Genomic DNA, 54,997 nt, shown 5'->3' on the forward strand with positions numbered 1-54,997 from the left:
ACGCATGAGCACGGTAGCCGACAAGCTCGCGAAGAAATCCACCCGTAAGACCGGTGGCAAGCAGGTTCGCCTGCGCCTGGTCTACGTCGACTTCTGGTCGGCCGTGAAGCTCTCCTTCCTCGGAGCTGTGGCCCTCGCCGTCGTCACGATGGTGTCGTTCTTCCTGATCTACCTCGTGCTGCAGGCGACGAACGTGCTGACCACGGCCGATTCGTTCCTCGCGGGCATCACCGACAACGCGTTCAAGCTCACCGAGGTCGTCGGACTGCCGCAGGTGATGGCCTTCGCGGCCGTCGTGGCGATCCTCAACCTCATCGTCTTCACGGTGCTCGGCGCCGTGATCGCGGGGATCTACAACCTCGCGGTGAAGGTCACCGGCGGCCTGCTCGTCGGCTTCATGTCGAACTGACCGATTTTCATGGAGGGGCGGATGCTGCGGCATCCGCCCCTTCGTCGTTCACGGGGGTAGGGAAAACCCGAACACAGGTGTCCGGGTTCCTCGGTGTCGGCGCGATCTGCGCGCCCGTACCTTGGAATCATGACGACACAGACTGCGACCCCGCCGCAGGCGACGGCCGTGAAGCCGCCGCTGAGGATCCCGCTCACCATCCTGCATCTCGCGGGAGTGGGCGTCATCGGCGGCATCATCAACGCGACCCTCATCGGGATACTCGGAACCGGCCTCGGACTGCTCTTCGCCTTCGGCATCGGGCTGGTCTTCCTCGTCGGCCTGGTCTACGCGCTCTTCGGCGTCGGTTGGTTCGAGGTCGCCCGGGTGAGCGCGCTCTACCGCACACCGATCGCCCCGCTGCGTCTGCGGCCGCGCGAACGGCCCGGCTTCGGCGGGTGGCTCCGTGCTCTCGGTCGCCAGACGATCGACGGACGCATGTGGCGGGCGCTCGCGAACTTCGCGATCGCCGTGGTGCTGGGCTTCATCGTGCTGCGTCTCGCCGCCGCGTTCGCGTGGTCGGTCGTGATCTCGTTCGCTCCCCTCACCTCCGCGGAATCGGTGGTCGGCCCGTTCGGCGGTGGCGCACTGCTCGTCGCCTGGGCACCGCTCGTCGGTATCCTCGGGATCGCCGCATCGGTCGCCGGCATGATCGGTCTCGCGCTTCTCCACCGCACGCTGTCGCTCGCGATCGTGGTGCGCAGCCGTGAGGCCGAGCTCACCGAGCAGGTGCGCACGACCACCGCGCAGCGTGAGGGAGCCGTGCGCGCCGCCGACGTCGAACGCACCCGCATCGAACGAGACCTGCACGACGGCGTCCAGCCGCGACTCGTCTCGGTCGGCATGACGCTCGGGCTCGCCCAGCAGAAGATCGAGACCGATCCCGATGCGGCGAAGGAACTGATCGCCGAGGCGCACACCTCCACGAAGGCCGCCATCACCGAACTCCGACAGCTCGCCCGCGGCATCCACGCCTCGGTTCTCGACGACCGGGGACTCGACGCGGCCCTGTCGGCACTCGCCGGTCGCTCGCACATCCCGGTCTCGCTCGACGTCCGCATGGACGGACGATGCAGTCGTGAGGCGGAGGCGGCCGTGTACTTCTCGATCGCCGAGTCGCTGACCAACGCCGCGAAGCACTCGCGGGCCAGCGAAGCGCGAGTGACGGTGCGGATCCGCGAGGGCAACACGCTCTGGGCCCGCGTCGAGGACAACGGCATGGGCGGCGCGCAGGTGCAGCCCGGTGGCGGACTCGACGGGATCGCCAACCGCGTGCTCGCCGCGGGAGGGACCTTCCGCCTCGAGAGCCCGCAGGGCGGCCCGACCAGCCTGGAGGTGAACGTGCCATGCGCATCCTGATCTGCGAGGACTCGGTCCTGCTGCGCGAAGGTCTCGTGCGTCTGCTCGAGGACGCCGGCCACGAGGTCGTCGCGGCACTCCCCGACACCTCGGGACTCGCCGAGGCGGTCGCCACGACGGATCCGGAACTCTGCATCCTCGACGTGCGCCTGCCCCCGACGTTCACCGACGAGGGCATCCGTGCGGCGCTCGGACTGCGGTCGACGCATCCGTCGCTCGCCCTCCTCGTGCTCTCGCAGTACGTCGAGGAGCGCTACGCCTCCGACCTGATCGCCGCGCAGGGCGGCCCGCTCGGCTACCTGCTCAAGGACCGGGTCGCCGATGTCGCCGAGTTCCTGCAGTCGGTGCAGCGCATCGCCGAGGGCGCGACCGTGCTCGACCCCGAGGTGGTGGCGCAGCTGCTCACACGGCGCAATCGCGACGATCGGATGCTGCGGCTCACCGAGCGCGAACGCACCGTGCTGGCGTTGATCGCGGAGGGCAAGTCGAACCAGGCGATCGCCGGACTCCTCTTCGTGTCGGAGGCGAGCGTCGAGAAGCACATCACCTCCATCTTCCAGAAACTCGGGTTCGAGCAGGACGAGTCGGGAAACCGCCGCGTGCTCGCCGCCCTCGCCCACATCGAGAACACCGGCGGTCCCATCCCGCCGGCCACCCAGAACGGAGCGGCGCGATGAGCACCGACCAGAACGACCACCAGGGCGGACACACCCCGCTCACTCCCCCGCCGGCGTCCGCGCCGCCCCAGCCGACGGCATCCGTTCCGCCCACGCCTCCGCCGACCGCGTCCGGCGGGCCGGCCGGTACCGGTGCACGATCGGGCGGGGTGACCGCGATCGCGATCGTCACCGCGGTGGTCGGCGGAATCGCCCTCGTCGGCACGGCGGGGACGGCGGCGATCGGCGCGATGAGCAACGTCAGCGTCGCGAGCAACGCGGGTGGTGACACCGTGCAGGGCATCGACGTCGACGGCATCGACTCTCTCACCGTCGACGCCGATGCGAGCAGCATGCGTGTGGAGTTCGGTGACGTCGATCAGGCGGAACTCTCCATCTCGAACCGCCGTGGCCCGGACTGGACCATCGAGCGCGACGGTGACGAACTGGTGGTGCGCAGTCCCGACAATCGCTGGGACTGGTGGTTCGGCGACTGGGGCCGCGAGGGCGAGGTCGCCGTGCTGACCCTGCCGGAGGCTCTCCGCACCGACGCGATCGACGCCGACCTGACGCTCGACGCCGGAAGCCTCGACGTCGTCGGTGACTTCGGTGCTCTCGACATCGACGTGAGCGCGGGGGCGCTCGACGTCGAAGGATCGGCGACCGCTCTGGCGGTGGACATGAGCGCGGGCCGTGCCGACATCGTCCTCGCCGACGTCGACGACGCGTCGCTGAGCGTCTCGGCCGGAGAACTCAATGTCGAACTGAACGGAACCGCCCCGACGCGGACGACGGTGGAGGTGAGCGCGGGTTCGGTCGACCTCACGGTGCCGGATGTCGCGTACGACATCACCCAGAGCGTCGACGCCGGGTCCCTCGATGCTCGGGTCGAGCAGTCCGCGAGCGCCCGACGCAGCATCGAGGTCTCGCTCTCGGCCGGTGGCGTGACGATCCGTCCGGGCCGCTGATCGCCCATGAGCGCGGGGACTCGCCCGGGTCCCCGCGCTCGATTGGGAGTTTCGGCGAATCTCCGGTAAAGTTTCGGAGGTTGACGGGCCCATAGCTCAGGTGGTTAGAGCGCTTCACTGATAATGAAGAGGTCCCAGGTTCAAGTCCTGGTGGGCCCACACATCAACTCAAGAAATACCCCTCGGGGCCTTAGCTCAGTTGGTAGAGCGCCTGCTTTGCAAGCAGGATGTCAGGAGTTCGAATCTCCTAGGCTCCACACTGTGTTGAGACAGTTCGAGAAGGCCCCGCCAAGTGCGGGGCCTTCTCGTTTCCACAGGTGTTAACAACTCTGTTAAGAACTTTGAGGTCGTGCGGGTCACGCTCCTCGAGCGCGACTCTGACCGATGATGCTCTGCAGGTAGGTCACACGCTGGAAGGTATCGGCGCGCTGCGCGGCATTCCAGACGGGAACGTTCTCGGTGTACGACTGCCCGCCCGGACCCCAGAGCGTCACGTTCACGTATCCACTCACTCGTGGTTCACGAGCGAAAAGGAAGAGCAAGCTCAGGAGGAAGAACCAGATGAACAGGATCACCATGATGATCGCCCACGCCGGGGTGTGCGTGGTCGTCGCGGTCTGATCCTGCGTGGTCACGTTCACCGTCGATATCGGCCATGTGCCCGCCGGTGTCACGACCCAGTCCGGGGTGGCATGCACGTTGCCGATGGAAACGAGGTACGGAGACACCGGAAGTCCAGTGCCGCCTACGGGTTGCATCGTCATACCTGAACCGTATCGGCAGATTTCGTAGGATTCTTTGGCACACCGATATTCCATGTGGATAACCTCTGATCAGGGATTTCCACATGGAAGACTTCGGGTGCCGACCGTGCAGAGCGGGCGGCTCGTCCGCGTATCGGGCGATCACCGGAGGGGGATTCTCATGGAACAGCAGAAGCAACCGGCGCCCGCGCGCCCGACCGCCGCGTTCGTCGGGGCATCGTGGGTCGCACTCGGAATCGGCGCCTCGCTCTTCTTCATCGGGCTCTACAATGCACACATGCTGCTCTCGGAGAAGGGCTTCTACTTCGCCGTCTTCCTTCTCGGTGTCTTCGCCGCCGTCTCGGTGCAGAAGGCGGTGCGCGACCGCGCCGAAGACATCCCCGTCACGGGCGTCTACCTCGGCGTCTCGTGGAGCATGCTTCTCGCCTCGCTGATCCTCATGACCGCGGGACTCTGGAACGCCGATCTGCTGCTCTCGGAGAAGCGCTTCGACGGGATCGGCTTCGCGATGAGTCTCTTCGCCGTCGTCGCGGTGCAGAAGAACGTGCGCGACCTGGCCGCCGCTCGCGACGGCGACCCCGCTCCGGCGCGCCCGCGGCCGCCGCTCTTCCCGCCTCCGCCCGCACCCTGAGTGTCGGACCGAACCTCCGTACCTCCTCCGAGTGCGGGTGATCGACTCGATCCCGTGGGTCGGCCTCCGTAGCGTGGGACGTATGGACATCAGACGAGGACTCACCATCGGGGCGGTGCTGACGGTCGGCATCGCCCTCACCGGGTGCACCGGCGCGCCGACGGATGCCGGCACGCCTGCGCCCTCGGCATCCGCTTCGCCCGCTCCCACCCCGACGCCCACCCCGACCGCGGATGCCGACACCGACGCGGCCCTGCTGCCGATTCCCGTCGACGACATCAAGGACTGGGCGGACACCGCCATCACCTGGGCCGACGACGCCCAGGGCACCGGTACGTTCTCGGGGTGGCTGAGTGAGCACACCTCCGCGCACCACCTGACGAGCTTCTCGTCGGTGCCCGCCGGCACGTACCAGGGGCAGATCGCCTGCCGCGGCGACGGCACCATCACCCTCCAGGCGGGCGAGCTCGACAGCGACCCGAGCACCGACCCGATCGAGTGCACGAACGCCACCATCGCCTTCGACCTCACGACCACCGGCACCGGGATGAGCGTGATGCTCGATCTCGACGGAGCGCCCACCGTCTACGCCGTCGCCCTCCAGCGGGTGGAGTGACCGTCCCGCGCACTTCTCAGCGAATGGCGCTGATCCGCACCGGTCCGCGTACGTGATCGATGCGCACGGGCTCGCCCTTCTGCGTGACGACGACGTCGCCCTGTGCCGCGAGGGCACCGGCGATCCGGCGCACGTCGTCCATCGAATCCCGCCACGTGTCGCCACCCACGGTGCGGGCGACGTCGCTCGGGCAGATCGACGACCCCTCCCGTCGGCGCGTGAGAGTGCGGATGGCGGCGGCGATCCTCTCGTCGAATCCGCTGCCGGTTCGCTGCTCCCACCACGGGTGTCCGCGCTCCCCGAGGGCGACCTTCGCGTCCTGGACGCGCCCCCGAGCATCCGCTTCCCCGTCCTTGACGGCGCGACGTGCGGCCATCAGTTCGTCGACCAGCTCCTGCCGGAACGAGTCGGGGATCGACGGATCCGTCGCCCGCCAACGCCGTCCGTCGATCACGAAGTGGTGGCCGTCCGGCGTGCGCTCGGGCTCGGTGCGGGGGTCGGTGGAGGTGGACATGGAGTCACTCTGCGCGCGGTTCCCTCGGAGATGAAGGGACTTGACGCGCGGGTGCGAAGGCGTGCACACCCCCTCAGGGGTCAAGACACGCCGTCATCGCCCGCTCGGGCACGGCGCGTTCTGACCCCTCGCGAGGACGACACGCAGGTAGCGCGACTAGCCTGGCGCGCATGACCGAGAACAGCGATCTGACCGACGCGAGCACCTTCGAGCTGGCCGAGCTCTCGATCGGATTCCTCGCCCCGCCCGAGGTCTTCGACGAATTGCACCGCCGCGTGGAGGAGATGCTCGAGACGGAATTCGAGAACGTGGTGTGGGAGATGCACATCCGCGAGAACCTCACCGACGACCCCGACCACCGCGAGAACTACGCCGGCCTCTACGAGCAGGTCGAGATCGAGGAGAAGCACGGGTTGCTGGGCAAGCGGATCGATCCCGGCGAGAGCTGAATCAGTCGCGCGGGGCGGGGCCCTTCGACAGGCTCAGGGACCCAGTCGTGGCTCAGGGACCCAGTCGTGGCTCCGGGACCCAGTTGCTGCACTGGGTCGCTGAGCATGTCGAAGCGTCCCCCCACGCGAACCCTCAGTCCCTCCGGCGGAAGAACCTCGCGCGGGCGGCGGCATCCGCCGGGGTGTAGACGACCAGCTGGATGTCGGTCTGGTCGGACGGCCGCAGCTGGTGGTGCTCGAACACGAGCCTGCCCAGTGACGGATGACGGAACACGCGTTCGCGCGATTCGAACCCCCGCACGTCGTGGCTCTCCCAGCGTTCGCGGAACTCCGGGCTCGCCTCCATCAGCCGCCCGACGAGGTCGCGATAGCGCGGGTCTCCGAGTCGCGGCCCCGCCTCGGCGCGGAACTCGGCGAGGAAGCGGCGGCTGGTGTCGTCCCAGTCGTCGAGCAGGTCGCGCACGGCGGGGTCGGTGAAGATCAGCCAGAGCAGGTTGCGCTTCTCGGGTGGGGTGGTGGCGACGTTCGGATAGAGCGCCTCGTAAGCGGCGTTCCACCCGGCGACGCCCCAGTCGGGCGCGAGTGCGTATGCCGGGTGCTCCTCCAGCGCATCGAGGAAGCGCTGAACGTGGGCCGGTGCGGTCTCGACCGCCTCACCCGTGCCGGGCCGTGCGGGTGCGAACCCGGCCAGGCGCAGCGCGTAGTCGTGCTCGGCCACGGTCAGGTGCAGCGCCGTGGCGACGGCATCCAGCACCTGTCGCGACGGATTGATGTCACGCCCCTGCTCGAGCCAGGTGTACCAGGTGACGCTGACGCCCGAGAGGTAAGAGATCTCCTCACGGCGCAGACCGATCGTGCGGCCGCGACCGGCGGGCGGCAGGCCGTAGGCGGTGCGGTCGAGTTGCTCGCGCCGGGCACGCAGAAAAGCGCCGAGTTCCTTGCGCTGCTGCTCGTCGGTGGCCACTCCACAAACCTAGTGCTCTCACTACTAGTGTCAGCGCCGTCTTCCGGCATCCGTCCCGTCCCGCGAAAGTGGAACCATGCCCACCCCTCTTCGTTCCCGCACCGTCACGCATGGCCGCAACGCCGCCGGAGCCCGCGCCCTCTTCCGCGCCGCCGGCGTCAACGCCGCCGACTTCGGCAAGCCGATGATCGCCGTGGCGAACAGCTTCACCGAGTTCGTGCCCGGCCACACGCACCTGCAGCCGGTCGGACGCATCGTCTCCGACGCGATCTCGGCGGCGGGCGGCATCCCCCGCGAGTTCAACACGATCGCCGTCGATGACGGCATCGCCATGGGTCACGGCGGCATGCTCTACTCGCTGCCGTCGCGCGACCTGATCGCCGACTCGGTCGAGTACATGGTCAACGCGCACCAGGCCGACGCGCTCGTGTGCATCTCGAACTGCGACAAGATCACCCCCGGCATGCTCATGGCCGCGCTGCGTCTGAACATCCCGACGGTTTTCGTCTCGGGTGGTCCGATGGAGGCCGGTCGTGCGACGCTGGTCGACGGATCGGTGCGCACCCTCGACCTGGTCGACGCGATCTCCGAGGCCGCGAACGACACGGTGTCGGATGCCGACATCCAGCGCATCGAGGAGAACGCCTGTCCGACCTGCGGATCGTGCTCGGGCATGTTCACCGCCAACTCGATGAACTGTCTCGTCGAGGCGCTGGGCCTCGCCCTGCCAGGCAACGGTTCGGTGCTCGCCACGCACACCGCTCGTCGCGCGCTGTACGAGAAGGCCGGCGAGGTCGCGGTGCAGATCACCCGTCGCTTCTACGACGAGGACGACCGTTCGGTGCTGCCGCGCGAGGTCGCGAGCTTCGCCGCGTTCGAGAACGCGATGGCGCTCGACATCGCGATGGGCGGATCGACGAACACGATCCTGCACCTGCTCGCCGCCGCCCACGAGGCCGGGATCGACTTCGGTCTCGACGAGATCGATGCGATCTCGCGCCGCGTGCCCTGCCTCGCCAAGATCGCCCCGAACCCGGCCTACGGCCGCATGTACTACATGGAGGACGTGCACCGTGCGGGCGGCATCCCCGCCGTGCTCGGCGAGCTGCGTCGTGGCGGTCTGCTGAAGGAAGACGTGAGCACCATCCACTCGGAGTCGTTCGCGGCCTGGCTCGACGACTGGGACATCCGTGGCGGAAAGGCGACCGACGTCGCGAAGGATCTGTGGTTCGCGGCTCCCGGTGGCGTGCGCTCGTCGAGCGCGTTCTCGCAGTCGGAGCGCTGGGCGGCTCTCGACGAGGACGGCGAGAACGGATGCATCCGCGATGTCGACCACGCCTACTCGGTCGACGGCGGTCTGGCCGTGCTGCGGGGCAACCTGGCCGTCGACGGCGCCGTGGTGAAGACCGCGGGCGTCGACCCGTCGATCCTGGTCTTCTCGGGCCCGGCGGTGGTGTGCGAGTCGCAGGAGGAGGCGGTCGCGAAAATCCTCGGCAAGAAGATCCAGCCGGGCGACGTGGTCGTCATCCGTTACGAGGGTCCCAAGGGCGGCCCGGGCATGCAGGAGATGCTGCACCCGACGTCGTTCCTCAAGGGCCGCGGACTGGGCAAGGTGTGCGCCCTCATCACCGATGGCCGCTTCTCGGGCGGCACCTCGGGTCTGTCGATCGGGCACGTCTCGCCCGAGGCGGCATCCGGCGGCGTCATCGCGCTCGTCGAGGACGGCGACATCATCTCGATCGACATCCCCACCCGCGGCATGACCCTCGAGGTCAGCGAGGCCGAGCTCGAGCAGCGCCGCGCGCGCCTGTTGGACGCCGGTGGGTACCGTCCCGTCGACCGTCAGCGCCCCGTCTCCCTGGCGCTGCGCGCCTACGCGGCCATGGCGACCTCGGCCGACCGCGGTGCGGTGCGCGACGTCGAGGCGGTCGAGAAGGCCCTGCGCGAGCAGGAGGTTCGCCGGGCGTCCGCGCTCGTCTGAAACCCGACGCTGAGGGGTCAGAACACGCCGCTCGCGACTGCACGCCTGCGGCGTGTCGTGACCCCTCACGATCACTGTGAGCGGGTCGACGTCCGCTCGATCAGGCGCATCGGCACCACCACGCTCTCGGGTTCGCGGGTGCGGTCGCCGAGGCGGGCGAGAGCCAGGCGTGCGGCCGACCGTCCGAGCTCTTCGACGTCGCCGGTCACGACGCTGATGCCGAGCACCGTCGCCCACTCCGGGTCGTCGAAGCCGATCACGGCGGGCGGGGCATCCGTCGTCGCGATCTCCTCCATGACGCCGAGCAGCACGCGGTTGTTGCCGGCGACGATCGCGGTCGGAGGTTCGTCGAGGGCGAGCAGTTCGCGCACGCACTCCCGTGACGATGCGACGTCGTGCGCGTCGGTGCGCAGCAGCTCGCGCCAGGCGACCGGTGAGCCGTCGAGCACGTCGCCCATGCCGGCGAGACGGGCCCGGTAGGTGGGCAGCCAGGCGTAGTCGCCGATCAACGCGATGCGCCGGTGTCCGCGATCGATCAGATGCTGGGCGACGAGGCGCCCGCCCTCGCGGTTGTCGAACACGACGGAGTCGGCGGCGAGATTCTCGGCCGGCCGGTCGACGAAGACGACCGGGATGCCGCGGGCCTGCAGCGTCGCGTAGTCGGCGTGATCGGTCATCGCCGAAACCGTGATGACCGCCTTGGTCTGCCGGTCGGCGAGGTCGTGCGCGACGCGCTTCTCCTGCTCGGCGGACTCGCGGGAGTTCGCCACCGACAGGTGCATGCCGCGCGGGCGGATCTCGTCTTCGACGGCCTGGGCGAGAGCCGAGTAGAACGGGTTGGTGAAGTCTCCGGTGATGAGTCCGAGCGAATCCGCGAGACGACCGCTGGCGAGGAGGCTCGCGGCGGCGTTGCGCTGGTAGTCGAGCTCGGCGGCCGCGGCGAGCACGCTCGTGAGGGTCTTCTCGCTGACGTACGACTCGCCTCCGAGTGCACGCGATGCCGTCTTCAGGCTCACGCCGGCGCGTGCGGCGACCTGCGCGAGCGTGGGGCGGGGTGCGGCCCCGTCTTCGTGTGGTGTCATCTGTTCCTCTACCGCCTCGAGCGATCTGCTCATTATGACGGGTGATCCGATGGGGGATGCATCTTCCGCCCACGGCATCCGCTGTGTTAGTGTCTCGATCTATGACAGCGATGTCATAAACGTCGCGCAGCCCGCCCCCCGGTATCTGCGACAGGCGAACGACACACCGCAGTGGAGTTTGAGGAGCAACCATGACTGTTCCCCGTAAGAGGAACGCACGACCCGCAGGTCGCATCTGGGCGGCCGCCGGCGCCGCCGTGACGGTGACCCTGGCCATGCTGACGCCGCTCCCCGCGGCGGCTGCAGCAGGAGGGACGTTCTCGTCGTCCTTCGAATCGACGGATGCCGTGCCCGCACTCACGGGCACCGGTGAAGCCGTCAACATCACCGGCAACCGATTCGCGCCCGGCAGCATGCTGCCCGCGATCGCGCCGAACGGTGTCACGGCCTCGGCGCAGAACGCGCCGAACGAAGCCGCCGTGTTCGCCGCCGACGCCAACGCCTCGACCAAGTGGCTCGCCTTCGTGAACAAGGGGTGGCTGCAGTACCAGCTCACCGCCGCGCAGCCGCTGCAGAAGTACACGCTCACCTCGGGCGGCGACGCGCAGGAGCGCGACCCGAAGAACTTCCGCGTGCTGGGCTCGAACAACGGCACCGACTGGACCCCGGTCGACGAGCGGAGCGGTGAGATGTTCACCGCGCGCGGCCAGACCCGCACGTTCGAACTGGCGGCGCCGAGCGCGCCGTTCCTCTACTACCGTCTCGACATCACCGAGAACCGCACGCCCACCACGAACCTCATCCAGCTCGCCGACTTCGAGCCCATCGCGGTGAGCGACGGCGCCCCGACCGCGAGCGACCTGCGTGTCGTCGTCGGGAACGGCCCGACGGCGTCCGACACCGCCAAGACCGGCGTCGGCTTCACCGGCACCAAGGCGCTGCAGTACTCCGGGCGCCACCTCGACGCCGGCGCTGCATCGTCGACCACGACGCTCTACGAGAACGTCGATGTGACCGTTGACGGCGACAGCCAGCTGTCGTACCTCGTCTTCCCCGTGCTCGACGGTGAGCAGACCTACGCGGCCACCTTCGTGGCCGTCGATCTCGCCTTCGACGACGGCACCACCCTCGCCGCGACCCCCGGCGTGACCGACTCGTACGGCTACCCCGTCACCGCCACCGAGCAGGGCCGCTCGAACAGGCTCTGGCCCAACCAGTGGAACAAGGTCACCGTCGACCTCGGAGCCTTCGAGGGTCGCACCGTCGAAGACATCCGCTTCACCTACTCCCACCCGGGCGCGGACGTGAAGAACATCGAGGCGCCGACCGCGGCCACCGCGTTCACCGGCTGGCTCGACGACGTCGAGATCGACGCCGCGACCCCGCTCGATGACTCCGACGGACTCGTGTCGTACGTCGACACCCGCCGCGGCACGAACTCGACCGGCGGCTTCTCCCGCGGCAACAACCTGCCCGCGACGGCATGGCCCAACGGCTTCAACTTCATCACCCCGATGACGAACGCCGACAACACCGGAACGATCTACCAGTACCAGCGCGCCAACAATGCGCAGAACAACCCCGGACTCAACGGCATCGGCTTCTCGCACCAGCCGAGCATCTGGATGGGCGACCGCAACCAGCTCGCCGTGCTCCCCGCCGCGAACGCCAACCCGACCTCGAACCTGAACGACCGCAAGCTCACGTTCACGCACGAGAACGAGATCGCGCGGCCGGACATCTACGACGTCACCTTCGACAACGGCATCCGCACCGAGGTGACCGCCACCGACCACGGCGCGATCTACCGCTTCGAGTTCGCCGGCGACGCGAGCTCGATCCTCATCGATCAGCTCGTGAACTCGTCGAAGCTCTCGATCTCGGGTGACACGGTCAGCGGCTGGGTCGACGGCGGCTCCGGCTGGCCAGGACGCACCCGCATGTTCGTCTACGGCACCTTCGACCGCGCACCCGCGACGGCCGGCCCCACGACCGTCGGCGACCGCAACGGCACCGCCCGCTTCGCCTCGTTCGACACGACCGGTGACCGCTCGGTCGAGCTGCGCATCTCGTCGTCGTTCATCTCGCAGGACCAGGCGAAGAAGAACCACGACTTCGAACTGAAGGACGTCTCGTTCGACGACGCCCACGCCGCGGTGAAGGATGCCTGGAACGAGCGCCTCGCCGTCGTCGACGACGTGCAGGGTGCGACCGACACCCAGCTCATCACCCTCTACTCGAGCCTGTACCGGCTCAACCTGTACCCGAACTCGCAGTTCGAGAACACGGGCACCGAGGCCGACCCGGTCTACAAGTACGCGAGCCCCGTGGCCGGTACGACCGGCTCGGCGAGCGACACCCAGACCAACGCCAAGATCGTCGACGGCAAGATCTACGTCAACAACGGCTTCTGGGACACGTACCGCACCGCCTGGCCGCTGTACTCGATGCTCTACCCCGACGTGACCGAAGAGCTCGTCGACGGCTTCGTGCAGCAGTACCGCGACAGCGGATGGATCGCACGTTGGTCGTCTCCCGGCTACGCCGACCTGATGACCGGCACGAGCTCCGACGTCGCGTTCGCCGAGGCGTACCTCGCGGGCGCCCTCTCGACCGACACGGCACTCGAGGCCTATGACGCCGCGGTCAAGAACGCGACCGTGCTGCCGGCATCCAACGCCGTCGGCCGCAAGGGGCTCGGGCAGTCGATCTTCCTCGGTTACACCGAGGCCACCACCCACGAGAGCGCGTCGTGGGGTCTCGAGGGATACATCAACGACTTCGGTATCGCCGAGATGGCGAAGGCCCTGTCGGAGGACCCGAACACCCCCGCCGACCGCGTCGCTCAGCTGAAGGAGGAGGCGACGTACTTCGAGGCGCGCGCCGAGCACTACGGCGAGATGTTCAACCCGGAAGCGGGCACGTTCACCTCGCGCAACGCCGACGGCTCGTGGACCTCGGGTGCCGACTTCGACAAGAAGGCGTGGGGCGGTGCCTTCACCGAGGCGAGCGCCTGGACCTTCGGCTTCCACGCGCCGCACGACGTCGACGGCCTGGCCGCGCTCTACGGCGGACGCCAGGGCCTGGTCGACGTCATGCACGACTTCCTCACCGTGCGCGAGAAGGCCGACTACTCCGGCATCCACGAGGCGCGCGAGGCGCGTGACGTGCGACTGGGCATGCTCGGCATGTCGAACCAGATCGCGCACCACATCCCCTACGTGCTCGCCGAGGCGGGCGACCCCTCGGGTGCGCAGGAGCTGATCCGCGACATCCAGGACCGCCTCTTCATCGGCGACGACATCGGCCAGGGCTACCCGGGCGATGAGGACAACGGCGAGTTCTCGGCCTGGTACGTCTTCTCGGCGCTCGGCTTCTACCCGCTCGAGGTCGGCTCCGGCGACTACACGATCGGTACGCCGCTGTTCGACAGCGCGACGCTGAACATCGGCGGCAAGAAGCTCGTCATCAACGCCCCCGGCGCGTCCGCGGGCAAGGACTACGTGGCGGGCGTCAGCATCAACGGCACCCCGATCACCGAGACCACCTTCGACGGAGACCTCGTCCGCGCAGGCGGAACGCTCGACTTCACGATGAGCGACACGCCCTCGGCGTGGGGTGCGAAGGACCTCGGTGAGGAGCTCGACGTGCCCGCGACCCTGGTCGACGCGACGAAGGCCGGACGCGGCGTGCTGACGGCCACCGACGGAACCCCCGTCGGGTCGCTCGTCGACGACAACATGAGCTCCAACGTGGCGTTCACGGGCGACACCGCCGAACTCGTCTGGACGTCGCAGTCCGGTCCGGTCTCGATCGGCCAGTACACGCTCACGAGTGCGAACAGGGCGAACGCGCCGTCGAGCTGGACGCTCGAGGGCTCGGTCGACGGCACCACCTGGACCGAGATCGACAGCCGCACGGCGCAGTCCTTCACCTGGGACACGCAGACGCGACCGTTCACGACCGCGAACCAGGACGGCTTCACGAGCGTGAAGCTGACGCTGAAGACGGATGCCCCGACGCTCGCGCTCTCGGAGGTCGAACTGTTCGCCTCGGCATCCGCCGCCGACGGTCTCGCCATCTCGGCCGGGTCGCCGCAGCGGGTCGCGGTCGACACCGAGTTCACGGGAACCCTCGCCACCATCGTCGGGACCGAGACGGATGCCTCCGGCTACACCGTCACGGTCGACTACGGCGACGGTGTCGCGGTGACCGACGTGACGCTGACGCGCGACGACCTGGGTGGCTGGAAGGTGAGCGCACCGCACACCTTCGCGAAGCCGGGCACGTACTCGGCAGCGATCACGGTGCGGGACTCGGCCGGAGCGGTGGCGCAGACCACGGCGACGGTGACCGCGTTCCGCGACGAGACGCTGGTCGGCGCCTTCAACAACGTCTGCATCGGTGACCTCAACGTCACGGCCGCGAACTGCGACTCGCAGGGCCACGGGTACTTCCGCGACAAGATCAACGCCGACGGCTTCGTGCAGGGTCAGACCCTGACCGTCCCGAACACGACGCTGACCTACGACCTGCCGGCGATCCCGGCCGGCCAGCCCGACAACATCACAGGCGAGGGTCAGACGGTCAAGGTGTCGCTCGGCACCGGTGCCACGCAGATCGCGTTCATCGGAACCGCCACCGAGAGCAACCGCGACTCGGTCGCGACGCTGCACTTCACCGATGGCACGACGCAGCAGGTGACGATCAGCCTGGGCGACTGGGTCGGTGCATCCGGCAACCCCTACAAGGGCAACACGGTGCTGACGATCTCGGAGGGCCGCCTCTCGGGCACGGGTCCCGAGGGTTCGGTGAAGAACACCGCCATCTACGCCACCGCCGGCATCCCGCTGGCGGTCGATGGAGACGGTGCGCCGAAGGTGGTCGAGTCGCTCACGATGCCGAAGGAGGCGGGTTCGCTCAACGACGGACGCGTGCACATCTTCGCTCTCGCCTCGGACGGCGACCGCACGGCAGCAGCTCCCCTGAGCGTCACGGCCGGAACGGTCGACGGTCAGATCGCGGGCGAGGAGTTCGACGCGACGCTCGCGACGATCGCCGGTGGTCAGGGCGACACGTCGGCACTCGTCAACTGGGGCGACGGAACTCCCGTCGCCGAGGTGACGATCGCCGACGGCGCGGTCACGGGAACGCACACCTACGCCACCGCCGGCACCTACACGGTGACCGTTACGGCCGACGACGGCGTGCGGTCGGCGGATGCGCAGCTCGAGATCGGGGTCGTCGACCCCGAGCCCGAGTACGCCCCCGAGATCCAGGTGCCCGAGGGCACGGTCGCCCCGGGAGACCGGGTGACCATCACGGGTTCGGGCTTCGCCGTCGGAGAGAACGTGTCGGTGCGCATCGACTCGGAGACCCCGGTGGTCGTGAAGGCCGATGGGAACGGTGCGATCAGTGCCGAGATCACGGTTCCGGTGGATGCCATCGACGGCGCGCACCCGGTGGTGGCGCTCGGCGACGTCTCGAAGGTCGAGGCTCGCGGAGCGGTGCAGGTGGCGGTCGACCCGACGGCCCCGCGCAACACGTCGGTCTCGCTGTCGGCCGGATCGGACGACCCGGTCGCGGGCGAGTCGATCCCGCTGATCGCGACGGTGAAGCCCGCGGGCGCCGCCGGCAAGGTCGACTTCTTCGAGGGCGACGAGATCGTCGGCTCGGCGGAGGTCACCGGTGGCACGGCCACGGCCGATATCACCATCGCGACCTCGGGTGCGCACACCTACATCGCTCGGTTCGTGCCGTCCGACGACACGGCGTTCCGCGCCTCGGAGTCGGCACCTCTCACGATCGACGTGCGCGACACCCCGGTGCTCGAGGCCGAGCTCGTGATCGGAGCGTCGACCGTGCAGCAGGGTGGCACGGTGCAGGTGACCGGTCGCGGGTTCGCGTCGGGTGAGGTCGTGTCGCTGACGCTGCACTCCGAGCCGATCCACCTGACGGATGCCGTCGCCGACGAGTCCGGAGCATTCCGACTCCAGGTGACGATCCCGACGAACGCGGAGGTCGGCGCCCACACGCTGATCGCCGTCGGAGCAGACTCCGGTCTGACCGCGGAAGGCGCTCTCACGGTCACTGCCGCACCGGTCGGTGGCGGTGGTGGCGGCGACGGGCTCGCCGGAACCGGCGGAACCGTCCCGATCGCCGCGATCGCGGTGCTGCTGCTCCTGCTCGCCGCCGGTGGCGTGCTGGTGCTGCGCCGGCGCCGCGTGGAGTCCTAACCCCCGCTCCACTCCCCACAGAAGCCGCCCTCCCCGCCCCCGGGGGAGGGCGGCTTCGCCTTTCTCGTGGCGGGCCCTTCGACAGGCTCAGGGACCCAGTTCCTGCGGTGAGGGGTCAAGACACGCCGTGCCGCGGCATCCGCTCGCGGCGTGTTGTGACCCCTCACGGGTGCTGGGTCGCTGAGCCTGTCGAAGCGTCCCACCATGAGACCGCCCGGTACGCTCGCGGGATGGATGCCGAGCACGAGATCGTCGTCCGCGTGACGTCGGATGCCTCGTGGCTCCCGCCGGGTGGCCGGGCCGAAGTCGTGCAGCGGGAGGTTCCGCCGAGCCCGATGTCGATGGTGAGGCTGCTCCTGCGCCGCGGTGACGAGGTGTTCTGCGTCCCCCGGGCGGGGACGAGAAAGCTCGACCTCCCGACGCGACTGACGGCTGCGAACGACCTCGACGGATCGGTCGAGATCCGCGCGCTCGCCGCGGAGGTGGCGGGTCTCGGTGCCGATCTCGCGTTCGTCGGTGCCGTGCGCAACGTCGTCGAGCGTCCGGTGGACGACTACCCCTGGCCGACTCCGCGCGCCCACTTCGGCGTGTGGGCGTCACCGGACGCCCCGATCATCGACGGCACCTGGGTCGATCTCGCGACGCTGACCGAACGCCACTGGCACCCGCTCGCCGGCTGAGTTCTCCTGTCCCAGCGCCCCCACCCCGCGCGAGCGCTCAGACCGAGCGCAGGGAGTGCTCGGAGGTGTTGAGGCGCTCGCAGCCGTCGGCGGTGAGCACGACGATGTCCTCGATGCGGGCGCCCCACTCCCCCGAGAAGTAGATGCCCGGCTCGATGCTGAAGGCCATGCCCTCGCGCAGCACAAGGTCGTTTCCGGGCGCGATGTAGGGCTCCTCGTGCACGGAGACGCCGATGCCGTGACCCGTGCGGTGCAGGAAGGCCTCGCCCAGCCCGGCATCCGCGAGCACCTGCCGGGCGGCGTCGTCGACCTCGGATGCCGTGACCCCGGGCCGTGCGGCGTCCACTGCGGCCTGCTGCGCGCGCACGAGTACGGCGATGCGCTCGGCCGCCTCCGGATCGGGGGTGCCGACCGCATAGGTGCGCGTGCTGTCGGAGTTGTAGCCGCTGGGCACCGCTCCCCCGATGTCGACGACCACGATGTCGCCCTCTTCGATCACGCGATCCGACACCTCATGATGCGGGTCCGCGCCGTTCGGCCCCGACCCCACGATCACGAACTCGACGGTCTGGTGGCCCTCGGCGACGATGGCCCGGGCGATGTCGGCGGCGACCTCGCGTTCGGTGCGACCGGCGCGCAGCCACTCGGGCACTCGGCGGTGCACGGCGTCGATCGCGTCGCCCGCCCGACGCAGCTCGGCGACCTCGGCGGCATCCTTGATCATGCGACCCTCCCGCAGCACGGGCGTCGCGAGCTCGAGACGCACGCCCAGTCGCTCGCCGATCGGGATCACGTGCAGGGCCGGCAGGGCATCCGACACCCCGACCCGCGCCACCGATCCGACGGCCACCGATCCGACGGCCACCGAGCCGACGGCGGCCGCGACCAGGTCGTACGGGTTCTCGCCGTCGACCCAGTCCGACACGGCGAGGCCGAGCGTGCCGACCGCCGTGCTGCGCACCTTCGCGAGTTCCATGCGGGGCACGACAACGGTCGGCGCGATACCGGGCCCGATCACGAGAGCAGTTAACCGCTCGATCGTGTCTCCCTCGACGCCGACCAGGTACTGCAGGTCGGGACCGGGGCCGACGATGACGGCGTCGAGCCCCGCTTCGGCGGCGAGAGCGGATGCCCGCTCGAGACGGGCGGAGTATACGGAGGAGGAGAAGGGCGGAGTGCTCACCCGGCCCACGCTACTCCGCCGCGGGCCTCAACTGATGGCGAGACGGATGCGCTCGGTGAGCAGCGTGCGGTTCGCCGGGGTGAGTTCGAGCAGCGCATAGGCGGTCGGCCACATCGTGCCCTCGTCGAGGTTCGAGATGGGCTCGAAGCCGAACGTGCCGTAACGCACCTTGAACTTGCTCGCGGGCTGGAAGAAGCACAGCACCTTGCCGTCCTTCCCCCACCCGGGCATGCCGTAGTACGTGCGGGGCATGAGGTCGGGCGCGACCTCCATGACGAGTTCGTGCAGCGCGGTGGCGAGCTTCTTGTCGTTCTCGTCGGGCAGCTTGGCGATCGCCTCCCGCAGGTCGGCCTCCCCTGCCGCGCGCTGCTCCTCGGGCGACTTCTTCGCGCGGGAGCGCTTCGCCTTGGCCTCCTGGGCGGCGGCCTGCATGGCCTCGCGTTCTTCGGCGGTGAAGTTCTTCGTGTCGGTCTTCTTGTCGTCGGCCATGACGACTCCTCTCATCGGTGCGTGATCTCAGCGTAAGGATGCCGGGGGCCGCGTGGCTTCTCGATTCGTGATCGATCGTCTGCGGCATCCGTCATACGCGGAGATCCCCCGGTGAGCGCCGGTTAGTGTGGGGGAATGGACCTGCGTGTGGCGGCATACGCGGTCGTCACGGACGACGACGACCGCCTGCTCCTCGCGCGCTGGATCGAGGGCCGCCGCGTCGCGTGGACGATGCCCGGTGGAGGTCTCGAGGCCGGGGAGTCTCCCGAAGACGCCGTGCGCCGCGAGCTCCGCGAAGAGACCGGGTACACCGTGAAGGTCGGCGAGCTGCTCGGCATCCACTCCCGGGTCATCCCCGCGAGCCAGCGCGTGCACAAGGCCGATCAGCCTCTGCACACCCTCCGCATCGTCTACCGGGCGACCGTGACGGGCGGCAAGCTGCGCTACGAGACCGACGGGTCGACCGACATGGCGGGATGGTTCACGCGCTCGGCGGTCGCGGAGCTTCAGCGGGTCAAGCTCGTCGACATCTCGCTGCGCATGGCCGGGATCTTCTGACCGCGAGCCGCCTCACCGGGCGACGAGCGAGCGGATGCTCAGGCCCGGGGTTCCTCGGGAACCGAGATGTCGGCGACGGTGGCGCCGTAGGCGGCGATGAGGTCGTCGGCGTCGACGAACAGGCTGTATCCGTGCGCTCCCGCGCCCATGGCGATGCGCTGTCCGACGATCGACTCGTCGGCGTAGACGGGCCAGTCGGTCGTGCTGCCGATCGGCACGATGGTGCCCCGCTCGTAACCGGTCGCGGCGAGTGCCAGGTCGGCTTCGGGGAGCCGCAGCTTGTTCACGCCCACGACGGCGCGCAGCTTGGGCCACGAGATCGAGCGTCCACCCGGGATCAGGGCGAACAGGTAGGTGTCGTCGGCGCGCTTGACCACGAGGGTCTTCACGATGCCGGACGGGTCGAGCCCCAGGAGCTCGGCTGCCTCGAAGAGGCTCCGCGCCTCCGGCCGCTCGCGGATCTCGATGTCGAGACCGCGAGCGGCGGCGGCGTCGGTGACCCGCGCGTGCGGGTCGGTGGAGTGTTCGGCGCTCACGCGTCGGGCGCGGAGAGCGGGTCGTCGGCGACCCAGAGCTCATCGTCCGCACGCAGAGCCGTCCATGCGGCGTAGAGCACAGCGGCGGCCGCGGCGGCACCGAGGATCAGCGCGACGATCGAGCCGAGGCCCGAGTTCTTCTGCTGCTTCTTCTGGTGGGCCTTCTGGGCCTTCTTGATCTTCTTCGAGACCGGGGCGACGATGCCGTGACGCTTGTTGTTGGCGACGTCCCACGCGCTGAGGGCCGTGCCCACGACGCCTCCGACGATCGGCACGACCTTGTCGTCGACCACGTGCTTGCCGATCTTCACGCCGCGGTCGACCACGGGGGCGACGCGACGGTTGTAGGCGTCCTGAACGACCGGCACGACCTGCTCCCGGTAGGAGTGTCCGAGCTGGTGGCTGGCCTCTCGGGCGACGCCGGCAGCGTGCCCTACGAGCTCCTGCTGCGCCTCCCAGAGCTGGTTCGCGTCCTTCTGAAGACGACGCAGTTGCTTCTTCCGCTTGCGGCTGAGGCTCACGATGCTCTCCTGTCGATGTGGAGTACGGGTTCCCCATCCTGCCAGACAAGTCTGTACGGGGGGAGGGAATCGCCCACCCCTTGACTTATCCCGAGATGTGCAGGAGAACCCGGCTCACACACGGGAAGCTCTGCGAGAATGGACGTATGCCTCACGCTTCCCATGTCGCAACCCTGCACACCAACCACGGTGACATCGTCATCAACCTCTTCGGCGACCAGGCCCCGAAGACGGTCAAGAACTTCGTCGGCCTCGCCGACGGCACCCAGGAGTGGACGCACCCCGCGACCGGTAAGCCGGGCGAGGGTCCCCTCTACAAGGACGTCATCTTCCACCGCATCATCCCGAACTTCATGATCCAGGGCGGCGACCCGCTCGGTCAGGGCGTCGGCGGTCCCGGCTACAACTTCAACGACGAGATCAACGCCGAGCTCAACTTCGACCAGCCGTACATCCTCGCGATGGCGAACGCCGGCCTGCGCCGCAACGCCATCACGGGCGAGGTCGAGGGCACGAACGGCTCGCAGTTCTTCATCACCACCGACCCGACCCCGTGGCTCAAGGGCAAGCACACGATCTTCGGCGAGGTCGCCGATGACGCCTCGAAGGCCGTCGTCGACAAGATCGGCTCGGTTCCCACCGCTGCCGGCGACCGCCCGATCGAGCCCGTCGTGCTCCAGTCGATCGACATCGTCGCGGCCTGACGACAGCGATCGCCGATCCGGATGACGACGCCTGAGTTCGCGAGCAATCGCGACAACTTCTGTTACCGGCATCCGGATCGGCAGAGCTTCGTGCTCTGCCAGCGCTGCCTGCGCACGATCTGCGGCGAATGCCAGACGCCCGCCGCGGTCGGGGTGATCTGCCCTGAGTGCATGAAGGCCGAGCGCAAGAACCGCACCCCCGCGCAGAAGCGCGCCGAGCGCCGCTGGGGTGGTGGTTCGACGGCCGCCGTCATGGGGATCACCCGCAGCGGACGCCCTCTGGTCACGTACGCCCTCCTGGCGGTGACCTCGTTGATCGGTCTCATCCAGCTCATTCCCGGGGTGGGCGAGGCGCTCACGCAGCAGATGGTGTTCGCGGCCGCGTACCTCTACCCCGATCTGTCCGGAGCGCCTTTCCAGCCCTGGCGCCTGCTCACGGCGGTGTTCGCGCACGGCGGGTTCATCCATCTCGCCCTCAACATGCTCGCGCTGTGGTTGATCGGTCAGAGCCTCGAGCCCATGCTCGGCCGGGTGCGCTTCCTCGCGCTCTACCTGATCAGTGGTCTCGGTGGCTCGGTGATGGTCGCCCTTCTCGACCCGAGTCAGCCGACGGTCGGAGCATCCGGTGCGATCTTCGGCATGATGGCGGCTCTGCTCATCATCGGCCGCCACATCGGAGCCAATGTCACCGGACTCCTGGTGATCCTGGGCATCAATTTCGTCTATGGGCTCTTCTTCGGCGGCGGGCGCATCTCGTGGCAGGCCCATCTCGGCGGACTCGTCGTGGGCGCCCTCGTGGCCTACATCATCGTCAAGACGAAGCGGCGAGAGCAGCGGATCTGGCAGATCGTCGCTCTGGCGGCGCTGACGGTCGTGCTGCTCGTCGTGGTCTTCGTCGTTCCACCGCTGATCATTCTGGCCTGATGAGGGGTTGTTAACAACTCTGTTAACACCTGTGAATAACACCCGTGTAATTCTCCCCAGGTGTGGATAGACCTGTGGATAACTCTGTGGGCGGCTTGTGAGTTCCTGGGGATACAGCCCCGCTCGGAACGACGAAGGCCCCTCGCCGGAGCGAGGGGCCTTCGGAAGTCGTGGACGCTGAGGTCAGCGCCAGCGCGTGGTCATGAGGAAACCGATCAGCGCGATGCCCAGGCCGATGCCGAGGTTCCAGTTGCCGAGACCCGGGATCGGGAACTGCTGGCCCGAGATGTAGAACACGAGGATCCACGCGAGGCCCAGCAGCATGAAGCCGATCATCACCGGCTTGAACCACACGGCGTTGGGAGCGGCGTCGCCTTCGGCGCGCTCGACAGCGGGTTCTTCGGTCTTTCGGTCTCGTGCCATTCCAGCATTGTACCGAAATCGAGTGATGATCCCGAGTGCGGATGCCCAGGCGCTCCTCAACGATCGCGGCGCTCCCACAGCGCGACGGGATAAGATCACGCCATGACTGCATCCGTCGTGCCTGGGGGGCGACGCGCGCGACGGTCCCGTCGACGTTCGCGCGCCACGTTCGCGAGCGTTCTCGGGGAGCTCCTGCTCACCGCCGGCGTACTCGTTCTGCTGTTCGTCGCGTGGCAGATGTGGATCGGCGACATCATCATCGCCGCCCAGAAGAACGAAGAGGGCGCGGCCGTCTCGGCCGAGTGGGCCGCAGGTCCCACGCCCGAGCTCCCCCCGCTCGTGGAAGGCGACGACGGCTCGACGTATTACGAGCCGGTGATCCCCGCCGCGCCCGCCGACACCGAGCAACTCGGTCAGATGCACATCCCGCGTTTCGGTGCCGACTACAACTACGGCATCTACGGCGGCACGACGCGTGCCCGCACGCTCGACAACCTCGGCATCGGCGTCTACACGAACTCGAAGATGCCGGGCGAGGTCGGCAACTTCGCGATGGCCGGGCACCGCACGACCTGGGGCAAGCCGTTCAACCAGCTCGACAAGCTCCAGATCGGCGACGCGATCGTCGTCGAGACGAAGGACGGCTGGTTCACCTACCGCTTCCGCACCCTCGAGTACGTCAAGCCGACGCAGACCGATGTGCTCGCCGACGTGCCGCAGATGCCCGAGGTCGCGACCGGTGAGCGCTACATCACCCTCACCGCGTGCTCTCCCCTGTACTCGCTGGCCGAGCGCATCGTCGCCTACGGAGTGTTCGAGAGCTTCCAGCCCCGTGCCGAGGGTCCGCCCCCGGCACTGACCGACCCGCCGCCGCCCCCGGCCGCACCGTCCATCTAGAGGCACGAGGAGAAACATGTACGCCGCAATCTGGCGCCTGCTGCCCGGCCCCTGGTGGATCCGCCTGCTCATCGTGCTCGTCGTCGTCGCCGCGATCCTCTACGGGCTGTTCTGGTACGTCTTCCCGTGGATCAGCCCCATCATCAACCCCGGCGAGGTCGACCTCGAATGACCCGGGTGCTCGTGGTCGACAACCACGACAGCTTCGTGCACACCCTGGTCGGCTACCTCCACGAGCTCGGCGCCGAGACCTCGATGATCGAGGCGGACGCCGTCGACGCCGCCGAACTCGACGCGCTCCTTCCGGAGTTCGACGCCCTGCTCCTCTCCCCCGGCCCCGGCACCCCGGCGGATGCTGGCGTGTCGGTGGATGCCGTACGACTCGCGGCCGAACGACGGATGCCGCTGCTCGGCGTCTGCCTCGGGCACCAGGCGATCGGCGAGGCCTTCGGCGCCCCGGTGACCGCTGCGCCCGAGCTCATGCACGGCATGGTGTCGGCGGTCGTGCACGACGGGTCGGCGCTGTTCGACGGCATCCGCTCGCCCTTCGACGTCGGGCGGTATCACTCGCTCGGGGTCGCGGCATCCGATCTGCCTGAGGCGCTGCGCGTGACCGCGCACACGGCGTCGGGCACCGTCATGGCCATCGCGCACCGCGACCTGCCGATCGTCGGTGTGCAATTCCACCCCGAGAGCGTGCTCACCGAGAGCGGCTACCGCCTGCTGGCGAACTGGCTCGCCCTCGCCGGCGACACGGATGCCGTGGCGCGGTCGACGGGCCTCCACCCCCTGGTGTGACCCCCGGGGTCAGCCGGCGGAGTCAGCCGGCGGGGGCGGTGGAGCAGAAGCGCAACTCGACCGTCGAGCCGACCGGCACGTCACCGGGCGCTGCCGACATCGAGATCACCGTGTTCGGCGCGACACCCGCGGCGCACTCCCCCTGGTCGATCGGGCTCGCGATGAGCTTGAGACCCTCGAGCTCGGCCGTCGCTGCGTCGATCGTGAAGCCGCTGAGGTTGCGCAGCGTGACCTTGCCGCTCGCGACGACGAGGTTGACCACGGTTCCGGGCGCGACCTCGGCGTCGGCGGGCTGGCTCGACTCGATGACCGTGTCGCCCGCGATCTCGGGTTCGTTCCTCTGGATGACCGTGCCGAGTTCGAGTCCGGCATCCGCCAGTGCCTGACGGGCGGCATCGAGCGCCATGCCCTCGATGGCCGGGACGGTGACCGTCTCCTGACCCGTCGAGACGTAGATGGTGACCAGGTCGCCCTTCGCGACGGCGACACCGGCCTGCGGATCGGTGCGCGTGACGTTGCCCTCGGCGATGTCGGAGCTCGTCTCGAGCACCAGTTTCGCCTCGAGATCGAGTTCGGCGAGATCGGCCTGGGCGCGGTCGGAGGCGACGTCGACCAGGTCGGGCACCACGCGAGCGGTCTGCGGCACCTCGGGGGGACGCATCGTGACCACCCAGAACAGCACCGAGGCGATGAGCACGGCGAGAAGGGCCACACCGGCCCAGATCCACGCCACGGGCGGGCCGGACTGCGTGCGCGCCATCGTCGTGTCGGTGCTGAGCTGGCGCAGAGATCGAGCCGTCTCCTGCGCCTGGCGCGGGTTGGCACCGTAGAGCTCGCTCGTCAGTGCGCCCAGTTGCTTGCGCGTCGGAGCCTCGCCCGCGACCGCGGCGTCGAGAGCCGAGCGGAAGTGCGCGGCATCCGGGTACCGCTGGTACGGGTCCTTGGCGAGAGCGCGCAGCACGATCGGATCGAGGGCGCCCGGGGAGTCCTCGTTGAGCTCGGTCGGCGGCACCGGGGTTTCGCTGACGTGCTGGTAGGCGACCGCCACGGGAGATTCGCCGCGGAAGGGCTGACGACCGGTGAGCAGCTCGTAGAGCACCACGCCGGTGGAGTAGAGGTCGGCGCGGGCGTCGACGGGCTCGCCCTTGGCCTGCTCGGGGGAGAAGTACGCGGCCGTGCCGATGATCTGCGTGGTCTCGGCGACCGTCGACGAGGAGTCGGAGACGGCACGGGCGATGCCGAAGTCCATCACCTTGACCTTGCCGTCGGGCGTGACCATGACGTTGCCCGGTTTGATGTCGCGGTGCACGACGCCGGCACGGTGCGAGTAGTTCAGCGCCTCGAGGATGCCGTCGACGTATCGGATCGTGTCGTCGAGGGGCACGGGGCCGGCCGCGATGATGTCTTTGAGCAGCGTGCCCTTGACGAGTTCCATCACGATGTAGGGCGGGTCGTCGGACGAGGCATCCGCCGCCGAGTCGCCCGCGTCGAAGACGCGCACGATCGAGGGGTGCGACATGCGCGACGCCGCCTGCGCCTCGAGCCGGAACCGGGTGCGGAACGCGGTGTCGCGCGCCAGGTCGGGATCGAGGATCTTGATCGCGACCTCGCGCCCGAGGGTCAGGTCGTACCCGCGGTAGACCTTCGCCATGCCGCCGTGCCCGATGAGCTCGTCGACGCGGTACCTACCCGCGAGAACGCGTGGCTCTGTGGACACGGATGACCCCCCTGGGACAACTGGACGTGATGTGTGGTGGAGTAAAGGCTACCCTCAGTTGCCTGAGTTCCCGCCGTTCCCACCGTCTCCGCCGTCGTCGCCGTTGCCCGGATCGACGGCCGCTCCCTGGATGGCGGTCGACTGCCCCTGCGGGGAGTTTCCGGACTCGCGGTCGCCGCAGAACGCCTTGTAGGTGCCGGTCACGACCTGCCCGGCCGTGCCGGTGTTGATCGAGATTCCCGCCGTGGTCTCGTTCGGTCCGAAGCTCTTCGTGGTCACGGCCGGCTGGCCGGGACCCGCGAAGGATGCGTTCGTGATCGTCACCTCGTAAGAGGAAAGGGTTCCGGTGCCGTTCGGGCAGGAGAACGCCGTCCAGTTGATCGTCGCAGAGCCGCCCTCGAGGAACGTGCCCGAGAACGTCGGCGCGTTGGTCGGGGCTCCGACCGCGGCCTGGTCGGCGTAGAGGTAGAGCGTGATGTCACTGCCCACATCCACCGAGCCACGGGGCTCCACGCGCTCGACAGCGCCGACGAGGTCGGCGGACGGGGCGACGGTCGTTCCGGTCACGCAGTTGGGGACGAGGCCCGCACCGCGTGCGGCGGCGAGAGCCGCGTCGCACGTCATACCCGGCAACTGCAGGGCATCGACGTCGACCGGCTCCGGGGCGGGCGTCTGCGTCTCTGTCGGAGTGGGCTTCGGGGTGGGGGTGCGAGAGGTCGACGTGCTCGGCGTCGGGTCGGCGTCGCTGTCGCCCTGGTTCATGAGCGCGAAGACGGTTCCGCCGAGCACGATCACCAGCAGGGCGATCAGAGCGACCAGCGGCCACGTCCACGGGCTGCGCTTCTTCTTCTTGCCGTCGGGCGCCTCGTCGTCGCCGGCTCCGGTGGGGAGCTGCGCCGTGGTCGGCAGCACGCGGGTAGCCCCGTCGTCGCCACTCGCGGTGAGGATGCGCGTCGCGTCGTCGGCGACGCCGCCCGTCGCGATGGCGGGCACGGCGATCGCCGCGGAGTTCAGGTCGCCGCGGCGCAGCGCCTGGGCGGCGCGTGCGACGGTGGCCGACGACGACGGACGGTCGCTCGGCTTCTTCGCGATCATCGCCATCACGAGGTTCTGCACGGGGATCGGCACGGTCGGCGGCAGCGGCGGCGGCTGCTCGTTGATCTGCGCCATCGCGATCGCCACCTGCGACTCGCCCGTGAAGGGGCGCTTCCCGGCAAGGCATTCGTAGGCGACGATGCCGAGCGAGTAGGTGTCGGTCGCGGGGGAGGCCGGGTGACCCGAGGCCTGCTCGGGCGACAGGTACTGCACGGTTCCCATGACCTGACCGGTGGCCGTGAGCGGCACCTGGTCGGCGATGCGCGCGATACCGAAGTCGGTGATCTTGACGCGGCCATCGGGCGTGATCAGCAGGTTTCCCGGCTTGATGTCGCGGTGGACGAGACCCGCCGCGTGCGCGGCCTGCAGAGCGGATGCCGTCTGGGCGACGAAGTCGAGAGTCTTGTCGGCGCTCAGCGCGCCGTCGCGCTCGAGCACGGTCGACAGCGCCTCGCCGGGCACGAGCTCCATGACGAGATAGGCGCTGCCGTTCTCCTCGCCGTAGTCGAACACGCTCGCGATGCCCTCATGGTTGACGAGTGCGGCGTGACGGGCCTCGGCGCGGAAGCGCTCGAGGAACCCGGGGTCGCCCATGTACTCGTCCTTGAGGATCTTGATCGCGACGGTACGTCCGATGACGTGATCCGTCGCCTCCCAGACCTCACCCATGCCACCGATCGCGATACGCGACTGCAGCTCGTAACGACCACCGAACGACACACCCTGCGTCGGTCTCATCTGCCCAGCACCGCCTCTATGACCTTCTTCGCAATCGGAGCGGCGATCGTGTCGCCGGATCCGGATTGACCCTGTCCTCCGCCGTCTTCGACGACGACTGCCACCGCCACAGCGGGGTCGTCCGCCGGCGCGAAGCCGGTGAACCACAACGTGTGCGGCTTGTTTCCGTTCTCAGCGGTGCCGGTCTTACCGGCCACGTCGATCCCGTCTATTCTTGCACCCTGCGCAGCGCCCGTTGAGACGCTCGCGACCATGGCATCCGTCACCTCGTCGGCGATGTCGGGCTCGAGCGCACGGCCGAACTCGGTGTCGTCGTAGGAACGCACGACCGAGAGGTCGTTGCCGATCACCTGATCGACCATCCGCGGGTTCATCACCAGGCCGTCGTTCGCGATTCCGGCCGAGATCATCGCGACCTGCAACGGCGTCGCCGTGACCTGTCCCTGTCCGAATCCGGAGAGGGCCGTCTGCGCGTCGTCGAGCGCGCGCGGGTAGCTCGAGGCGGTCGAGACGAGCGGCGTCTCGAAGCTCTGGTTGTAGCCGAACTTCTCCGCCATCTCGCGGATCGCGTCGTCTCCGAGCTTCACCGCGAGCTCGGCCATGGGGATGTTGCAGCTCAGGCGGATCGCCTCGGCGATCGTGACGGTCTCACCGCCGCCGCAGGTGCCTCCCCATGCGTTCGAGACGCGGTTGCTCGACCCGGGAAGCGTGTACGACGCGGGGTTCGGAAGCGTGGAGTCGGGCGTGAAGTCGCCGCTCGCGTAGGCCGCGGCCGCAACGACGAGCTTGAACGTCGAGCCCGGCGGGTTGAGGTCGCCGGCGATCGCGCGGTTGGAGAGCGGCTTGAGCGGATCCTGCACCAGCTGGTCGTAGGTCGAGTTCGCGGCATCCGCATCGTGCGTGGCGAGCAGATTCGTGTCGAAACCGGGCGTCGAGACCATCGCCAGGATGCGGCCCGTGCTCGGTTCGATCGCGACGACCGCGCCCTGCAGCCCGCCGAGCGCATCGTAGGCGGCCTTCTGGGCCGCGGCATCGAGGGAGAGCTCGACGCTGAAGCCGGTCTGCGGCTGCCCGGAGAGGATGCGCTCGATCTCGGAGAAGAATGCGCTCGATCCGGTTCCCGAGAGATCGGCGTTCATCGCCTGCTCGATGCCGGTGCGGGAATCGAGGGCGGCGTTGAAGTATCCGGTGACGGGCGCCCACATGCCGGCGTCGGCATACACGCGCTGGAACTGATAGCGATCGTCGGACGGCACGGAGGTGGCGACGTTCGTACCGTCGATGATGATCGAGCCGCGCTGGATCTCATAGCTGTCGAGGCGCGTGCGCTGGTTGTTGTCGTTCTGGGCCAGCGCATCGGCGTCGACGACCTGGATCCAGCTGGTGGCGGCGAACAGCGCGATGAACATGAAGAGCATCACGATGCTCAGGCGACGCAACTCACGGGTCATCCGATCACCACCCTCGGTTGGCGGCGTACGCCGTCGGAGATGCGCAGCAGCAGTGCCACGATGAGCCAGTTGGCGACGAGCGACGAACCGCCCGCGGCGAGGAACGGCGTGGTCAGACCCGTCAGCGGGATGAGGCGGGTGACACCGCCGACCATGATGAAGACCTGGAGGGCGATCGTGAACGAGAACCCGATCGCGAGCAGCTTGCCGAAGTCGTCCTGACCGGCGAGACCGATGCGCACCCCGCGACTGACGAACACCATGTACAGGCAGAGGATCGCGAACAGGCCGATCAGGCCGATCTCCTCACCGAGGCTGGTGATGATGTAGTCGCTGTGGGCCAGGGGAGTGACCCAGGGCCGGCCCTGTCCCCAACCGGTTCCGAGCATCCCGCCGTGCGCGAGACCGAAGAGCCCCTGCATGGGCTGGTAGCCGGCACGCTCGGGGTCGACCTGGTTCGGGTCGAACAGGAACAGCCAGTTGATGAAGCGCCCGCGCACGTAGCTGAGGATCTGGGTCGCGAGCGCGACACCCGCCGCCACGAGCCCGAGGCCGATGACGACCCAGCTGGTCTTGCCGGTGGCGACGTACAGCATCGCCACGAACATGCCGAAGATCAGGGTTCCGGTACCGAGATCCCGCTGCAGCACGATGATGCCGAGCGAGATCAGCCACACCACCAGCACCGGACCCAGCTCGCGCATGCGCGGCCAGGTCATACCGAGGAAGCGCGTGCCGACCGAGGTGAGGCTCTCCCGCGTGCGCACGAGGTAGCCCGCGAAGAAGATCGCGAGGCAGATCTTCGCGATCTCACCCGGTTGGAAGGCGAACGCCCCGCCGAGCGACACCCACACGGCCGCGTTCGCGTCGGGGATGCGCAGGCCGGGCACGAACGGCAGCAGCAGGAACACGATGCCCGCGAAGCCGAAGATGTACGTGTAGCGGAAGAGGACGCGGTAGTTGCGCAGCAGGATCACCGCGGCGATCGCGCCCGCCAACGAGATGCCGGTCCAGGCGAGCTGCTTCGTCGAATAGGCATCCCACCCGGTGAACGACTTGGCGATGTCGATCCGGTAGATCATCGCGATGCCGAGCCCCGTGAGCAGGGTCGCGATCGGGACGACGAAGGGATCGGCATCCGACGCCACGACCCGCAGCACGATGTGCAGGGCGAAGGCGAGCACGGCCAGGCCGCCGCCGATCGCGAGGATGACGGGGTCGACGGTGCCGAGGGCGCCGAGCTGCACGAGAGTGAGCGCGGAGCCCGCGATCAGCACGGCGAACAGGAGCAGCCAGAACTCGCGGTTGCGCTGCTTCTGCGGGGTGCGGATGCGCTTGAGCGCCTTGAGGACCGCGGTGTCGGCGGAGACGTCGGTGCTCATCCGTCACCTCCGTCCTCGGCGGGAGTCTCGGAAGGCGTCGGCGTCGGCGTCGGTGTGGGGAGCGGGGTCGGAAGCGCGTTGGCATCGGCACCCGCCCGTAGACGGTCGACGATGGCCATGGCATCCGACAGCGAGCGGGCCGTGATCGTGCGCTCGACCGACGCGCGCTGGTACTCCGGCAGGTTCGCGAGCAGGATGTCGGTGTCTTCGACGGGCGTCGACAGGGTGATCGGGCCGATGTTCTGCTGCACGCCCTGGAAGATCACCACACTGTCGTCGTCGGCGCCGATGAAGTAGCGGGTCTGCGTCCAGCTGTAGGCCGCGAACGCGGCGAAGCCGAGCATCGCGAGCACCAGGAGCATCGCGGCGATCCAGCCGACGCGGCGACGGGTCGCACGCCGACGATCCTCCTCGATGAGTTCTTCGAGGTACTCGGCGGCCGGTTCGAAGTGGGTGGGATCGTTGGCCGCCTGGCGCACCGGGTGCAGCCAGTTGCCGCGCGGGGCGCGCACGGGCGGCACGATGATGCCCGAGGGGTTCGAGGCCGCGCCGACGATCGTGGGCGTTCCGGAGGAGAGCGGATGCTGTCCGCCGACGTCGACGATCACGATCGTGACATTGTCGGGGGCGCCGCCGTCGAGCGCCTGCTTGAGGAGGTTGTCGGCCGTGCGCCCCGGCGCGAGGCCCAGGCGCATCGCCTTGAGGATGCGGTTCTCGTCGACGACCCCCGAGAGGCCGTCGGAGCAGAGCAGCCAGCGATCGCCCGGCTGCGTCGGCATGACGAACATGTCGAGCTCGGGGTCGGAGTCCATGTCGCTGAGCACGCGCATGAGCACCGAGCGACGCGGGTGGTAGCGCGCCTCCTCGGGCGTGATGCGGCCCGAGTCCACGAGCCGCTGCACGAAGGTGTGGTCGGCCGTGATCTGCGTCAGGGCGTCGTCGCGGTACAGGTAGATGCGCGAGTCGCCGATGTGGCCGATGACCGCGTACTCGTCGACCATGATGATCGCGCTGACCGTGGTGCCCAGGCCCGCGAGCTCGGGGCGGTCCTTCGCGGCGCGGATGAGATCGCCCGCCGCGGTCGTCGCCGCCGCCTGCAGCGATGCCTGCGCGTCGTCGGTCGAGGCGTACGCCTGATCGAGCGGTTCGAGGCGCTGGATCGCGAGGCTCGATGCGACGTCACCGCCGGCGTGACCGCCCATGCCGTCGGCGACGACGAACAGGTTGGCTCCGGAGTACCCGGAGTCCTGGTTGTTGGAGCGGATCTTGCCCGTATGGGAGATCGCGGCGCTCGAGCCCTCGAAGACCATGCCGGCGTCAGGCTCGCAGCTCGAAGGTCGTGGCGCCCACCTTGATGGGGGTGCCGAGCGACAGCGAGACGGGGGAGTTGCCGACGCGCTGGCCCGCGACGAACGTGCCGTTGGTGGAGTCGAGGTCCTGCACGGCCCACGCGTCACCGCGCAGGATCAGGCGGGCGTGGTGGCTGGACGTGTAGTCGTCACGGATCACGAGGGCGGACTCGCTCGAGCGGCCGATCGTGAGGGTGTCGTTGCCGAGGGGGAGTTCGAGCCCCGCCTTCGGGCCCGAGGTGATGACGAGGCGCTGGGCGGTCGCGACGGTCGCCGGACCCGTGGAGGGCTTGGCGGAGGCGGGCTTCGCCGAGGCCGGCTTCGCGACGGGGGCGGCCGGAGCCGCGGCGCCGGATGCGGGGGCACCCGCAGCGGCCTCGGCGGGGAGCTTGCGCACCTTCACGCCGAAGAGGTCGGCGCGCAGCGAGTAGACCACGCCGAACACGAAGAACCACAGCAGCACCAGGAAACCGATGCGCAGGAGCAGGAGGACCAGTTCACTCATGGATGCCTCCGAACGCACGGGTGGCGTCGCTGACACGCGCCGGTACCGTCTGCGGCACCACGCGGAAGACGAGATCGGTGCGACCGATCGTGATCGTGGTGTCGGAGGGGAGGGCCGCTTCGCGCAGCTTCTGCCCGTTCACCTTGGTGCCGTTGGTGGAGCCGAGGTCGCGCATCATGGCGCGCTCGCCGTCCCAGAGGATCTCGGCGTGCTTACGGCTCGATCCGGCATCCGCGATGGTGATGTCGGCATCCGTGCCGCGTCCGATGACGGTGCGCGCGCGGGTGATGCGGTGCCGGCGACCGTCGACGTCGACCACGGCCTCCCAGCTCACACGGCCCTCGACCGTTCCGGAGCTGACGCGCACCGTACCCGTCGACACCTTCTCGTCGGGTTCGAGCACGATCGAGAGCGGGCCACCGAAGCTGTAGCCCTGCGACTTCGAGTGCTTCGTGAGCAGGGCGTGCAGCTCGTCGGTGAGAGCGCCGCCGAGTCCGCGCATCCGCTCGGCGTCGTCGGCGCTGAGGCGCACGACGTAGTTGTTGGGCGCGATGATGCGGTCGCGGCTGACGACCGCCGCCTTCGTATCGGCCTCGCGCCGCAGCGCCGAAGCGATCTCCACCGGCTGGATGCCGCTGCGGAAGGTCTTCGCGAACGCGCCGTTCACGGCGCGCTCGAGACCCTTCTCAAAGCTGTCAAGTAGTCCCACTGGGCTCCTCTGGCATGCCAACTGGTAGGGACATCGTAGCCAGGTGTGCTGAGGATCCGCCCCGCGACGGGCTCGGAGTCCCGGATTTCCGGGGTTTTCCGGGGTGCGGGGGGAGTTTCTCGTGGGGTCGCGACGCGTGATAGCCTTACGAGGTTGAGTTCTTCGGAACGAGACACTCGCGCGAGTGGCGGAATGGTAGACGCGCTGGCTTCAGGTGCCAGTGTCCTTGCGGGCGTGGGGGTTCGAGTCCCCCCTCGCGCACAGCGAGTTGAAAGGCCCGGTTCCCTCTGTGGAACCGGGCCTTTTTTTTGCAGCCAGTGCTTCGTCGGGTGCGACTTCCTCCCTCGAAGACCGTTGGGCAGGAGGCGCGAGACGTCCCCGGCAGCGCGCCCTAGCGTGCACTCATCGTGAACGCCAGGACCGTTCCCAGAACGGTACCGATCAGCAATGCGACTCCTGCCCATCCCACGATCACGGCGCGTTCTTGGGGGTGCCGGGAGGCGTGGAAGCCTGCTCCGATCCCGCCCACGAGTGCGGTTCCCATGGTGACGAACGCCACCGCAGCCTGCATGTCGTAGTCAGGAGGGAGCGGTGCAGGGTCGATGAGGGGAATCGCGAACCGGAAGGTCGCCACCAGCGCGAGGAAGAGCAGCGAGACGACCGTCATCGCCGCGATCAGAAGCCATGCCGTTGCGGAGCGCATCTGCCCATCATGTCCTGCGTGGCCACAGGGAGCGGGTACGTGTCGCCGAACCGACGCTGCCCTGAAGGCTCACCGTGCCGGTCACCTGCGAGTCTTCGAGTAGGGGGTCGCTCCTCACGGCGACAGGTGAGAGTTCCGCGTCTTTCTAAGCCGGACTCCACACACCCCCGGGGCCGATTCCCTCCGCCACCTTCCGACTGATGACCCCCAGCTGCCGCGCCTGGGCATCCGTGAGGGTGTCGAACACGAGGGTGCGGATGAGCGCGTGGTGGGCGGGGGTCGACTCGGCGACCGCCTGCGCGCCGGCGTCGGTGAGGATGCCGAGGGTGAAGCGTCCGTCACTCGGGTCGATCTCGCGACGCACCCACCCCTTCGTCTCGAGTCGGGAGACCGCGCGCGACAGGCGCGACAGGGTGCAGCTCGCGTAGGCGGCGAGCACGCTGAGACGTAGGGTGCGCTCGGGGGCGCTGTGCAGCGCGAAGAGGATGCCGTGCTCGAAGTGGGTGAGCCCGCTGTCGCGCTGCAGCTGCGCGTCGAGGGCGGTGGGCAGGCGCTCGAGCAGGGTGGCGAGCGAGGCCCAGATCGCGAGCTCGTCGGAGCTCAGGCCGTGGTCGGCGTTCGTGTTCGGCATGGCCTCAGGCTATCCCGAGTTCACTTGCTTGAGCAAGTAAAAGCCTGTACCTTGACTTGCTCAAGCAAGTGAAAGGACGTCGAACATGGATCTGCGACTCGCAGGCAAGAAGGCATTCGTCAGCGGCTCGACCCAGGGGATCGGCTACGCCATCGCCGCAGCGCTCGCCGCGGAGGGCGTGCAGGTCACGCTCAACGGTCGCGACGCCGAGCGCCTCGACAGCGCCGTCGCACGGCTCGGGGCGGAGCATCCGGAATCCCACCCGAACGGTCTCGTCGCCGACTTCGCGAAGCCCGACGAGGTCGCGCGCCTTCTCGCCGACCTCGGCGACGTCGACATCCTCGTCAACAACGTCGGACTGTTCGGCCTGGCCGACTTCTCGGCGACCTCCGACGACGAGTGGTCGCGCTACCTCGACGTGAACCTCATGAGCGCCGTGCGCCTGTCGCGGCAGGTTCTCGGCGGCATGCTCGAGCGCGGGTGGGGGCGCATCGTCTCGATCAGCAGCGAATCCGGAGTGAACGTTCCCGCCGACATGGTGCACTATGGCGTGACCAAGGCGGCGATGATCGCCCTCACCAACGGCCTCGCCAAGCTCACCCGCGGCACCGAGGTCACTGTCAACACGGTGCTCGGCGGACCCACGTACTCCGACGGGGTGGCCGCGACCGTGGCGGCGGTGGCCGAAGCGCAGTCGCTGCCCGCCGACGCCATGAAGCAGGCGATCATCGGCCAGAACGCCACGACGCTGCTCGAGCGATTCCTCGACCCGACCGAGATCGCGAGCCTCGTCACGTACCTCGCGAGCCCCGTCGCCTCGGCGACGAACGGTGCCGCCCTGCGTGCCGACGGAGGCGTGCTCACCGCGATGCTGTGAGCCGCGAACGGATCAGAGTGAACGGGTCAGCGCGAACCGATCAGACGGCACACTCCTCGGATCTCTCGGTGATGATCCAACCGGTCACCTCGCGCGTCATGACGACCGTGCCGCAATCGCCGGAGGCGAGGTAGGTCACGAAGAGGGTGGCGTCGTTCTCGGTCTGCTCCTGGATCGTCACATCGACCTCGCTGCTCTGCGCGGTCGCGCGATACAGCTCGGCGGTGGCGGTGATCATCTCGGCGCAGGTGCTCACCGCGAACGCGCCGCTGCCGTTGAGTTCGGCGATCATGCGCGCGGCGAGTTCGGGGGAGAGGCCGGCGCACGCCGCTTCGGCGTCGGGGGCGCGCGAGGCTTCGAGCCAGGCGAGGAAGCTCTCGACCGGGCCGAGGTCGCCGGACGGCGTTGCGCTCGGGAGAGGTGAGGCCGTGATCGGTGTCTCGGCGGCCGGGGCATCCGACGGGGCTGCGGGCGAGGGCGTGGCCGCGCATGCGCTCAGCACGACGGCTGCGGCCAGGAGGACCGCGCCCGCCATCACACCGCGTCGGGGCCGGAAGATCACCCGCTCATCATGTCAGGGCGCCCTCACCCCTCGCATCCCGGGCAGACTGGAGGGAACGTTCGGCACCCCGGGAGATGCAGATGACCGACCAGCCTCGCAAGCCACCCGCACAAGCAGTCCTCACCGTGCAGGAGGTCGAGCAGGTCAGTCCCGATCTGATCCGCATCACGGCCGGCGGCGACGGCTACGCGGACTTCACCGACAACGTCTACACCGACAAGTACGTGAAGATCCTCTTCGCCGACCCCCGTCACGGCCTCGTGCCACCGTACGATCTGGCGCAGCTGCGCGAGGAGAGCCCCGAGAAGCTCCCGACGCGGCGCACCTACACGGTCCGTTCGGCCGACCCCGAGGCTCGCCTGATCGTGATCGACTTCGTCGTGCACGGTGACGAGGGCGTCGCGGGTCCGTGGGCCCGCCGGGCGCAGCCGGGCGACACCCTCGTCGTGAGCGGTGCCGGGGGCGGATATCGGCCCGAGCCGTCGACGCCCTGGCATCTTCTCGTCGGCGACCACACGGCGCTGCCGGCGATCTCCTCGGCGATCGAAGCGATGGAATCGGATGCCGTCGGCCACGTGATCCTGACGGTCGCCGACCCGTCGGACCGGGTGCTGCCCGCGGCGCCCTCCGGCGTGAACGTGCGCTGGACCGACACCGATGAGGAACTGCTCACCGCCCTCGCCGACCTGCCCTGGGCCGACGGTACCCCCGGGGTCTTCGCCCACGGGGAGCGCGGCACGATCAAGGAAGTGCGCGCCCTGCTGAAGCAGCGCGAGGTGCCCCGCGAGTCGCTCTCGATCTCGGCGTACTGGGCACGCGGTCGCGCCGAGGACCAGTTCCAGGCCGAGAAGCGCGAGCCGATCGGGCAGATCGAGTAGTCACCGTCCGGCATCCGTCGAACATCCACGAGAAGGAAGAACTCATGATCGAGCCCGGTGACCACGTACGACTCGGACGATCGGGGCTGCGCATCTCGCCGGTCGTACTCGGATGCATGAGCTTCGGCGCCCCGGATCGCGGCGCGCACGGCTGGTCGCTCGATGAGGAGTCGAGCCGACCCCTCATCCGGCAGGCCCTCGAAGCGGGGATCACGACGTTCGACACCGCCGACGTCTACTCCGACGGCACGAGCGAGGAGTTCGTCGGCCGTGCGCTCGCCGACTTCGCCCGCCGCGACGAGATCGTGCTCGCCACAAAGGTGCATGGGCGCATGGGACCCGGCGCGAACCAGGCCGGCCTCAGCCGCGGGCACATCCTTTCGGGCATCGACGCGAGCCTGCGGCGCCTCGGCACCGACTACGTCGACCTGTACCAGATCCACCGGTGGGACCCCGAGGTGCCGATCGAGGAGACGATGGAGGCGCTGCACGACGTCGTGCGCTCGGGCAAGGCGCGGTACATCGGCGCCTCGTCGATGTGGGCGTGGCAGTTCGCGAAGGCGCAGCACGTCGCCGCGCAGAACGGGTGGACCCCGTTCGTCTCGATGCAGGACCAGTACAACCTGCTGCAGCGCGAGGAGGAACGGGAGATGCATCCGTTCTGCCTCGACACCGGCGTCGGGGTGCTGCCGTGGTCGCCGCTCGCGCGGGGCCGCCTGACCCGCGACTGGGACGAGACGACGAATCGCACGGGGAAGGATGCCTTCGGCGCGACGCTCTACCACCGCGAAGAGGAGTCCAACCGGGTGATCGTCGAGGCCGTCGCCCGCGTGGCATCCGATCGGGGCGTCTCCCGTGCGCAGATCGCCCTCGCCTGGGTCGCGCAGCAGTCGGCGGTCACCGCGCCCATCGTCGGCGCCACCCGTGCGGCCCACATCGACGACGCGGTCGCGGCCGTCGGCATCCGTCTCGAACCCGCCGAGATCGACGCGCTCGAAAGCGCCTACACGCCCCGCGAGGCCGAGGGGTTCTGAGAGGCGCCGCAGGGTTCTGAGGGGAGCCGCGGGCCGAGCGCATCGGTACGCTCGGGGGTGAGCTGCGAGCACACATGACCAAGGACGGTGATGGGCGATGAGCCGACCGGAGACCCCGCCGATCGCCGTGGAGAGTGCGCCGGTGCGGTGGTCGCGCTGGTGGGCGGCCTCGGGAGCGCTGTTCCTGCTGACGGCCCTGCTCGCCGCGTATCGCAGTCTGCCCGGCACGCTCGACGGGGGCGTGCTCAGCGCACTGAGCGTGGCGACGTCGGCGGGGTTCGGTCTCGCGTTGATCGCCGCGGCGATCGCCGGGGTGCGGCATCCGTCGGTCGGGTTGCGGCGGAGCGCGATCGTCGCCCTGGGCCTTCTGGCCATCTGGATCGTCGCCGGCCCGCCCCTGCTGCTCGCCGTGTTCGGCGTGTCCTCCTCGGCGCCCGTGTTCATCGACGCGATCGTCAAGATCGCGCTGAGCGGCGTGGTCGTCGCGGGCTTCACTCGCAGCACCCTGCCCGACCCGTGGCGGTACACCCCGGCGGCAGTGCTCGCCGCGGTCGTGCTCGCCTCGCTCATGGAGTTCTTCCTGCTCTCGGGAGCGGTGACCGACATGAACGCGATCGTGCTCGTCGCCAACGTCCTCCTGCTCACCCGGATCGTCGCGACCGGTGTGCTCGGCGCGGTGGCCCTGCGGGCCGCCCGATCGCGAGCGGACTCGGTCGTCGTGCTCGGAGGACGGGCCGACGCATGAGCGATGACGAGCTGCGGGCCCTGCGTGCGCGGGCCTACGGGCGGGATGCCGACATCGACGGGGACCCCGCAGCGATCGCCCGGCTGCGCGCGCTCGAGGCGCAGGCGGCGCCGGCGGCGCTGGTCGTGACGGCGCCGGTTCGTGAGGTTCCCGTCGTTTCGGTCGCCCCCGCGCCACCGGTCGAGGAGGCGGCGACGTATGCTGCGCCCGATGAGTTCGGCCGCAGCGGCGAACTCCCTCGCACCGGTGAGCCGCCGGCGATCGACGCCGAGAACGCGGAGCCCGAGCATCCGTCGCCCTCCCGCCTGCGCACCCTCTTCACGCCGCGACCGTCGGCACCCTGGCTGTGGCTGGGCGCGGCGTGCATCGCGCTCGCCGCGTTCGGATCCGCGGTCGTCGTTTCTGCCATGCGGTCGGCCGACCCGGGCTTGGTGGCCGAGATCGCGATCGACCCGGATGCCTCGTGGCCCGAGTCGTTCGGCGAGAAGGGGCCCGACGCGGCGCTGTTCGAGGAGTTCGCCGGTCTGACGATCGCCCGCGGCGTGGAGTGGCTGTCGTTCGACGAATCGGACGCGATGTGCATCGTCGCGATCGACACGGAGGAGCTCCTCGGAGACTCCGGTGGCTTCCAGATCGCGGCGTGGGGGTGCGACGCCGGGTCGTTCCCGCCGGTGATCCGGATCGAGGTGACCTCCGCTCAGCCCCAGGCGCTGCGCGACCGCTTCGGCGACGGCACCGGCCTCGAACTGATCATGCGCGGCGACCGCATCGAGGTCTTCGCCGATCGTTGAGGAGACGGGTTTCTCGGGGCCGGACCCTTCGACGGGCTCAGGGACTCAGAGGGGCCGCTGTGGCCCCGCGGTCATCGTGTCGACGGCGAGTCGCCCCGTGTTCTGATCCGACCCCTTCGAACCCGAGCAGAGGGAAGCTCCCCGCGCGCTACCCCTCGTCCCAGAGCGTGTAGCCGGTCACGCCCGCGGGGATGAAGTCGAGGGGCTCGGTGAGCTCGTCCTCTGTGCCGACGATGCGCCCGGTCTCGCGTGAGACGAGCACGGTGAGCCGGTAGAGCGGGTTGAACGGTTCGGCGACCTCGAGGCCGACCACATCGCGCCCGAGTCGATCGGTCGTGCGGCCGAGCACGGTCACCCCGCCGGCATCGACGAGCATGTCGAGGAGGGTCGCGTGCTGCGCGTCGGTGAGCGTCCACTGCGACATCAACGAGACGATGGCCGCCCCGAGTTCTCCCGACGTCGGCGCCGGATCATCGCTCAGATAGGGGGCGAGCGCGGCCTTCAGCTCGTCGGGACTCGACCCGTCGAGGGCGGCCGTGGCGGGCGGGATGTTGAACTGCTCGGGCGTCATCGTGACGCGGTCGATCAGCTCCCCCGGCTCGTACGGACTCTCGCCGAGGCCGGCGGGTCGCTCGCCGTCCTCCCAGTAGGGCTCGCCGGCGACGATCGTCGTGACGCCGCCCTCGTCGAGCGTCCAGTCGATCGTGACGTCCTGCGGGATCACCTCGATGTTCTTCTCCGACATGTCGATGCTCCAGCCCCAGGTCACGAGCTCCACATGCGGTGCCTGCATCGGTCCGTCGCCGTCAGCGAGCGCCGCGTGCGCATCGGCGAGCACCGCGTCGAGCGGCTCGGCACCCGTATAGATGAGCGGCGGCGGGGTGAGGGCGACCGCCCGCTGGTCGGGAGCGAGCACGTTCACGGCGATCAGTGCGACGATCGCGCAGGCGGCGACGGCGGTGGTCAGACCGGCTGCCCAGATCCCGCGCCGGTGCGGCGCTCGCCGCGGGGCGACGTCGCCGCGGATGATCCGCTCCCGCAGGGCGATGTCCTGGGCGCGCAGCGCGGTCTCGCGGGCGGGCGAGGGGTGCGCGAGCGCGAAGAGCTCGTCGAGCCGGTCGTCGGTGAGGGTCATGCGTCCGCCTCCTTCGCCTCGAGCTGCCGGCGCAGTTTGGCGCGTGCGCGGGTGAGCGTCGTCCAGACCGCGGCCGCGCTGCACCGGAGCACCTGCGCCACCTCCCCGGCGCTGAGCTCGTCCCAGTAGGTGAGCACGACGACCTGGCGTTCGCGCGCGCTCAGGGTGACGATCGCCTCGCGCAGGGCGAGGGCTTCGAGCGGATGCAGTGCGTCGGAGGTCTCCTGCAGGCCACGAGTGAGCGCGTCGATCGCCCGGCGCTTCGAACGATCGCGCCGGGCGGCGTCGCGCAGCTTGTTGTCGGCCGTGCGGATCAGCCAGGTGATCCCCATCGGATTCTCGGGCTGGAGCTTCTTCCACGCCACGACGAAGACGTCGGCGGCGATCTCCTCGACCTCGCTCCGGTCGTCGAGGAAGCACGAGAGGTGACGCCGCACCCGGGGCAGGTGCTCGTCGAACAGGATGCGGAAGGCGACGGCCTTGCTCCGCGGTGCCGGGGCGCCCGGTGCGCCCGTCGCGCCACTCGCACCCGTCGCTCTCGTCGCTCCCGTGCGAGTGGCGTGAGCGCGTTCGCGCGCGATCCGGCCGTCGACCTCGGCGAGCACGACGCGCAGGCGCGCGCGAGGGTCCGATCGCAGACGCATCGCCACCCCGCTCCGTCTCTTCCCTGCTCCCTCACGGTACCGGGAGGAAGCACTCGTGCGCCCCGTGTCAGCCCCTCGACGGGGCGCACGAGCCGGCCCCCCGACTCTCAGTATCGATCGGGGGCGCGGAGCGGCGGCATCCGCTCTTTGGCTCGAACGGACGATTCCTTACACACTTCTCTTCGGGGTCATGCGCGGCGATCGATCGCCGTGAGCACGATGTTGCCGATCGTCGCGACGACGACGATCGCGAGGCCGAGGAAGAAGACGGCGACGAGCAGGGTCGGCACCGGTTCGGCGTCGATCAGCGGATGCCGGAGAGTCCACAGCCGCAGCACCACGGCGGTCGCCACCGCCGCGAGACCCAGCACCAGCAGCATCACCCACACGAGTCGTTGCACGGTCTCCCCCTCCGCGAGCGACGCTACAGCGCGGGTCGTGTGCTCTCGCGCCTCTCTCTTTGCACGTGCGACGGATTCCTGACAGGCCAGGTGGGAGCGGGCCGCCGAGACACCACGTCGAGCGTGAGACATCACGCGTGCCGTGGTGTCTCGCGGAGAATGTGGTGTCTCGGTGCGACCTGCGCGGCGTCTCGGGGCATCCTCCGCAGGTCGTACGCCGGTCATCCGCAAGACGGTACCTGCGGCGGATGCGGTGGGGTCGCCGCCGCTCGTAGCGTGGAGCACATGATCACAGCAGAAGGCCTCACGAAGAGGTTCGGAGACAAGACGGCCGTCGATGACGTGTCGTTCACGATCAAGCCCGGAGCCGTCACCGGCTTCCTCGGGCCCAACGGTGCGGGCAAGTCGACCACGATGCGGATGATCGTCGGGCTCGACCGCCCCACGTCGGGCCTCACGACCGTCGGCGGACGCGAGTACCGCAAGCTCGGGGCTCCGCTCACCGAGGTGGGCGTGCTGCTCGACGCGAAGGCCGTGCACACCGGCCGCACCGCCCGCAACCACCTGCGCGCGATGGCGGCGACCCACGGCATCCCCGCGTCGCGCGTCGATGAGGTCATCGACCTCGCCGGCATCGGATCGGTCGCCCGCAAGCGCGCCGGCAAGTTCTCGCTCGGCATGGGGCAGCGCCTCGGCATCGCGTCGGCGCTGCTCGGCGACCCGCACACGCTCATCCTCGACGAGCCGGTCAACGGTCTCGACCCCGAGGGTGTGCGCTGGGTGCGTCAGTTCGTGCGGCACGCGGCATCCGAGGGACGCACCGTGCTGCTCTCGAGCCACCTGATGAGCGAGATGGCGCAGACCGCCGACCACGTCATCGTGATGGGGCGCGGCAAGGTGCTGGCGGATGCTCCGCTCGAAGACCTCGTGCGGGCCTGGACCACGAACCGCGTGCGCGTGCGCACCCCGCACGGTGCGGCACTCGCCCAGCTCGTGGCGGGGCCCGACGTCGAGATCGTGAGCACCGCACCCGATCTGTTCGACATCACGGGCCTGCCCGCCTCGCGCATCGGCGACCTCGCCGCCGAGCGGGGCGTCGCCCTGCACGAACTCACCCCGACCACCGGATCGCTGGAGGACGCGTACCTCGCGCTCACCGGCGAGGCCGTCGAGTACCGGACGAAGGAGATCGCATGACCGCCCCGGCCCTCACCCCGCCCCGCGCCGCCGTGCCGCACCAGGTCGACACCCGCTACCGCCTGACCTTCGTGCGCGCGCTGCGCGGCGAGTGGATCAAGCTCACCACGGTGCGCTCCACCTGGTGGTCGATCGCGATCGCCGCGGCCCTCACCATCGGCATCGCGGTGCTCTTCGCCTCGGCCGTCGACATGCCCGGCTTCGAGCCGATCCAGGCGGTCGTCTCGCCGATCCAGTTCACGATGCTGCTCGCCGGCATCCTCGGTGCCATCTCGGTCACCGGCGAGTACTCGACGGGCATGATCCGTTCGACGCTCACCGCCAACCCGGGTCGCGGCTCGGTGCTGGCGGCCAAGTCGGTCGTGCTCGCGGTGTTCCTCTTCGTGTCGTCGCTGATCATCTTCGGCATCACGGCGGCTGCCGTGTCGGCCGTCGTAGCCGGTCGCGACCAGGGCATCGACTGGTCGGACTTCGACCTGTCGTTCGGACCAATCCTCACGGCGTCGCTCTCGATGGCCGTGTTCGCGCTGATCGGTGTCGCCTTCGGGTTCATCCTGCGCTCGGGCGCCGGAGCGATCGCGGCGACCGTCGGTCTGCTGTTCGTGCTGCCGATCGTGGCGAGCATGTTCTCGATCGCCGGCGAGGCCTGGAAGTGGGTGTCGGATGCCGGGATGTACCTGCCCTCCTCGGCGGCGCAGAGCCTCATCCTCTCGGGCGGACCGCTCGAGACGCCCGTCGCGTACCTGACGCTCGGCGCCTGGGTCGTCGCGACGCTGCTCACCGCGTGGGGCGTGCTGCGCACTCGCGACGCGTAGAGTCTGGCGAGTGATCACGACGCGCAGCCGCAGCGCCTCGGACCGAGCCCCGGCTCGGGCCTCGGCCCGGGTCTCGGCCCGGGACGACGAGGAGCTGCGGCTGCCGCGTCCGCCCGGGGTGTTCCGGCGCTTCTGGGCGCGGCACCCCGTCGTGGGCGATGCGGTCATCGCGCTGCTCTGCCTGTTCCTCACGCTGACGCCGGCGAGCAGCGTGCGCACCGGCATCCCGGACCCCGCGGGCATCGTGCTCTCGATCATCGCGCTGGCCGGGGTGCTGGCCGCGTGCGTGGCCCTGTTCTGGCGGCGTCGGCATCCGCTCGTGCCGTTCGTGCTGTCGTTCGCGCTGCAAGCGCTGTTCGTGGTCGGCATCCTGCCCGGCGGCACTCCGCTCATCCTGGTCACCGCCTACGCGCTCGCCGTGTACGGCTCGTCCCGCGCGGCGTGGATCGGATTCGGGGTGGCCCTGGGGGCGCTCGTCGTCTGGGGAGGCGCCTTCGTGCTCGGCGGCGGGCTGGGGTTCGCCGACGCCGCGAACGCCGTGATCGGCGCGGTCATCTTCGGTCTGATCGGCACCCTCATCGGCGTCAACGTGGGCGGGCGCAAGCGCTATCTCGACGCGATCATCGACCGATCGCGGCAGCTGCTCGTCGAACGCGATCAGCAGGCGCAGCTCGCCGCCGCCGCCGAGCGGGCGCGCATCGCCCGCGAGATGCACGACATCGTCTCGCACTCGCTGACCGTGATCGTCGCGCTGTCGGAGGGAGCGGCGGCGACGGCCGATCGCGAGCAGGCCCGCGTCGCCTCGACCGCGACGGCCCAGACCGCCCGCACGGCTCTCACCGAGATGCGGGCGATGCTCGGGGTGCTCCGCGACGACACGAGTCCTCTCCCGCTGGCGCCCCTCACCGCCCCGTCGCCCGAAGAGACGGTGGCGGCGGCTCAGCGCGCGGGGTACCCGATCAGCCTGACCGCATCGGGAACACCCGTGACGTTGTCCGCACCCATCGACCATGCGCTGTCGCGGATCGTGCAGGAGGGGGTGACGAACGCGATGCGTCACGCTCCGAGCGCGACCGCGATCACCGTGCGCGTCGAGCACCGGGCCGACGCTGTGAGCGTCGAGATCGTGAACGACGGAGTGACGGAGCCGGGCGATTCCCCCGGCTTCGGGCTGCGCGGCCTCGACGAGCGCGTCGCTCACGTGCGGGGCACGATCGCGCACGGCCCGGTCGACGGAGGACGATGGATGCTGCGGGCCGAACTCCCGCTCACACAGGAGGACGCATGACCGAGAAGATCAGGGTGCTGCTGGTCGACGATCAGCAGCTCATCCGTCTCGGATTCCGGATGGTTCTCGAAGCCGAGAACGACATCGAGGTCGTCGGCGAGGCCGGCGACGGCGAGGTGGCGATCGCTCAGGCCGCGGCGCTGCAGCCCGACCTCGTGCTCATGGACATCCGGATGCCCGGGCTCGACGGCATCGCCGCGACCGAGCAGATCGTGCACCGGCATCCGCAGACCCGCGTTCTCGTGCTGACGACCTTCGACCTCGACGAATACGCCTTCGGCGCGATCCGCGCGGGGGCGAGCGGATTCCTGCTCAAGGACGTGCAGCGGCACGAGTTGCTCTCGGCGCTGCGCGCGGTGCATCGCGGCGACGCGGCCCTGTCGCCGCGGATCACCCGGATGCTGCTGCAGCACGTGACCCCGACACTGGGTGTCTCGGGTGTGTCGGCTACCTCGGCTGTGTCGCCCGCCTCGCCCACCACCGTGGCGGGGGTGGAGGTTGCCGCCGACCGGGGAGATGCGGCCGCCTCTCTTCTCGAGTCGCTCACCGACCGCGAGCGCGACGTCTTCCTCGCTCTCGCCCGGGGTCTCAGCAATGCCGAGATCGGCGACACCCTCTTCGTGACGGAGTCGACGGTCAAGACGCACGTCGGCCGCGTGCTCGCCAAGCTCGGTGCTCGCGACCGCATCCACGCCGTGATCCTGGCGCACCGTGCGGGGCTCGTCGTCGGCGACTGACCGAGAGTCGCGGCGGATCGGCCCGCGTGACGTCGATGAGGCGCGTGATGCGCGCGAGGTCGATGAGGTGTGGGGGGCGAGAGACGCGCGGGGTCGAGGGACGCGTGACACCGAGGGGCGCTCGGCGTCGAGGGGGTGCGCGACGTTGATGCGAGGCGACGCGACGCGCGCAGCACGCGTCGCACGTAGAGCACGCGTCGCACGTAGAGCACGCGTCACACGAAGAGCACGCGCCACACGAAGAGCACGCGCCGCCCAGAGAGCACGCGTCAGACGAACATCACCCGTCGCGGAGCGCGGTCGGCGTGGATGCGGCCGAGGGGGCCGGTCCATTCGATGGTGCCGTCGGGTCTGGAGCGAGCGGTCCAACGGTGGTCGGAGTCGATGTCGGGATGTTTGAGCTGGTGGTGACTCCTGCAGAAGTGGGCGAGGTTGTCGATCGCCGTTCTGCCGCCCTTGGCGTGGTCCTGGTTGTGGTCGATCTCGCATCGGTGGACCGGCATCCGGCATCCCGGGAAGCGGCAGTGTTGATCCCTCGCGCGGAGGTATCGGCGCATGCCCTCGGTGGGAGTGTAGGTGTCGGTCTCGGTGACCATGCCGCTGGCGTCGAGGAACAGGCGGCTCCAGCCGTTGTTGCGGCCGGCAAGGGCGCGGGCGATGTCGGGGTCGAGGGGGCCGTGGCCGTCGAGTTCGGCAGGGTGGTCGTCGAGTCCGGCGAGGGTGGTCGCGGCGATCGTCACCTGGATGCGTGCCTGTACCCCGTCGAGGTCGTTGCCGAGTGCGGGACTGGGAGAGGCTGCGAGCAGCAGGTCGCTGAACAGGTCGGCCCGGACCTGATCGATGGTCCGCTCGTCGTCAGGAACGGTAGTGCCAGGAACGATGATGCTCTCGGGAGCCGCGGGTGATGCGAGTGGGTCGGTGGTGAAAGTGGAGTCCTCGCCGAAGATCACACCGGCGAGCGGGTCGTCCGGGGCGATGTGTTCGGGCAGAATCACGTCTTCCGGGTCTTCGCCGTCGAGGAACGTCGGTGCGGGTGCGTCATCGCGGGCCCGGATCACCTCTCGTGCCATGCGCGTGATGCGGTCCTGGATCGCCACGGCGAGCGTCTCGGGCAGTACCGCGGTGAGCAGGGCGAGTCCGTCGTCGAGCGACCGCACGGTCACACTGCGTTCGGAGGCTGCTCGTCGGTGCCGTTCGAGGAGCGTCTCACCGGCGAGGGCCGCGGCGACCTGCCGCGCGTGCGCGCGGGTGCGGGCCGGCGAGTCGGTTTCGGCGACCACGAGTACTGCGGTCTCGTAGAGGCCCAGCACCGCGGCATCCGCCCGACCGTTGCGCACCGCCTCGCGCACCACGGACGCTGCTCTCACCATTTCGCGCACGTGCGCGGCAGTCACCCGCCCCGCGGTGAACGCCCCCTCGACCGCCGGCATGCTCTGCAGAGCCAGCGCGTCGGAGAACGCGAACTCCACCGCACCCCGCGACAGGTGTCCCGCCGCGGAGTACTCCGCGATCATCGACCGGTAGATCGCATCGCGGTGATACGGATGCTCCGCGACCTCCGCATCGTGCTCGCCGATCCGCTCGCCCAGCAACGCGGTCGCCTGCGCTTCGAGCTCGGCGATCCGCCGCCGCACCTCTACCCATGCGTCGAGCAGACGACCGCGTTCGACCCTGTCGAGGGGAGTCGCGGCGTCTGATGTCATGCTCCGAGTTTAGTACATATGTTCGAATCGAGCAAGCATCCGAGCCAGGCGATCGGGTCTCGTTCAGCCCCGACCAGTACCCTGGCTGCATGCCCTTCCTTATCGCCGCAGGTTCGACGCGCGCTCCGCGCCGCCTGGCGTCGGCGACCCCGATGGGGGAGTGGATGCGCGTCGTGATGCACCCCGGCACCAACGGATGGACGAGCGTCTGGGGAACGATCTCGCACGGCGAGATCGCCGGCTGCCCGCCGCCTCGTCGACCTTAGGCCGCGCCTCACCGGGGCGGCCGAACGTTTCGTCGACCACTCCCACTTCCCGAGGTACCCCTGTGTCTTCTTCCCGTCTTCGTCTTGCCCCGCACGAGCTGTGGCGAGGCATCCGTTCCACCGCCCGCAGCGACGTCTTCGGTGGCGCGCTGCTCCTCGCCGCCACCATCGCCGCGGTCGTCCTCGCCAACTCTCCGGCCGCACCCTGGTACGAGGCCGTTCGCGACTTCACCTTCGGCATCCCCGCGCTGCATCTCGAACTGAGCGTCGGTGCCTGGGCGGCCGATGGACTCCTGGCCATCTTCTTCTTCGTCGTCGGACTCGAGCTGAAGGAGGAGTTCGTCGCGGGTCGGTTGCGCGATCCCCGGCGAGCGGCGCTCCCGATCGCGGCGGCGATCGGCGGTGTCGTCGTTCCGGCCCTGTTCTTCCTGATCGTCAACGCGTCGAGCGGTGCGGAGGTGTTGCGCGGCTGGGCCATTCCCACGGCGACCGACATCGCCTTCGCGGTCGCGGTCATCGCCGTGGTCGGCCGATTCCTGCCGCCGGCACTGCGCGTCTTCCTCCTCACTCTTGCCATCGTCGACGACCTGATCGCGATCACGATCATCGCGACCTTCTACACCGAGTCGATCAGTCTGCCGCTGCTCGTGCTCGCGCTCCTCCCGCTCGCCGGTTTCGCCTTCGCGGTGCAGCGGGGCGTGCGCGCGTGGTGGATCCTGCTGCCGCTGGCGATCGCGGTCTGGGTCTGCGTGCATGCGGCCGGTGTGCACGCCACCGTCGCCGGGGTGCTGCTCGGATTCGTCGTTCCCGTGCTGCCGACCGAGCGGGCGCGCGTCGCCGTCGGTGAGGATGACGACGGCACGCGGTACGACGGCTTCGCGGCGCATTTCGCCGACCGCTGGGGAGTCGTCGCGACGCTCTTCGCCGTGCCGGTCTTCGCCTTCTTCGCGGCGGGTGTGAGCATCGGCGGGATCGACGGACTCCTCTCGGCGCTGCGCGACCCGATCACGATCGGCATCGTGGCGGGCCTCGTCGTGGGCAAGCCGATCGGCATCCTCGTCACGACGTTCCTGCTGAGTCGCATCCCTGCGCTCCGTCTCGACGCGTCGCTGCGGTGGCCCGACCTGGCGGGTATGTCGTTCCTGGCGGGCATCGGGTTCACGGTTTCGCTGCTCGTCGGCGAGCTCGCCTACGGCTCGTCGTCGGTCGCCGACGAGCACGTCAAGATCGGGGTGCTGCTCGGATCGTTCCTGGCCGCAGTCATCGGTGGTGCGGTGCTGGCCGTGCGCAACTCCCGAGCGCGCGCGGCGCTGGACCCCGCGGGACGACAGCCGGATGCCGACGGCCCGCAGCCGCCCCGGCATCCGTAGGCTGGTCGGAAGCCACTCGACGAAAAGGACACCCCATGGCAACGACAGCGCTCAGCAGTGCGGACTTCGCACAGACGGTCGAGAAGGACGGCATCGTGCTCGTCGACTTCTGGGCGGAATGGTGCGGCCCCTGCCGGATGTTCGGCCCGATCTTCGAGGGGGCGTCGGAGCAGCACCCCGACATCACCTTCGCGAAGGTCGACACCGAGGCGAACCAGGACCTGTCGCGCGCTGCGGGCATCGTCTCGATCCCGACGCTGATGGCTTTCCGCGACAACATCCTGGTCTTCTCGCAGGCCGGCGCCCTGCCCGCCCCGGCTCTCGAGAACCTCATCGGCCAGGTGCGCGCCCTCGACATGGACGCTGTTCGCGCTCAGATCGCGGAGGCGGAGGCGGCGGCCGAGTAGTCGCCCGCGAGGGGTATCCCTCACCGCACGATCGGACTCTCGGCGGCGATCACCTCGGTCGACATCGGCAACTCGCCCAGGATGCGGGGCGCGCCGTCGACCCATTCGACCCGCACGCCCTGTGCCTCGAGCGCCTCGACGTCGATCTCGATGTCGAGGAGGGGAAGCCGGAGATCGCCGAACCGTCGCGCGACGACCACGCTCACTCGATCGGCCGTGGTCGCGTGGATGAATCCCACGTCGTCGAGATGCATGCCGCGCGTCGAGACGACGTACTCGCCGAATCCGCGACTCATCTCCCAGTCGTCCTGGATGGCGATGTGATGGATGTGATTGCCCAACGCTCCTCCTTAATGAAACGCAACCGTTGCATTAAACGCTAGGCTACTCCTATGACAGGAAAGCGCGGACGACCCTCGGCCGCCGAGAGGCTCGAACGTCACGAGCGGATCGTCGAACTCGTCGTCTCGCTCCTCGCGTCCGAGGGGTACGACGCCGTGACCTTCGACCGCATCGCCGCCGACGCGCACGTCGCCAAGCGCACTCTCTACAGCGAGTACGGTGACCGGCTCGGACTGATGCGCGCCGCCGTGCGCCGACAGCACGCCTATGCCGATGAGGCATGGCGATCGGTGGGCGGGGTGCGCGAAGCATCCGTCGCCGTAGTGAGCCACCTCCTGGCCGACGATGCGATCGCCGTTCATCGCGCGCTGATCGGGGCGGCAGGAGCCGATGCGACGCTCGCCGCGGAGCTCTACGACGAGGGGCCGGGTCGGGCGCAGCGATTCCTCGGCGAGTACCTGCCGGTGGATGCCGTCGTCCCCGCCGACCTCCTCTTCTCCGCGCTGCTCGGCGAACCGCACCGCCGACGCCTGCTCGGGCTCGATGCGGCACCGTCGGCCGCGACGGTCTCCGCGCACGTCGACCGCACGCTCGCCGTACTCGGCCTGTGACGACGGACGCTCGGGGCGTCCCCTCCATCGCACCCGCGAATGCGACCCGCGATCACCCGCCGACGCGGCCGATCGACCCGCCGAAGTACACCTCGACGGCGTGCACGCGGCCGTCGCGCACCTCGAGCGACTCGACGTTGCGCCACAGTATGCCGTCGACGGCATACTCGTAGCGGTGCAGCACGAGACCGTCGATCGGGATGATCTGGAGGGTCTGCGCCGGTGAGCTGAAATGACCCGCGGTCGGGAAGCAACGCTCCAGCCAGGTCGCCTTGTCGATGTGGTCGTCCTGCGGGCTGGTGAACACGAAGTCGTCGGCCATGATCCGCTCAGCCGCCGCGCGATCCTGCGCGCGGAATGCCCGCATGAACTCCTGGACGACCCCGACGGCGCTGCTCGACATGTCGCGAGCGTAAGCCGCCACGGATGCCGTCGCAAGGGGGCGCCCCTCCCCGGCCGCGTCACGAGGTCGGCTAGAATATCGCTGCCTCTCCACTCCTCGGGCGGAGTCGAGGTGATGGGGGATGTACGCCCGGTATCCGTTCGGCTTTACCCGGAGCCATGAAGGAGAACCCCGGTGGGGAACACTCGCGTTCGCGCGCGCCTTTCGCGCACCCTTTCGATCCTTACCCTGGCGGCTGCGCTCGCCACAGGACCGGTCCTCGTCGCGCCCGCCGAACCCGCCGCCGCGGCATCCGGGTTCACACAGGCCGCGACCGATCGAGCCCTGACGGGCGAGACGCCGTCGCCGCACACGGAGGTGAGCGACAGCACCGGGCTAACGCCCGCGAACCTCGCCATCGCCGGCCTGAGCGGCGCCTTGCTGCTCGCCGTCATCGGCGGGGTGGTTCTCGACGTGCGTCGTCGCCGCCCGTCGCGGCGGAATCGGATGCCGGGGGTGTGAGCGCATCGATAGAGTGTGCGCGGGGATGACCGCGTATGCGATGAGGGGATTCACGGAATGACGGTTTCGACGCGCACTTTTCGTGGTGCACGGAGGCGGGTTCTCGCAGCTCTCGGCGGGGTGTTCGCGCTCGCGTTGGCAGCGGGCGCGGCTGCGGTGCCGGCCCAGGCGGCGGAGGTTCCGCTCGCGGTGACGCCGGGGGCCTGCGTGCCCGCCGACGTCTACGTGAACAGCGGCGAAGACCCGCTCACCCTGCAGCGCTACGGGGCGGATGCCGCGACCGGTGCTCTCGCGCTCGAGTCGAGCGTCGCGCTCGACCGCTCGTTCGGCGACATCGCCTGGAACGCCGATGAGACCGTGCTCTACGGGGTGGACTGGACCGACCCGCAGCACCTCTTCACGATCGATGCCGCCACGGGCGTCTCGACGGATGCCGGCGAGATCCTGTTCGACGACGGCAGCGCCCCCTTCGAGGACAACTGGCTCAACTCGCTCTCCGCCACGGCCGACGGCCGGCTCCTCGCCGCCGGGTACCTGTACACGAGCATCTGGTTCCTCGATCCGGAGACCGCGCGGCTGACCGATGCGCCGGTGAGCTTCCCGATGCTGGCCGACGGCGAGACGTACCTCGCCTCGGGCGGCGACTTCCTCACCCTCGACTCCGGTCTGATCCTCGGTCTCGCCCACGACGGCGCCGACCGCGGGTTCCTCGTGCTGTTCGACTTCGCCGCCGGTACCAGCACGGTCGTCGGCCAGGTGCCGCTGTCGTTCGGTGCGGCGCTCTCGGGCGGACGCGTGTACCTCGCGGCATCGACCGGCGAGATCCTCGTGCTCGACGGCATCCCGACCACGGCATCCGAAGCTCCGTTGGCGACCTCCGTCGTCGCCACGACCGATCTCCCCCTGTACGGAGCGACCTCGCGCCAGGACTCGGGGGCGTGCCCCGTCGCGGCGCTGACGTTCGTGAAGAACCTCACCGGCAACGATGATGCCGACGGCTCGGGAACGGTGACCGTCGGCGACACGCTGAGCTACACGCTGACGGCGACCAACACGGGCGAAACCGCTCTCACCACCGTCACGGTCGACGACCCGCTCACGGGGCAGAGCACCTCGTGCGAGCGGGTGGAGGTCGGGGCGGCCTGCGTGCTCGCGGCGACGCACCGGGTGACGGACGTCGACCTCGTCGCCGGCCAGATCGTGAACACGGGGCGGGCGAGTTCGGCCGAGACGGATGCCGTCGAGGATGCCGTCACCACGCCGGTCGTGGCCGCACCGGCCCCTCAACCCAGCACGGGCGGCGGCGGTGCTGCTGCGGCTCCCGCTCTCGCCGAGTCCGGCGGCGCCACCGGACTGCCCGCCATCATCGCGGCGATGGGTCTGCTTCTCTGGGGGGCGGTTCTCGTGATCCGTGAACTTCACCCCCGGTTCACCCACCGCGCTCCGTAATCGGAGCCCTTCTTCCCCGTCTCTCCAGTGCAGGGGTCTTCGGACCCGTGCGTGAACGCCCGGTTCCCGAGGCCGCGGCGTTCGACGAGTACCGGAATCGGTACCGACGCAGGGGTGCGTCCCCCCATTGACGCGCCCCCTCATCTGTTCTGGAGTAATCGATGTCTGAGCACATCGCGCGGCGATCCCGCGCGCGCACATTCGTTCACTGGCTGGCGGGTATCCTCGTCGCCCTCATGTCCATCGGCGGGCTGAGCGCTCCGGCGCTCGCCGCGGGTGGCACGGTCACGGTCTTCCCGATCGACACCGGAAGCGGACACAACGGCATGCCCGTGCTGACGGAGGGTGGAACCTACGCCTTCCAGCTCGGCTACGGCAGCATGGACGACGGTGCCGTCGTCGCGATCGGCCTGCCGTCGGGGATCACGATCCCCGATGCGGCTCTCACCGTTCCCGACGGCAACACCGCCGTTCGCTCCCTCGCGGTCAACGCCGCCGGCGAGCTCGTCGTGACGTTCAACGATCCGTTCCCGGCCGATGTGAACCAGGGCGTTCTCGATCTCTCGTTCACCGTCGACAAAGTGCAGCGGTCCGAGGTCCGCGACCTGGTCTGGAACGTCGACGGCACCCCCACGACCCAGAAGGTGATCATCACCGAACCCGGCGAGTCGCCGCAGTCGACGGGCACATCGTCGAACAAGTCGGTCGGCGGCGTGAACATTCCGCACACGGTCGTCGACGGTCGCGTCGTGATCGACCCGAGCGCGCTCGACATCGCCCTGCCGTACACGGTCACCGTGTCGAGCAGGGAGGCGCGCGACATCACGGTGACCGACACCCTCGGCGCCCACCTCGCCTTCGTCGAGGGGTCGCTCGCCGGCACCAAGGTCGTACGCGACGGGAACGACCTGAACCCGGTCACCACCGCGCTCGCCGATCTGCCCGCGATCTCGGGCACGAGCTTCGCCCACACCTTCCGTGCCGAGGCGAACTCGATCTACACCTTCACCTATCGGGCGACCATAGCCGACGCCGCTGCCCTCGAGGCCGTACGCGCCGACCTGCAGCGCGCGTACGACGCCGTCGACAAGATCAACGGCGGTTCCTACTCCGTCACCGTCACCAACCAGGTCGACGTGAACGGCACGAAGCACAGCGCCGGCACCGCCATCCGCGGTTCGGTCAAGGGCCAGGACCGGCCGGGAACGGGCGCCGCCTTCGGCAAGACCGTCGACCCGACCGCCGTACAGCTGCAGAAGCAGCTCGCCGCCGGCGCGACCCTCGAGACGGCGATCGACGCGACCTACACGCTGCGCGCCGACCTGCGCGTCTTCGCCGACTTCGCCGACGGCCCGTTCGCGCTGACGCGCAACGTCGTCATCCGTGACACACTGCCGGCTCAGACGTCGTGGAAGACGGATGCCGCCGGCTTCCTCACCGCGATCGATCAGGACGGCACCGCCGTCGCACTCCGCCCCGCCACGGGCATCACGAGCGACGTCGAGAAGACGATCGCCGCCGACGAGTACCGGGGCACCTACGTCGTCGACGGCAAGAACCTCTTCGTGAACATCGGCAAGGACGTCACCAGGGAGTACCGCCTCGCGGCCGCCGCCACGATCACCGCTCTGCCGCAGCAGGCGAGCAGCGACAACCAGTACGCGACCCAGTACCGCGTGTCGAACGATGCGTACTTCGTGTACGACGACGGCAAGTACGAGTCGAAGTCGGCCTCGACGACGATCACCGTTCCGAAGGACACCTCGGGCGGCGTCGACGACCCGGGCCGGTTCTCGAAGACCGCCCCGGGCGGAACCGTCTCGGTCACCGGCGGCACGTCGACGACGATCCCGTACACGTTCCGCATCGGTGAGAACGTCGGAGACGCCGCGACCTCGCGCATCGTCGACGAGATCGATCACTCGATCTTCGACGTGACCGCGGCGACGCTCCCCGCGATCAAGGAGTCGATCACCGGCGCCTACGACTACAACTACCCGCTCGACGCCGACACGTTCGACGTGACGATCGCCGAAGACGGCACGCTGGTCATCGCCCCGAACGACGCGTTCCCCCAGGACGCCGCGTGGGGAGCATCCGCCGCAGCCCCGTTCCTGAAGAGCTGGGCGATCACGCTCGACCTGCCCACCCAGGTTTTGCAGGGCAAGCAGACCATCGAG

At 69.2% G+C, this 54,997-nt stretch carries 58 protein-coding genes and 3 tRNA genes (2 of these 61 cut by a window edge); 36 read left to right on the forward strand and 25 right to left on the reverse strand.

Annotated elements, in window-relative coordinates; genetic code table 11:
* The 7 genes from gyrA to KV396_RS06610 all read left to right on the forward strand — a co-directional run.
* A protein-coding gene (gene gyrA / locus KV396_RS06580; protein ID WP_247633410.1) for a DNA gyrase subunit A crosses the window boundary here: on the forward strand, positions 1-8 show its 3' portion. 2,551 nt of this gene lie to the left of the window's left edge; only the last 8 of its 2,559 coding nucleotides appear in the window; its start codon lies off the left edge, out of view; its stop codon occupies positions 6-8.
* Positions 5-409, forward strand: coding sequence for a DUF3566 domain-containing protein (locus tag KV396_RS06585; RefSeq protein WP_247624045.1), 405 nt, complete (start codon positions 5-7; stop codon positions 407-409). Before gyrA ends, KV396_RS06585 begins: the two co-directional genes overlap by 4 nt.
* A 129-nt stretch (positions 410-538) precedes the next feature.
* Complete coding sequence (locus KV396_RS06590) at positions 539-1,807, forward strand: sensor histidine kinase (protein WP_247957263.1); 1,269 nt, start codon at positions 539-541, stop codon at positions 1,805-1,807.
* Positions 1,795-2,484 carry a LuxR C-terminal-related transcriptional regulator gene (locus KV396_RS06595; protein WP_247957264.1) on the forward strand — a complete coding sequence of 230 codons (690 nt, stop codon included), beginning with the start codon at positions 1,795-1,797 and terminating at the stop codon, positions 2,482-2,484. Before KV396_RS06590 ends, KV396_RS06595 begins: the two co-directional genes overlap by 13 nt.
* Entirely contained in the window at positions 2,481-3,431 is a 951-nt protein-coding gene (locus KV396_RS06600) for a hypothetical protein (protein ID WP_247957265.1), read from the forward strand. Before KV396_RS06595 ends, KV396_RS06600 begins: the two co-directional genes overlap by 4 nt.
* Before the next feature lie 85 nt (positions 3,432-3,516).
* Positions 3,517-3,590: transfer RNA gene (locus KV396_RS06605), tRNA-Ile, on the forward strand.
* 25 nt (positions 3,591-3,615) lie between these two features.
* Positions 3,616-3,688 (forward strand) — tRNA-Ala (locus KV396_RS06610).
* A 99-nt stretch (positions 3,689-3,787) separates the two neighbouring features.
* Here KV396_RS06610 and KV396_RS06615 read toward each other — a convergent pair.
* Positions 3,788-4,066, reverse strand: a complete 279-nt coding sequence (locus KV396_RS06615; protein ID WP_247633407.1) for a hypothetical protein — start codon at positions 4,064-4,066, stop codon at positions 3,788-3,790.
* A gap of 289 nt (positions 4,067-4,355) precedes the next feature.
* On the opposite strand from KV396_RS06615, the gene yiaA reads away from it, so the two are divergent.
* A complete protein-coding gene (yiaA, locus tag KV396_RS06620) occupies positions 4,356-4,826 on the forward strand; it encodes an inner membrane protein YiaA (protein ID WP_247957266.1) in 471 nt (156 codons plus the stop codon).
* Positions 4,827-4,908: 82 nt separating this feature from the next.
* A complete protein-coding gene (locus KV396_RS06625; protein WP_247957267.1) occupies positions 4,909-5,442 on the forward strand; it encodes a hypothetical protein in 534 nt (177 codons plus the stop codon).
* Between the two features lie 16 nt (positions 5,443-5,458).
* On the opposite strand, the gene KV396_RS06630 is transcribed toward KV396_RS06625, so the two are convergent.
* On the reverse strand, positions 5,459-5,956 hold the full coding sequence (locus KV396_RS06630; protein WP_247957268.1) for a DUF3253 domain-containing protein: 498 nt from the start codon (positions 5,954-5,956) through the stop codon (positions 5,459-5,461).
* A 170-nt stretch (positions 5,957-6,126) separates the two neighbouring features.
* Between KV396_RS06630 and KV396_RS06635 the strand changes: the two genes are divergently transcribed.
* Positions 6,127-6,405, forward strand: a complete 279-nt coding sequence (locus tag KV396_RS06635) for a hypothetical protein (protein WP_247957269.1) — start codon at positions 6,127-6,129, stop codon at positions 6,403-6,405.
* A gap of 133 nt (positions 6,406-6,538) precedes the next feature.
* Here the strand turns inward: KV396_RS06635 and KV396_RS06640 are convergent, their stop codons facing one another.
* Positions 6,539-7,369: a helix-turn-helix transcriptional regulator gene (locus tag KV396_RS06640; protein ID WP_247633402.1), complete on the reverse strand. Its 831-nt coding sequence runs from the start codon at positions 7,367-7,369 to the stop codon at positions 6,539-6,541.
* Positions 7,370-7,445: 76 nt separating this feature from the next.
* Between KV396_RS06640 and ilvD the strand changes: the two genes are divergently transcribed.
* On the forward strand, positions 7,446-9,350 hold the full coding sequence (gene ilvD, locus KV396_RS06645) for a dihydroxy-acid dehydratase (protein WP_247957270.1): 1,905 nt from the start codon (positions 7,446-7,448) through the stop codon (positions 9,348-9,350).
* Positions 9,351-9,421: 71 nt separating this feature from the next.
* Here the strand turns inward: ilvD and KV396_RS06650 are convergent, their stop codons facing one another.
* A complete protein-coding gene (locus KV396_RS06650) occupies positions 9,422-10,432 on the reverse strand; it encodes a LacI family DNA-binding transcriptional regulator (protein ID WP_247957271.1) in 1,011 nt (336 codons plus the stop codon).
* 191 nt (positions 10,433-10,623) lie between these two features.
* Between KV396_RS06650 and KV396_RS06655 the strand changes: the two genes are divergently transcribed.
* On the forward strand, positions 10,624-16,668 hold the full coding sequence (locus tag KV396_RS06655; RefSeq protein WP_247957272.1) for a GH92 family glycosyl hydrolase: 6,045 nt from the start codon (positions 10,624-10,626) through the stop codon (positions 16,666-16,668).
* Between the two features lie 230 nt (positions 16,669-16,898).
* Entirely contained in the window at positions 16,899-17,348 is a 450-nt protein-coding gene (locus tag KV396_RS06660) for an NUDIX hydrolase (RefSeq protein WP_247957273.1), read from the forward strand.
* A 37-nt stretch (positions 17,349-17,385) separates the two neighbouring features.
* Here the strand turns inward: KV396_RS06660 and KV396_RS06665 are convergent, their stop codons facing one another.
* Complete coding sequence (locus KV396_RS06665) at positions 17,386-18,531, reverse strand: M24 family metallopeptidase (RefSeq protein ID WP_247957274.1); 1,146 nt, start codon at positions 18,529-18,531, stop codon at positions 17,386-17,388.
* A gap of 27 nt (positions 18,532-18,558) precedes the next feature.
* Positions 18,559-19,020, reverse strand: coding sequence for a DUF1801 domain-containing protein (locus KV396_RS06670; RefSeq protein WP_247957275.1), 462 nt, complete (start codon positions 19,018-19,020; stop codon positions 18,559-18,561).
* A gap of 135 nt (positions 19,021-19,155) precedes the next feature.
* Between KV396_RS06670 and KV396_RS06675 the strand changes: the two genes are divergently transcribed.
* Entirely contained in the window at positions 19,156-19,578 is a 423-nt protein-coding gene (locus KV396_RS06675) for an NUDIX hydrolase (protein WP_247624032.1), read from the forward strand.
* A gap of 38 nt (positions 19,579-19,616) precedes the next feature.
* On the opposite strand, the gene KV396_RS06680 is transcribed toward KV396_RS06675, so the two are convergent.
* Both KV396_RS06680 and KV396_RS06685 read right to left on the reverse strand, forming a co-directional pair.
* A complete protein-coding gene (locus tag KV396_RS06680) occupies positions 19,617-20,045 on the reverse strand; it encodes an aminoacyl-tRNA deacylase (protein WP_247957566.1) in 429 nt (142 codons plus the stop codon).
* A gap of 65 nt (positions 20,046-20,110) precedes the next feature.
* Positions 20,111-20,635 carry a DNA helicase gene (locus tag KV396_RS06685; RefSeq protein WP_247957276.1) on the reverse strand — a complete coding sequence of 175 codons (525 nt, stop codon included), beginning with the start codon at positions 20,633-20,635 and terminating at the stop codon, positions 20,111-20,113.
* A gap of 146 nt (positions 20,636-20,781) precedes the next feature.
* Between KV396_RS06685 and KV396_RS06690 the strand changes: the two genes are divergently transcribed.
* Positions 20,782-21,339 (forward strand): peptidylprolyl isomerase, encoded by a 558-nt coding sequence (locus KV396_RS06690; RefSeq protein ID WP_247633396.1) that lies wholly within the window; start codon positions 20,782-20,784, stop codon positions 21,337-21,339.
* A gap of 21 nt (positions 21,340-21,360) precedes the next feature.
* Positions 21,361-22,263: a rhomboid family intramembrane serine protease gene (locus KV396_RS06695; protein ID WP_247957277.1), complete on the forward strand. Its 903-nt coding sequence runs from the start codon at positions 21,361-21,363 to the stop codon at positions 22,261-22,263.
* 183 nt (positions 22,264-22,446) lie between these two features.
* On the opposite strand, the gene KV396_RS06700 is transcribed toward KV396_RS06695, so the two are convergent.
* Positions 22,447-22,686: a cell division protein CrgA gene (locus tag KV396_RS06700; protein WP_247624028.1), complete on the reverse strand. Its 240-nt coding sequence runs from the start codon at positions 22,684-22,686 to the stop codon at positions 22,447-22,449.
* A gap of 102 nt (positions 22,687-22,788) precedes the next feature.
* Between KV396_RS06700 and KV396_RS06705 the strand changes: the two genes are divergently transcribed.
* From KV396_RS06705 to KV396_RS06715, 3 genes are read left to right on the forward strand one after another with little or no spacing between them, the layout of a single operon-like run.
* The gene (locus KV396_RS06705) at positions 22,789-23,583 is read left to right on the forward strand and encodes a class E sortase (protein WP_247624027.1); all 795 of its coding nucleotides are present in this window, start codon (positions 22,789-22,791) and stop codon (positions 23,581-23,583) included.
* Between the two features lie 16 nt (positions 23,584-23,599).
* Positions 23,600-23,755, forward strand: a complete 156-nt coding sequence (locus KV396_RS06710; protein ID WP_247633394.1) for a hypothetical protein — start codon at positions 23,600-23,602, stop codon at positions 23,753-23,755.
* The gene (locus KV396_RS06715; protein ID WP_247957278.1) at positions 23,752-24,381 is read left to right on the forward strand and encodes an anthranilate synthase component II; all 630 of its coding nucleotides are present in this window, start codon (positions 23,752-23,754) and stop codon (positions 24,379-24,381) included. Before KV396_RS06710 ends, KV396_RS06715 begins: the two co-directional genes overlap by 4 nt.
* A gap of 22 nt (positions 24,382-24,403) precedes the next feature.
* Here the strand turns inward: KV396_RS06715 and pknB are convergent, their stop codons facing one another.
* The 7 genes from pknB to KV396_RS06750 all read right to left on the reverse strand — a co-directional run bounded on the left by pknB (position 24,404) and on the right by KV396_RS06750 (position 33,327).
* Positions 24,404-26,032 carry a Stk1 family PASTA domain-containing Ser/Thr kinase gene (gene pknB / locus KV396_RS06720; protein WP_247957279.1) on the reverse strand — a complete coding sequence of 543 codons (1,629 nt, stop codon included), beginning with the start codon at positions 26,030-26,032 and terminating at the stop codon, positions 24,404-24,406.
* 120 nt (positions 26,033-26,152) lie between these two features.
* Positions 26,153-27,931, reverse strand: coding sequence for a protein kinase domain-containing protein (locus tag KV396_RS06725; protein WP_247957280.1), 1,779 nt, complete (start codon positions 27,929-27,931; stop codon positions 26,153-26,155).
* Entirely contained in the window at positions 27,928-29,382 is a 1,455-nt protein-coding gene (locus KV396_RS06730; RefSeq protein ID WP_247957281.1) for a penicillin-binding transpeptidase domain-containing protein, read from the reverse strand. The genes KV396_RS06725 and KV396_RS06730 overlap by 4 nt, the downstream gene beginning before the upstream one ends.
* Positions 29,379-30,764, reverse strand: coding sequence for an FtsW/RodA/SpoVE family cell cycle protein (locus KV396_RS06735; protein ID WP_247624022.1), 1,386 nt, complete (start codon positions 30,762-30,764; stop codon positions 29,379-29,381). The genes KV396_RS06730 and KV396_RS06735 overlap by 4 nt, the downstream gene beginning before the upstream one ends.
* The gene (locus KV396_RS06740; protein WP_247957282.1) at positions 30,761-32,074 is read right to left on the reverse strand and encodes a PP2C family protein-serine/threonine phosphatase; all 1,314 of its coding nucleotides are present in this window, start codon (positions 32,072-32,074) and stop codon (positions 30,761-30,763) included. Before KV396_RS06740 ends, KV396_RS06735 begins: the two co-directional genes overlap by 4 nt.
* Before the next feature lie 7 nt (positions 32,075-32,081).
* Entirely contained in the window at positions 32,082-32,618 is a 537-nt protein-coding gene (locus KV396_RS06745; RefSeq protein ID WP_247957283.1) for an FHA domain-containing protein FhaB/FipA, read from the reverse strand.
* On the reverse strand, positions 32,611-33,327 hold the full coding sequence (locus KV396_RS06750; RefSeq protein ID WP_247624019.1) for an FhaA domain-containing protein: 717 nt from the start codon (positions 33,325-33,327) through the stop codon (positions 32,611-32,613). The genes KV396_RS06745 and KV396_RS06750 overlap by 8 nt, the downstream gene beginning before the upstream one ends.
* 178 nt (positions 33,328-33,505) lie before the next feature.
* Between KV396_RS06750 and KV396_RS06755 the strand changes: the two genes are divergently transcribed.
* Positions 33,506-33,588 (forward strand) — tRNA-Leu (locus tag KV396_RS06755).
* Positions 33,589-33,718: 130 nt separating this feature from the next.
* On the opposite strand, the gene KV396_RS06760 is transcribed toward KV396_RS06755, so the two are convergent.
* Both KV396_RS06760 and KV396_RS06765 read right to left on the reverse strand, forming a co-directional pair.
* Positions 33,719-34,030: a hypothetical protein gene (locus tag KV396_RS06760; protein ID WP_247957284.1), complete on the reverse strand. Its 312-nt coding sequence runs from the start codon at positions 34,028-34,030 to the stop codon at positions 33,719-33,721.
* Positions 34,031-34,175: 145 nt separating this feature from the next.
* A complete protein-coding gene (locus KV396_RS06765; protein WP_247957285.1) occupies positions 34,176-34,661 on the reverse strand; it encodes a MarR family winged helix-turn-helix transcriptional regulator in 486 nt (161 codons plus the stop codon).
* 85 nt (positions 34,662-34,746) lie between these two features.
* Between KV396_RS06765 and KV396_RS06770 the strand changes: the two genes are divergently transcribed.
* Entirely contained in the window at positions 34,747-35,538 is a 792-nt protein-coding gene (locus KV396_RS06770; protein ID WP_247957286.1) for an SDR family NAD(P)-dependent oxidoreductase, read from the forward strand.
* A 40-nt stretch (positions 35,539-35,578) separates the two neighbouring features.
* On the opposite strand, the gene KV396_RS06775 is transcribed toward KV396_RS06770, so the two are convergent.
* Positions 35,579-36,100, reverse strand: coding sequence for a hypothetical protein (locus KV396_RS06775; protein ID WP_247957287.1), 522 nt, complete (start codon positions 36,098-36,100; stop codon positions 35,579-35,581).
* An 80-nt stretch (positions 36,101-36,180) separates the two neighbouring features.
* Between KV396_RS06775 and KV396_RS06780 the strand changes: the two genes are divergently transcribed.
* The 4 genes from KV396_RS06780 to KV396_RS06795 all read left to right on the forward strand — a co-directional run bounded on the left by KV396_RS06780 (position 36,181) and on the right by KV396_RS06795 (position 39,548).
* Positions 36,181-36,978: a siderophore-interacting protein gene (locus KV396_RS06780; RefSeq protein ID WP_247957288.1), complete on the forward strand. Its 798-nt coding sequence runs from the start codon at positions 36,181-36,183 to the stop codon at positions 36,976-36,978.
* 44 nt (positions 36,979-37,022) lie between these two features.
* Positions 37,023-38,012, forward strand: coding sequence for an aldo/keto reductase (locus KV396_RS06785; protein ID WP_247957289.1), 990 nt, complete (start codon positions 37,023-37,025; stop codon positions 38,010-38,012).
* 97 nt (positions 38,013-38,109) lie between these two features.
* Positions 38,110-38,757, forward strand: coding sequence for a hypothetical protein (locus tag KV396_RS06790; RefSeq protein ID WP_247957290.1), 648 nt, complete (start codon positions 38,110-38,112; stop codon positions 38,755-38,757).
* Entirely contained in the window at positions 38,754-39,548 is a 795-nt protein-coding gene (locus tag KV396_RS06795) for a hypothetical protein (protein ID WP_247957291.1), read from the forward strand. The genes KV396_RS06790 and KV396_RS06795 overlap by 4 nt, the downstream gene beginning before the upstream one ends.
* 148 nt (positions 39,549-39,696) lie before the next feature.
* Here KV396_RS06795 and KV396_RS06800 read toward each other — a convergent pair whose 3' ends face one another.
* The 3 genes from KV396_RS06800 to KV396_RS06810 all read right to left on the reverse strand — a co-directional run bounded on the left by KV396_RS06800 (position 39,697) and on the right by KV396_RS06810 (position 41,728).
* On the reverse strand, positions 39,697-40,683 hold the full coding sequence (locus KV396_RS06800; RefSeq protein WP_247957292.1) for a hypothetical protein: 987 nt from the start codon (positions 40,681-40,683) through the stop codon (positions 39,697-39,699).
* Complete coding sequence (locus tag KV396_RS06805) at positions 40,680-41,327, reverse strand: RNA polymerase sigma factor (protein ID WP_247957293.1); 648 nt, start codon at positions 41,325-41,327, stop codon at positions 40,680-40,682. The genes KV396_RS06800 and KV396_RS06805 overlap by 4 nt, the downstream gene beginning before the upstream one ends.
* Positions 41,328-41,515: 188 nt before the next feature.
* Complete coding sequence (locus KV396_RS06810; protein ID WP_247957294.1) at positions 41,516-41,728, reverse strand: hypothetical protein; 213 nt, start codon at positions 41,726-41,728, stop codon at positions 41,516-41,518.
* Positions 41,729-42,013: 285 nt separating this feature from the next.
* On the opposite strand from KV396_RS06810, the gene KV396_RS06815 reads away from it, so the two are divergent.
* Genes KV396_RS06815 through KV396_RS06830 form a run of 4 tightly spaced genes read left to right on the forward strand, consistent with a single transcriptional unit; the run spans position 42,014 to position 45,765 of the window.
* The gene (locus KV396_RS06815) at positions 42,014-42,925 is read left to right on the forward strand and encodes an ABC transporter ATP-binding protein (protein WP_247957295.1); all 912 of its coding nucleotides are present in this window, start codon (positions 42,014-42,016) and stop codon (positions 42,923-42,925) included.
* Positions 42,922-43,740, forward strand: coding sequence for an ABC transporter permease (locus KV396_RS06820; RefSeq protein WP_247957296.1), 819 nt, complete (start codon positions 42,922-42,924; stop codon positions 43,738-43,740). Before KV396_RS06815 ends, KV396_RS06820 begins: the two co-directional genes overlap by 4 nt.
* 10 nt (positions 43,741-43,750) lie before the next feature.
* Positions 43,751-45,028, forward strand: coding sequence for a sensor histidine kinase (locus KV396_RS06825; RefSeq protein WP_247957297.1), 1,278 nt, complete (start codon positions 43,751-43,753; stop codon positions 45,026-45,028).
* Positions 45,025-45,765: a response regulator transcription factor gene (locus KV396_RS06830; protein ID WP_247957298.1), complete on the forward strand. Its 741-nt coding sequence runs from the start codon at positions 45,025-45,027 to the stop codon at positions 45,763-45,765. The genes KV396_RS06825 and KV396_RS06830 overlap by 4 nt, the downstream gene beginning before the upstream one ends.
* Before the next feature lie 269 nt (positions 45,766-46,034).
* Here KV396_RS06830 and KV396_RS06835 read toward each other — a convergent pair whose 3' ends face one another.
* Complete coding sequence (locus KV396_RS06835; RefSeq protein ID WP_247957299.1) at positions 46,035-47,468, reverse strand: HNH endonuclease signature motif containing protein; 1,434 nt, start codon at positions 47,466-47,468, stop codon at positions 46,035-46,037.
* Between the two features lie 89 nt (positions 47,469-47,557).
* Between KV396_RS06835 and KV396_RS06840 the strand changes: the two genes are divergently transcribed.
* The 3 genes from KV396_RS06840 to trxA all read left to right on the forward strand — a co-directional run bounded on the left by KV396_RS06840 (position 47,558) and on the right by trxA (position 49,511).
* On the forward strand, positions 47,558-47,734 hold the full coding sequence (locus tag KV396_RS06840) for a hypothetical protein (protein ID WP_247633371.1): 177 nt from the start codon (positions 47,558-47,560) through the stop codon (positions 47,732-47,734).
* Positions 47,735-47,796: 62 nt separating this feature from the next.
* Positions 47,797-49,104 (forward strand): Na+/H+ antiporter NhaA, encoded by a 1,308-nt coding sequence (gene nhaA / locus KV396_RS06845; RefSeq protein WP_247957300.1) that lies wholly within the window; start codon positions 47,797-47,799, stop codon positions 49,102-49,104.
* Between the two features lie 35 nt (positions 49,105-49,139).
* Positions 49,140-49,511: a thioredoxin gene (gene trxA, locus KV396_RS06850; protein WP_247623998.1), complete on the forward strand. Its 372-nt coding sequence runs from the start codon at positions 49,140-49,142 to the stop codon at positions 49,509-49,511.
* Positions 49,512-49,531: 20 nt separating this feature from the next.
* Here trxA and KV396_RS06855 read toward each other — a convergent pair whose 3' ends face one another.
* A complete protein-coding gene (locus KV396_RS06855) occupies positions 49,532-49,852 on the reverse strand; it encodes a DUF952 domain-containing protein (RefSeq protein WP_247957301.1) in 321 nt (106 codons plus the stop codon).
* A gap of 51 nt (positions 49,853-49,903) precedes the next feature.
* Here KV396_RS06855 and KV396_RS06860 point away from each other — a divergent pair, with 51 nt between their 5' ends.
* Positions 49,904-50,464 (forward strand): TetR/AcrR family transcriptional regulator, encoded by a 561-nt coding sequence (locus KV396_RS06860; protein WP_247957302.1) that lies wholly within the window; start codon positions 49,904-49,906, stop codon positions 50,462-50,464.
* Between the two features lie 52 nt (positions 50,465-50,516).
* Here the strand turns inward: KV396_RS06860 and KV396_RS06865 are convergent, their stop codons facing one another.
* The gene (locus KV396_RS06865; protein ID WP_247623995.1) at positions 50,517-50,867 is read right to left on the reverse strand and encodes a nuclear transport factor 2 family protein; all 351 of its coding nucleotides are present in this window, start codon (positions 50,865-50,867) and stop codon (positions 50,517-50,519) included.
* Positions 50,868-51,041: 174 nt separating this feature from the next.
* Here KV396_RS06865 and KV396_RS06870 point away from each other — a divergent pair, with 174 nt between their 5' ends.
* From KV396_RS06870 to KV396_RS06880, 3 genes are all read left to right on the forward strand, one after another.
* On the forward strand, positions 51,042-51,368 hold the full coding sequence (locus KV396_RS06870; RefSeq protein ID WP_247957303.1) for a hypothetical protein: 327 nt from the start codon (positions 51,042-51,044) through the stop codon (positions 51,366-51,368).
* Between the two features lie 57 nt (positions 51,369-51,425).
* On the forward strand, positions 51,426-52,817 hold the full coding sequence (locus KV396_RS06875; protein ID WP_247957304.1) for a DUF7507 domain-containing protein: 1,392 nt from the start codon (positions 51,426-51,428) through the stop codon (positions 52,815-52,817).
* A 161-nt stretch (positions 52,818-52,978) separates the two neighbouring features.
* Positions 52,979-54,997: the 5' portion of an SdrD B-like domain-containing protein gene (locus KV396_RS06880; protein WP_247957305.1), read on the forward strand. Its footprint extends 1,473 nt past the window's final position; 2,019 of the gene's 3,492 nt are visible here — the first part of the coding sequence; the start codon lies at positions 52,979-52,981; the stop codon falls past the right edge of the window.

Source organism: Microbacterium galbinum, from assembly GCF_023101185.1.
GTDB lineage: Bacteria > Actinomycetota > Actinomycetes > Actinomycetales > Microbacteriaceae > Microbacterium > Microbacterium galbinum.

Bases quoted from the DNA above. Each gene is read 5' to 3' on its own strand.
- KV396_RS06670 (WP_247957275.1), bottom strand. From the start codon at position 19,020: ATGGCCGACGACAAGAAGACCGACACGAAGAACTTCACCGCCGAAGAA.
- KV396_RS06595 (WP_247957264.1), top strand. From the start codon at position 1,795: ATGCGCATCCTGATCTGCGAGGACTCGGTCCTGCTGCGCGAAGGTCTC.
- pknB (WP_247957279.1), bottom strand. From the start codon at position 26,032: ATGGCGAAGGTCTACCGCGGGTACGACCTGACCCTCGGGCGCGAGGTC.
- KV396_RS06770 (WP_247957286.1), top strand. From the start codon at position 34,747: ATGGATCTGCGACTCGCAGGCAAGAAGGCATTCGTCAGCGGCTCGACC.
- KV396_RS06650 (WP_247957271.1), bottom strand. From the start codon at position 10,432: ATGACACCACACGAAGACGGGGCCGCACCCCGCCCCACGCTCGCGCAG.
- KV396_RS06860 (WP_247957302.1), top strand. From the start codon at position 49,904: ATGACAGGAAAGCGCGGACGACCCTCGGCCGCCGAGAGGCTCGAACGT.
- KV396_RS06835 (WP_247957299.1), bottom strand. From the start codon at position 47,468: ATGACATCAGACGCCGCGACTCCCCTCGACAGGGTCGAACGCGGTCGT.
- KV396_RS06735 (WP_247624022.1), bottom strand. From the start codon at position 30,764: ATGAGCACCGACGTCTCCGCCGACACCGCGGTCCTCAAGGCGCTCAAG.
- KV396_RS06600 (WP_247957265.1), top strand. From the start codon at position 2,481: ATGAGCACCGACCAGAACGACCACCAGGGCGGACACACCCCGCTCACT.
- KV396_RS06830 (WP_247957298.1), top strand. From the start codon at position 45,025: ATGACCGAGAAGATCAGGGTGCTGCTGGTCGACGATCAGCAGCTCATC.
- KV396_RS06815 (WP_247957295.1), top strand. From the start codon at position 42,014: ATGATCACAGCAGAAGGCCTCACGAAGAGGTTCGGAGACAAGACGGCC.
- KV396_RS06740 (WP_247957282.1), bottom strand. From the start codon at position 32,074: ATGGTCTTCGAGGGCTCGAGCGCCGCGATCTCCCATACGGGCAAGATC.
- KV396_RS06705 (WP_247624027.1), top strand. From the start codon at position 22,789: ATGACTGCATCCGTCGTGCCTGGGGGGCGACGCGCGCGACGGTCCCGT.
- KV396_RS06800 (WP_247957292.1), bottom strand. From the start codon at position 40,683: ATGACCCTCACCGACGACCGGCTCGACGAGCTCTTCGCGCTCGCGCAC.
- KV396_RS06675 (WP_247624032.1), top strand. From the start codon at position 19,156: ATGGACCTGCGTGTGGCGGCATACGCGGTCGTCACGGACGACGACGAC.
- KV396_RS06875 (WP_247957304.1), top strand. From the start codon at position 51,426: ATGACGGTTTCGACGCGCACTTTTCGTGGTGCACGGAGGCGGGTTCTC.
- KV396_RS06730 (WP_247957281.1), bottom strand. From the start codon at position 29,382: ATGACCCGTGAGTTGCGTCGCCTGAGCATCGTGATGCTCTTCATGTTC.
- KV396_RS06635 (WP_247957269.1), top strand. From the start codon at position 6,127: ATGACCGAGAACAGCGATCTGACCGACGCGAGCACCTTCGAGCTGGCC.
- KV396_RS06660 (WP_247957273.1), top strand. From the start codon at position 16,899: ATGGATGCCGAGCACGAGATCGTCGTCCGCGTGACGTCGGATGCCTCG.
- KV396_RS06840 (WP_247633371.1), top strand. From the start codon at position 47,558: ATGCCCTTCCTTATCGCCGCAGGTTCGACGCGCGCTCCGCGCCGCCTG.
- KV396_RS06790 (WP_247957290.1), top strand. From the start codon at position 38,110: ATGAGCCGACCGGAGACCCCGCCGATCGCCGTGGAGAGTGCGCCGGTG.
- KV396_RS06655 (WP_247957272.1), top strand. From the start codon at position 10,624: ATGACTGTTCCCCGTAAGAGGAACGCACGACCCGCAGGTCGCATCTGG.
- KV396_RS06625 (WP_247957267.1), top strand. From the start codon at position 4,909: ATGGACATCAGACGAGGACTCACCATCGGGGCGGTGCTGACGGTCGGC.
- ilvD (WP_247957270.1), top strand. From the start codon at position 7,446: ATGCCCACCCCTCTTCGTTCCCGCACCGTCACGCATGGCCGCAACGCC.
- KV396_RS06700 (WP_247624028.1), bottom strand. From the start codon at position 22,686: ATGGCACGAGACCGAAAGACCGAAGAACCCGCTGTCGAGCGCGCCGAA.
- KV396_RS06785 (WP_247957289.1), top strand. From the start codon at position 37,023: ATGATCGAGCCCGGTGACCACGTACGACTCGGACGATCGGGGCTGCGC.
- KV396_RS06630 (WP_247957268.1), bottom strand. From the start codon at position 5,956: ATGTCCACCTCCACCGACCCCCGCACCGAGCCCGAGCGCACGCCGGAC.
- KV396_RS06805 (WP_247957293.1), bottom strand. From the start codon at position 41,327: ATGCGTCTGCGATCGGACCCTCGCGCGCGCCTGCGCGTCGTGCTCGCC.
- KV396_RS06715 (WP_247957278.1), top strand. From the start codon at position 23,752: ATGACCCGGGTGCTCGTGGTCGACAACCACGACAGCTTCGTGCACACC.
- KV396_RS06725 (WP_247957280.1), bottom strand. From the start codon at position 27,931: ATGAGACCGACGCAGGGTGTGTCGTTCGGTGGTCGTTACGAGCTGCAG.
- KV396_RS06865 (WP_247623995.1), bottom strand. From the start codon at position 50,867: ATGTCGAGCAGCGCCGTCGGGGTCGTCCAGGAGTTCATGCGGGCATTC.
- KV396_RS06695 (WP_247957277.1), top strand. From the start codon at position 21,361: ATGACGACGCCTGAGTTCGCGAGCAATCGCGACAACTTCTGTTACCGG.
- KV396_RS06690 (WP_247633396.1), top strand. From the start codon at position 20,782: ATGCCTCACGCTTCCCATGTCGCAACCCTGCACACCAACCACGGTGAC.
- KV396_RS06710 (WP_247633394.1), top strand. From the start codon at position 23,600: ATGTACGCCGCAATCTGGCGCCTGCTGCCCGGCCCCTGGTGGATCCGC.
- KV396_RS06820 (WP_247957296.1), top strand. From the start codon at position 42,922: ATGACCGCCCCGGCCCTCACCCCGCCCCGCGCCGCCGTGCCGCACCAG.
- KV396_RS06795 (WP_247957291.1), top strand. From the start codon at position 38,754: ATGAGCGATGACGAGCTGCGGGCCCTGCGTGCGCGGGCCTACGGGCGG.
- KV396_RS06760 (WP_247957284.1), bottom strand. From the start codon at position 34,030: ATGCGCTCCGCAACGGCATGGCTTCTGATCGCGGCGATGACGGTCGTC.
- KV396_RS06765 (WP_247957285.1), bottom strand. From the start codon at position 34,661: ATGCCGAACACGAACGCCGACCACGGCCTGAGCTCCGACGAGCTCGCG.
- KV396_RS06780 (WP_247957288.1), top strand. From the start codon at position 36,181: ATGACCGACCAGCCTCGCAAGCCACCCGCACAAGCAGTCCTCACCGTG.
- KV396_RS06585 (WP_247624045.1), top strand. From the start codon at position 5: ATGAGCACGGTAGCCGACAAGCTCGCGAAGAAATCCACCCGTAAGACC.
- trxA (WP_247623998.1), top strand. From the start codon at position 49,140: ATGGCAACGACAGCGCTCAGCAGTGCGGACTTCGCACAGACGGTCGAG.
- yiaA (WP_247957266.1), top strand. From the start codon at position 4,356: ATGGAACAGCAGAAGCAACCGGCGCCCGCGCGCCCGACCGCCGCGTTC.
- KV396_RS06590 (WP_247957263.1), top strand. From the start codon at position 539: ATGACGACACAGACTGCGACCCCGCCGCAGGCGACGGCCGTGAAGCCG.
- KV396_RS06745 (WP_247957283.1), bottom strand. From the start codon at position 32,618: ATGAGTGAACTGGTCCTCCTGCTCCTGCGCATCGGTTTCCTGGTGCTG.